45 protein-coding genes and 2 pseudogenes are annotated in these 44,078 nt (G+C 58.4%); 26 read left to right on the top strand and 21 right to left on the bottom strand.

The window, feature by feature from the left end:
* Both AKG12_RS30440 and AKG12_RS26100 read left to right on the top strand, forming a co-directional pair.
* A pseudogene (locus AKG12_RS30440) lies at positions 1–99 on the top strand (IS5/IS1182 family transposase); the annotation flags it as partial.
* 94 nt (positions 100–193) lie between these two features.
* On the top strand, positions 194–1,201 hold the full coding sequence (locus AKG12_RS26100; RefSeq protein WP_052821096.1) for an IS110 family RNA-guided transposase: 1,008 nt from the start codon (positions 194–196) through the stop codon (positions 1,199–1,201).
* Between the two features lie 274 nt (positions 1,202–1,475).
* Here AKG12_RS26100 and scpB read toward each other — a convergent pair whose 3' ends face one another.
* From scpB to AKG12_RS26075, 5 genes are all read right to left on the bottom strand, one after another.
* Positions 1,476–2,180: an SMC-Scp complex subunit ScpB gene (scpB, locus tag AKG12_RS26095; protein ID WP_052821095.1), complete on the bottom strand. Its 705-nt coding sequence runs from the start codon at positions 2,178–2,180 to the stop codon at positions 1,476–1,478.
* Positions 2,181–2,182: 2 nt separating this feature from the next.
* Positions 2,183–3,136 carry a DUF1403 family protein gene (locus AKG12_RS26090; protein WP_052821101.1) on the bottom strand — a complete coding sequence of 318 codons (954 nt, stop codon included), beginning with the start codon at positions 3,134–3,136 and terminating at the stop codon, positions 2,183–2,185.
* Between the two features lie 487 nt (positions 3,137–3,623).
* Positions 3,624–4,739: a TniQ family protein gene (locus tag AKG12_RS29785; protein ID WP_082179056.1), complete on the bottom strand. Its 1,116-nt coding sequence runs from the start codon at positions 4,737–4,739 to the stop codon at positions 3,624–3,626.
* Positions 4,736–5,668, bottom strand: coding sequence for a TniB family NTP-binding protein (locus AKG12_RS26080; protein WP_197283360.1), 933 nt, complete (start codon positions 5,666–5,668; stop codon positions 4,736–4,738). The genes AKG12_RS29785 and AKG12_RS26080 overlap by 4 nt, the downstream gene beginning before the upstream one ends.
* Entirely contained in the window at positions 5,665–7,251 is a 1,587-nt protein-coding gene (locus tag AKG12_RS26075) for a TnsB C-terminal domain-containing protein (protein ID WP_285277971.1), read from the bottom strand. The genes AKG12_RS26080 and AKG12_RS26075 overlap by 4 nt, the downstream gene beginning before the upstream one ends.
* A gap of 195 nt (positions 7,252–7,446) precedes the next feature.
* Between AKG12_RS26075 and AKG12_RS26070 the strand changes: the two genes are divergently transcribed.
* On the top strand, positions 7,447–8,586 hold the full coding sequence (locus tag AKG12_RS26070) for a site-specific integrase (RefSeq protein ID WP_156316093.1): 1,140 nt from the start codon (positions 7,447–7,449) through the stop codon (positions 8,584–8,586).
* Positions 8,587–9,270: 684 nt separating this feature from the next.
* Positions 9,271–9,490: pseudogene (locus AKG12_RS31130) on the top strand (recombinase family protein); the annotation flags it as partial.
* Between the two features lie 158 nt (positions 9,491–9,648).
* Here the strand turns inward: AKG12_RS31130 and AKG12_RS26065 are convergent.
* The 5 genes from AKG12_RS26065 to repA form a co-directional block, all read right to left on the bottom strand.
* Entirely contained in the window at positions 9,649–10,353 is a 705-nt protein-coding gene (locus AKG12_RS26065) for a hypothetical protein (RefSeq protein ID WP_052821091.1), read from the bottom strand.
* 82 nt (positions 10,354–10,435) lie between these two features.
* The gene (locus tag AKG12_RS26060) at positions 10,436–11,362 is read right to left on the bottom strand and encodes a hypothetical protein (RefSeq protein WP_052821090.1); all 927 of its coding nucleotides are present in this window, start codon (positions 11,360–11,362) and stop codon (positions 10,436–10,438) included.
* Positions 11,363–11,616: 254 nt separating this feature from the next.
* On the bottom strand, positions 11,617–12,834 hold the full coding sequence (gene repC / locus AKG12_RS26055; protein ID WP_052821089.1) for a plasmid replication protein RepC: 1,218 nt from the start codon (positions 12,832–12,834) through the stop codon (positions 11,617–11,619).
* Positions 12,835–13,007: 173 nt separating this feature from the next.
* Positions 13,008–13,967: a plasmid partitioning protein RepB gene (gene repB, locus AKG12_RS26050; RefSeq protein WP_052821088.1), complete on the bottom strand. Its 960-nt coding sequence runs from the start codon at positions 13,965–13,967 to the stop codon at positions 13,008–13,010.
* Between the two features lie 120 nt (positions 13,968–14,087).
* Positions 14,088–15,287: a plasmid partitioning protein RepA gene (gene repA / locus AKG12_RS26045; RefSeq protein WP_052821087.1), complete on the bottom strand. Its 1,200-nt coding sequence runs from the start codon at positions 15,285–15,287 to the stop codon at positions 14,088–14,090.
* A 371-nt stretch (positions 15,288–15,658) separates the two neighbouring features.
* Here repA and trbB point away from each other — a divergent pair, with 371 nt between their 5' ends.
* From trbB to trbI, 11 genes are read left to right on the top strand one after another with little or no spacing between them, the layout of a single operon-like run.
* Positions 15,659–16,624, top strand: a complete 966-nt coding sequence (gene trbB, locus AKG12_RS26040) for a P-type conjugative transfer ATPase TrbB (RefSeq protein ID WP_121557963.1) — start codon at positions 15,659–15,661, stop codon at positions 16,622–16,624.
* Positions 16,614–17,006 carry a TrbC/VirB2 family protein gene (locus AKG12_RS26035; RefSeq protein ID WP_052821085.1) on the top strand — a complete coding sequence of 131 codons (393 nt, stop codon included), beginning with the start codon at positions 16,614–16,616 and terminating at the stop codon, positions 17,004–17,006. The genes trbB and AKG12_RS26035 overlap by 11 nt, the downstream gene beginning before the upstream one ends.
* Complete coding sequence (locus tag AKG12_RS26030; protein ID WP_052821084.1) at positions 16,999–17,298, top strand: conjugal transfer protein TrbD; 300 nt, start codon at positions 16,999–17,001, stop codon at positions 17,296–17,298. Before AKG12_RS26035 ends, AKG12_RS26030 begins: the two co-directional genes overlap by 8 nt.
* A gap of 10 nt (positions 17,299–17,308) precedes the next feature.
* Positions 17,309–19,744 (top strand): conjugal transfer protein TrbE, encoded by a 2,436-nt coding sequence (locus tag AKG12_RS26025; protein ID WP_052821083.1) that lies wholly within the window; start codon positions 17,309–17,311, stop codon positions 19,742–19,744.
* On the top strand, positions 19,737–20,546 hold the full coding sequence (gene trbJ, locus AKG12_RS26020; protein ID WP_052821082.1) for a P-type conjugative transfer protein TrbJ: 810 nt from the start codon (positions 19,737–19,739) through the stop codon (positions 20,544–20,546). The genes AKG12_RS26025 and trbJ overlap by 8 nt, the downstream gene beginning before the upstream one ends.
* Positions 20,540–20,716, top strand: coding sequence for an entry exclusion protein TrbK (trbK, locus tag AKG12_RS26015; RefSeq protein WP_052821081.1), 177 nt, complete (start codon positions 20,540–20,542; stop codon positions 20,714–20,716). Before trbJ ends, trbK begins: the two co-directional genes overlap by 7 nt.
* Positions 20,717–20,750: 34 nt before the next feature.
* Positions 20,751–21,899 (top strand): P-type conjugative transfer protein TrbL, encoded by a 1,149-nt coding sequence (gene trbL, locus AKG12_RS26010; RefSeq protein ID WP_285277974.1) that lies wholly within the window; start codon positions 20,751–20,753, stop codon positions 21,897–21,899.
* 21 nt (positions 21,900–21,920) lie between these two features.
* Entirely contained in the window at positions 21,921–22,583 is a 663-nt protein-coding gene (locus tag AKG12_RS26005) for a conjugal transfer protein TrbF (protein WP_052821079.1), read from the top strand.
* Between the two features lie 14 nt (positions 22,584–22,597).
* Positions 22,598–23,428, top strand: coding sequence for a P-type conjugative transfer protein TrbG (gene trbG, locus AKG12_RS26000; protein WP_052821078.1), 831 nt, complete (start codon positions 22,598–22,600; stop codon positions 23,426–23,428).
* Between the two features lie 3 nt (positions 23,429–23,431).
* Complete coding sequence (gene trbH / locus AKG12_RS25995; protein WP_052821077.1) at positions 23,432–23,878, top strand: conjugal transfer protein TrbH; 447 nt, start codon at positions 23,432–23,434, stop codon at positions 23,876–23,878.
* Between the two features lie 15 nt (positions 23,879–23,893).
* A complete protein-coding gene (gene trbI / locus AKG12_RS25990; RefSeq protein WP_052821076.1) occupies positions 23,894–25,186 on the top strand; it encodes an IncP-type conjugal transfer protein TrbI in 1,293 nt (430 codons plus the stop codon).
* Positions 25,187–25,192: 6 nt separating this feature from the next.
* Here trbI and AKG12_RS25985 read toward each other — a convergent pair whose 3' ends face one another.
* Positions 25,193–25,504: a hypothetical protein gene (locus AKG12_RS25985; protein ID WP_052821075.1), complete on the bottom strand. Its 312-nt coding sequence runs from the start codon at positions 25,502–25,504 to the stop codon at positions 25,193–25,195.
* 345 nt (positions 25,505–25,849) lie between these two features.
* Here AKG12_RS25985 and AKG12_RS25980 point away from each other — a divergent pair, with 345 nt between their 5' ends.
* The gene (locus tag AKG12_RS25980; RefSeq protein WP_052821074.1) at positions 25,850–26,149 is read left to right on the top strand and encodes a transcriptional repressor TraM; all 300 of its coding nucleotides are present in this window, start codon (positions 25,850–25,852) and stop codon (positions 26,147–26,149) included.
* A gap of 10 nt (positions 26,150–26,159) precedes the next feature.
* Here the strand turns inward: AKG12_RS25980 and traR are convergent, their stop codons facing one another.
* Positions 26,160–26,864 (bottom strand): autoinducer-binding transcriptional regulator TraR, encoded by a 705-nt coding sequence (gene traR / locus AKG12_RS25975; RefSeq protein WP_052821073.1) that lies wholly within the window; start codon positions 26,862–26,864, stop codon positions 26,160–26,162.
* 350 nt (positions 26,865–27,214) lie between these two features.
* On the opposite strand from traR, the gene AKG12_RS25970 reads away from it, so the two are divergent.
* Both AKG12_RS25970 and AKG12_RS25965 read left to right on the top strand, forming a co-directional pair.
* Positions 27,215–27,394 (top strand): hypothetical protein, encoded by a 180-nt coding sequence (locus AKG12_RS25970; protein ID WP_052821072.1) that lies wholly within the window; start codon positions 27,215–27,217, stop codon positions 27,392–27,394.
* Positions 27,391–28,011: a hypothetical protein gene (locus AKG12_RS25965; protein WP_052821071.1), complete on the top strand. Its 621-nt coding sequence runs from the start codon at positions 27,391–27,393 to the stop codon at positions 28,009–28,011. Before AKG12_RS25970 ends, AKG12_RS25965 begins: the two co-directional genes overlap by 4 nt.
* Before the next feature lie 34 nt (positions 28,012–28,045).
* On the opposite strand, the gene AKG12_RS25960 is transcribed toward AKG12_RS25965, so the two are convergent.
* From AKG12_RS25960 to traA, 4 genes are read right to left on the bottom strand one after another with little or no spacing between them, the layout of a single operon-like run.
* On the bottom strand, positions 28,046–28,660 hold the full coding sequence (locus tag AKG12_RS25960; RefSeq protein WP_052821070.1) for a TraH family protein: 615 nt from the start codon (positions 28,658–28,660) through the stop codon (positions 28,046–28,048).
* 13 nt (positions 28,661–28,673) lie between these two features.
* On the bottom strand, positions 28,674–29,840 hold the full coding sequence (locus AKG12_RS25955) for a conjugal transfer protein TraB (protein WP_052821069.1): 1,167 nt from the start codon (positions 29,838–29,840) through the stop codon (positions 28,674–28,676).
* Entirely contained in the window at positions 29,830–30,336 is a 507-nt protein-coding gene (gene traF / locus AKG12_RS25950; RefSeq protein ID WP_350640905.1) for a conjugative transfer signal peptidase TraF, read from the bottom strand. The genes AKG12_RS25955 and traF overlap by 11 nt, the downstream gene beginning before the upstream one ends.
* Positions 30,337–30,392: 56 nt before the next feature.
* The gene (gene traA / locus AKG12_RS25945; protein WP_052821067.1) at positions 30,393–34,025 is read right to left on the bottom strand and encodes a Ti-type conjugative transfer relaxase TraA; all 3,633 of its coding nucleotides are present in this window, start codon (positions 34,023–34,025) and stop codon (positions 30,393–30,395) included.
* A gap of 247 nt (positions 34,026–34,272) precedes the next feature.
* Here traA and AKG12_RS25940 point away from each other — a divergent pair, with 247 nt between their 5' ends.
* The 6 genes from AKG12_RS25940 to AKG12_RS25915 all read left to right on the top strand — a co-directional run bounded on the left by AKG12_RS25940 (position 34,273) and on the right by AKG12_RS25915 (position 37,918).
* Entirely contained in the window at positions 34,273–34,536 is a 264-nt protein-coding gene (locus tag AKG12_RS25940) for a TraC family protein (RefSeq protein ID WP_052821099.1), read from the top strand.
* Between the two features lie 4 nt (positions 34,537–34,540).
* Positions 34,541–34,756 (top strand): type IV conjugative transfer system coupling protein TraD, encoded by a 216-nt coding sequence (gene traD, locus AKG12_RS25935; protein WP_052821066.1) that lies wholly within the window; start codon positions 34,541–34,543, stop codon positions 34,754–34,756.
* Positions 34,743–36,701 carry a Ti-type conjugative transfer system protein TraG gene (gene traG / locus AKG12_RS25930; RefSeq protein ID WP_052821065.1) on the top strand — a complete coding sequence of 653 codons (1,959 nt, stop codon included), beginning with the start codon at positions 34,743–34,745 and terminating at the stop codon, positions 36,699–36,701. The genes traD and traG overlap by 14 nt, the downstream gene beginning before the upstream one ends.
* Positions 36,702–36,717: 16 nt before the next feature.
* Complete coding sequence (locus AKG12_RS25925) at positions 36,718–36,915, top strand: hypothetical protein (protein WP_052821064.1); 198 nt, start codon at positions 36,718–36,720, stop codon at positions 36,913–36,915.
* 213 nt (positions 36,916–37,128) lie between these two features.
* Entirely contained in the window at positions 37,129–37,395 is a 267-nt protein-coding gene (locus tag AKG12_RS25920; protein WP_052821098.1) for a WGR domain-containing protein, read from the top strand.
* Positions 37,358–37,918, top strand: coding sequence for a thermonuclease family protein (locus tag AKG12_RS25915; protein WP_156316092.1), 561 nt, complete (start codon positions 37,358–37,360; stop codon positions 37,916–37,918). Before AKG12_RS25920 ends, AKG12_RS25915 begins: the two co-directional genes overlap by 38 nt.
* A 40-nt stretch (positions 37,919–37,958) precedes the next feature.
* Here AKG12_RS25915 and AKG12_RS30830 read toward each other — a convergent pair whose 3' ends face one another.
* Positions 37,959–38,132: a hypothetical protein gene (locus AKG12_RS30830; protein WP_197283359.1), complete on the bottom strand. Its 174-nt coding sequence runs from the start codon at positions 38,130–38,132 to the stop codon at positions 37,959–37,961.
* 485 nt (positions 38,133–38,617) lie between these two features.
* On the opposite strand from AKG12_RS30830, the gene AKG12_RS25910 reads away from it, so the two are divergent.
* Positions 38,618–39,901 carry a GAF domain-containing sensor histidine kinase gene (locus AKG12_RS25910; RefSeq protein WP_052821063.1) on the top strand — a complete coding sequence of 428 codons (1,284 nt, stop codon included), beginning with the start codon at positions 38,618–38,620 and terminating at the stop codon, positions 39,899–39,901.
* Positions 39,902–39,939: 38 nt separating this feature from the next.
* On the opposite strand, the gene AKG12_RS30825 is transcribed toward AKG12_RS25910, so the two are convergent.
* Positions 39,940–40,110, bottom strand: a complete 171-nt coding sequence (locus AKG12_RS30825; protein WP_197283358.1) for a hypothetical protein — start codon at positions 40,108–40,110, stop codon at positions 39,940–39,942.
* A 320-nt stretch (positions 40,111–40,430) separates the two neighbouring features.
* Entirely contained in the window at positions 40,431–40,739 is a 309-nt protein-coding gene (locus AKG12_RS25905) for a DUF736 domain-containing protein (protein ID WP_052821062.1), read from the bottom strand.
* A gap of 792 nt (positions 40,740–41,531) precedes the next feature.
* On the opposite strand from AKG12_RS25905, the gene AKG12_RS25900 reads away from it, so the two are divergent.
* Positions 41,532–42,023 carry a helix-turn-helix domain-containing protein gene (locus tag AKG12_RS25900; RefSeq protein WP_197283357.1) on the top strand — a complete coding sequence of 164 codons (492 nt, stop codon included), beginning with the start codon at positions 41,532–41,534 and terminating at the stop codon, positions 42,021–42,023.
* 157 nt (positions 42,024–42,180) lie between these two features.
* Here AKG12_RS25900 and AKG12_RS25895 read toward each other — a convergent pair whose 3' ends face one another.
* Positions 42,181–43,110 (bottom strand): ArdC family protein, encoded by a 930-nt coding sequence (locus tag AKG12_RS25895; RefSeq protein WP_052821060.1) that lies wholly within the window; start codon positions 43,108–43,110, stop codon positions 42,181–42,183.
* Positions 43,111–43,387: 277 nt separating this feature from the next.
* Positions 43,388–43,975 (bottom strand): hypothetical protein, encoded by a 588-nt coding sequence (locus tag AKG12_RS25890; protein ID WP_052821057.1) that lies wholly within the window; start codon positions 43,973–43,975, stop codon positions 43,388–43,390.
* Positions 43,976–44,078: the final 103 nt, after the last annotated feature.

Below are 44,078 nucleotides of genomic sequence, written 5' to 3'. Positions count from 1 at the left end.
CTCAAAGACTGGCGGCGTGTCGCTACGCGCTACGACAGATGCCCAATGGTCTTCCTCTCCGCCATCGCTCTCGCTGCGACCGTTATCTTCTGGCTATGAGCAATGAGTCATCGGGTAATTTGTGGCTGCCTCCCTCGGACCTGAAAGATGGGTCACACTTCTGGCTATCCAAAGCTGAAGGAAGGAAGCAGCCATGACGTATTATGCCGGACTGGACCTGTCGATGGAAACCACGCAGATCTGCATTGTTGACGAGACTGGTAAGAAGGTCGCCTCGATGAAGGTCGAGAGCCGTCCTGATATGATCGCATATGCATTGCGCGAAGTCGGCGACGTCGAACGAGCTGTAATAGAAACCGGACGTATGTCGCCGGCGATCTGCCATGGCTTGCGTGCTCTGGATATTCCCATTGTCTGCATCGATGCCCGGCAGGCACATCAAAGCCTAAAGGCATTGAAGGCCAATAAAACCGATCCGCATGACGCAGCCGGCCTGGCCCAACTGGCCAGAACCGGGTTCTACAAGGAAGTGCACGTCAAATCTCCTGCGGCGCACGGCGTGCGAAGCATCATTACGACACGCAACCACCTGGTCGAATCTCGAGTTCGCCTCGACAACATGATCCGCGGTCTTTGTGCGACCTTCGGCTTCAAGCCCGGGCCTGGCCAAGGCAAGGCGTTTATTGATCGGGTGATGGAGGCAGCTAAAACACCCGGTTTGGGCCAAAGCATCACCGCACTGCTTGCAGTGAGAACAGGCCTGACGGCGCAGATCAAGGAGATGGATCGGGTTTTACGTGAGCTCGCTCATGGATCGCAATCCTGCCGGCAACTCATGAGCATCCCCGGTGTCGGTGTGCAAACGTCTGCTGCTTTTGTCGCTGCCGTTGATGAAGTCCGCCGCTTCCGACAATCACGCACTGCCGGTGCCTACTTTGGCCTCGTCCCCAAACGTCATCAATCAGGAGAAATCGATTTGACGGGGCGGATCACCAAACAAGGTGACAGCACGGTGCGGAAACTCCTCTACGAAGCGGCCAACTCGATCCTCACACGCAGTCGTGGGAGCTTCCCGCTCAAGGGCTGGGCAATGAAGATCGCCAAGCGGCGTGGACTGCGGAAGGCACGGGTGGCGCTGGCGCGTCGTCTTGCCGTCATCATGCATGCCATGCTGCGCGATGGCACTTTGTTCGAAGCATGAGGTGAGATAAGATTATTTGCCAGCGGTGAAGCCGGATAGCTGATCCGAGGGCGGTGTCCCGAGAGGGAACGCAGGGACGAACGATCTGCGAAGGTTACCGGATGGGCCAGAAGCCCGCATCGAGTCAATGCAACGTTCGACCTTGTGAAACCCGATAAAGCACGATCGCTGCCTGCAGCCATCAGTGCGGACAGATCCTTGAAACCCTCAAGGGACAACACCGCCAAGCTCTGCAAATTACAGATCCTAACCCTAGCGATCGAACCAAAGACGGCTAACTAGGGTCAGCGTCAGCTTCATCGTTCTCGTCACCTGGATCGTTGATGAAAGCTTCTGATCCGATTCTACTGCTAAGAAGGCCCGCATCTTCCAGTGCCTCGATATTCGGCATGTCGCGCAGCGTATCCATGCCGAACGCCGAAAGAAAGTGTGGCGTCGTCACATAGGTATATGGCGCGCCTGGCGTCGGGCTCCGTGGCCCGGAGCCGACGTAACCGCCACTCCGCAAATTACCGATGACGTCGCGGCTGACCTCCTTGCCAAAAATCTTCGACAGTTCGCCGCGGGTCACCGGCTGGAAATATCCCACCGCCATCAGCACCATCGCCTCGAACTCGGAGAGGGCTGCTGCCCCTCCCCGGGTTGGCGCCGAAGAAGACCGGATCGTCTCGGCGAAACGGGGCCGGGTCCGGTGCTGCCAGCCGCCGGCAACCGACACCAGTTCATAGGGCCGGTCTCGCAGTTCCTCGATGAGATCGTCTATCAGCAGATCGATGCTGCAGTTTTTTCCCACCACCCGCGCCAGCGTCTCACGGTTGACCGGCTCGGCTGAGGCAAAGATCACCGCCTCGACCCGCATCATCCATTCCCGCCAGCGCAGCTCCGGCGGCAGCTCTTCGAGCTCCCGATCGTACAGGACCTCTTGCTGTCGATCCTTCGCTTGACGCCGGTTGGCTTTGGCTGTGCTCGCTCCCGCCATCGTCACAACCCGAAAATCCGGAAGGAGGAGCGGCCGGAGAGCTCGCGCACCGCCTCGAAACTTTCGAGCCGGTCGAACAGACGGTTGGCCGCCCATCGCGAAAGACTGCTGCCGGGAGCCGAAGCGGCGATCGCATCCTCGTTCAGCAACTTGCGGATCACCGCTTCGGCGCCCTTGGTTCGCACTTTCGGCGCCACGGCCAGCAACCGAGCGGCGCGGCGATCAATCTCGACGGCGGAGCGTAGTGCGGTCTCGACGCCGCTAACCAATGCCAGACAGACGGCCTTCGAATAGGCCGGTTCGCCGGGCCGGACGCGACCACGACCACCGATGGTGCGGAACGCCGGGCCAAAACGCTCGGGCAGCAGCAGCGGCACGGGTTTCGGCCAGTTCAGCTTTTGCGCCAGCACGAGCTCGGCGAGGCCAAAGGCCAGCGCCTCGGCGTCCGGGCGAACGGCAGAGATCGCCGTTATAAGGTCCGCCACCGCGAAGGGTGTTGCTCGCCCGGACTGATTTGCAGAATCGACGATGTCCGGGATCGAGGCAAGGTTGTTGTCCCACGTCATCCCTAGCAGCGCGACAAGCTCCTTAACAAACGGTGTGGCGAGCGTCCCAGTCCGGCGCGCCAGGATTCGTGTGGCCAAAAACAGCTTTCCAGCCGGGCCGGGATCATCGCCAGAAGACGTCAGCAACACCGCGTCGCGGATTGCAGTTTCTTCCTCGCTGCGACCAAGCATTCGGGCGGCAATGGCGGCGGATTTCAGGGCAAGGCGATCGCGCCAGCAGCCGAGCCATGGCGGTTCGGCGCGGACCAGATCGTCTAGCGTTTTCAGGGCGATACCGGCGGCGAATGCCGCGTCCGCCTCGCCGGTATCCTGTCGGCGCGACAGGGTCCAGTCCGGCAGGCGGGGCGGCCAGGTCGGCGTAATTGCCGGTGCGGTCAGAAACGAATCCATGCGGACGATCATAGAGAACGCGTGCGGTTTAGACCAGACTTTTCCCATAAAACCGCACGGCCTGTCGTTGGATAAAGACGAACGATAATCTTGCATTATCGGACGTCTTTGCTAGTCTTACTGGATCCGCGACTGTCGTTCGCGTTTAACCGCCGGACAGCTCATTTTCAGCGTTTTTTGTCGTTGGTTTCGCGCTCATTGAGCGGACTGGTATTGCGCTTGATCAGCGAACTGCGGTGAGGCGACGCGTTGCATTCAATCCTAGCCGGTACGGACCGCAGTTACGGCAAAACGACGGGATGATCGAGAGCGCACTCCTCCGAAAATCACCGCTCTCGCTGATTTCGGCCATAGACGCCCGTGTAGCGATCTTTGTTGCCTGATGATCAACGTCTCGTCCTGACCCTCGAAACGCACTGCATGGCCATCTGTGTGACTCGATTTTTCGAGCTCCCGCCCCTTTAAGCGGCTTTCCGACCGCAGGTCATTAATCTTTGGAGAGCGCTGTATCGATCAGCCGTCCCCGAGCCCTGTCGCGTTTGCGCTGCGGCAGCTGTTGCGCGGCAATCCATGCGGGGTCGGACAAGATCTGGTTGGCCAAATGCTCATATTCCGCCGGACTGCGCAGCGAAGAGCTGGCAACGCGAGGTCGAGGCGGCAGCGATTGCTCCCGTCGTAATATCGCACGACGCGTCACGCGACTGGATATCTCCGAGGTTGGTCGGGTGCCAGTGGGCTCGGCGCCGAACACATCGCTCAGAGCAAGCAACGTGATGAAGCGCCACCTCACGGGTAGATGACCAAGCGGCGCTTTGATACCGACTGCCTGCCGAACCTCGAAAGGACAGCGCCAACCGGCCTCATTCAACCAGAGTGCCAATGCCGGACGCGCGGCCCCCGGACGATCGAGAGGCGCCCAGAGCGTCGCAAGCGCGTGCTCGAGCCACTCACATCCGCGGCTTTCACCATCGATGCTGCTTTCGATCTGTCTCTGGATCGTCAGCACTGCTTTCATCAGATCGGCGTCCTGCCTCGCGATGCCCTCCCCTCCCCTGTCGACAAGAACGGCTTCGCAACGGCTGCAGACCGCGCATGCCCGTCCTTCGCGCAGGCGGAACGCGATGGAGAGATGATGGCAACACGTGGTGCAGCGATCGTGAAGAAGCTGGCCATGCACAGGGCAAATGCAATGCTCGGCGAGCGACCAATCAGCCCGTATCCAAGCGTCGCGGCCGGTAACATGATCGGATGCTAGACAGGCAAGGCAGACCGGCGGTGTTCTAATCGTCGCGGCAGACGCCCAGTCCGGTCCCCTCGACACATACCAAGAATCCGGGCGTTGCGGATGCCGTTGGCGCAAGGATAGTCGCCGCAGCTGATCCGGATCGATACTGCAACTACGGCCCCACTGCTCAACGAATTCGTCGGCCGGACACCTATCATCGACGGGCTGAAACGGCGAAAAGTTTTCGCCATCGTCGGCCAGCCAGCCGGCGAGCGCTTGATGCGTAAGGCCGAAGCGACAGGCCACTCGTGCGAGCCACGACGAAAGTAGTTCGTCGCGATAGGGTCGCGGCGCGACGGGCAGATGCCGGGCCGTCATACACCCACCTGTTGCGGCCTGCGAGACACGCGCCGCCCGGCCGACTGCGTCATCGAAACGAGGGGCAGAACCAGGTCATCGCCGAAGCTCTCCAGGTCAAGCCGTTCTTTTCCCGATCGCACGGCTTCCTCGGCCGCCATCTCGATCAGCCGGAAAATCCGCGCGGTCACGCCGCTGCTGAGCATATGGATTCTCGCGCGCACCGCGTCGCTTTCGAGATAGGAGGGAGCGCGTAACGGCAGGATCCGGGCCAGGCTCTTCAACAAAGCCGCAAAGACGTGATCGTTCTTCCATGGCTTGAGATGAAACGCTTCGAAGCGCTCGGCGAGCTGTGCATCGGTCAACAGCGCCTGCCGCGCCAGATCGGTCCCGGCGCAGACAAGCGGCACTTTTAAATCGTTGGCGAGAAACCGCAGGGCGTTCAGAAAGATCCGCTGTTGCCGATAGGTGCCGGCCAGCATGCCGTTGACCTCGTCGAGCACAATGGTCCTGGCACCAACGGTTCGCAACAACGATCGGCAAATGTCCTTCTCGCGGGCGAGTGTGCCGCCAATGAGCGCAGGCGCCTCAAGGCTTGCCAGCAATTCGCGGTAGAGGTCGCGCTCCACCGGCTCCGATGGCACCTGCGCCACAACGACCGGTCTGGTGGTCACGCCGGTTGCCTGACAGAAGGTGGCCGGATGCGAACGCTGGAATTTGCGGATGATTTTGGTCTTGCCCATGCCGGTGTCGCCATAGATCAGAAGGCAAGGCATGCGGTCTCGAGCCGGATAGGCAAGCATCGCGTTCAGACGCGTCATTGCCGCTTCGGCCTGATCAAAGCCAATCCAGCGGTCGGCCTTGATCCAGGCAATGCGCTCATCATCGGGGAGCGCGGCGTAACCGCGATATCGCACGTCGAGGTGATCGTAGGCCCCCTCCCCTCTCACGACCATTCCTCCACGGGAAAGATTGGCACCCTACTCCAATCGATCGGCCGGTCGTCCTGAACCTGCACCGGTTCAGCGGGAACTGGCGATCGGTTTGGCTTGGCGGCACCAAGTGCCCGATCGCGTTTCTCGGCGAGTTGACGTGCTGCTTTGGTGCGGCGGGTCGCCTCATCCACCAAGGCGCGCTGCGCCTCGATCGTCTCGAAAATCAGCTGCTCGTCCACAAGTGCTACACCGCGCTCACGCAAAGCCGCCTGTGCGCGGCGGTGCTCGCCAAGCGTGATCGGTGGGCGTCGAAGGTCGGCAAATCGGATCGGCCATTGCGCACCATCAGGTCCGCGCACAAAAACCGTCGAGAGATCGCGCGGATCGTAGGAGATACGTAGCTGCCTATCGAGTCGGCCGGCCCAGATACTCAGCACGTCATCCCAGTAGCGCAGACCGAAAAGATGGATCCCGTCCCTTCGTACCAGTCGGTCTACACTTGGCAGGAAATCGATCATGAAGCCGGCAAGGTCGTGGGGTTGCCGGACAGGCCGCACGCGCCGCGCAACCGCTTCGCGCCATGCCGCAAGCGGCGGTATCCCCAAGGCACCATGCCGATCGGCGTGGTAGCGCGTGATCTCGAGCGCTATCCAGCGCTCCAGCTCATCCAGGGTCATCGCTGCGTTGGCGGTTGAATCGTACTCGCCCCTGTCCTTTACATCGCTGAACGTCGTGCCAGGCAAGAGGTGGACCGCACCCATCATCGTTCCTATCAATCGTTCGATATGACCGCCGTAATGTGGTGTGGCGCGAGGCCGGTGGATGAGTTCCACCCCGTACTCTTCGGCTCCACGCTTCAGGGCGCGTGCTCGAAACTCCTTGGCGTTGTCGAGGTGAATTGCATCGGGGAAACCAGAGACCGGCCATTCGCCACCAATTCCCATGCCAGCCAACCACTGCTCCTTTGGCTGCACGCAATTCTGGATCGCAAGTGCCACCGAGATGCTCGACGGCGCCTCCAGCGTCAGGTGGAAGCCTGCGATCATACGGCTTGCAATATCGATCGCGAGCGTCAGCCACGGTCTCTGCAGTGGCTTTCTGTATTCGCGATCAACGACGATGATATCGGCCAGCGTGTGGTCGATTTGGACAATGTTGAGGGCGTATGCAGCCTCGTACTGCCTGGGAACTGCTCGGAAACGGTCGCTCGCCGCTTTCGGACCATTCCTCATCGCCATGAGGTCGGCTGGATCCATGGCAGCGATCCGCGCCTTCAAAGTCTGCCAGGATGGCACTCGCACACCACGCAAGCGACAAAGTCTGCGGACCTCCTTGTGCAACTGGTTGATGCTCACCTTCTGACGCGTCTTGTAGAAATCCCCCACTGCTTCCGCGATTACGGTTTCGGCTTCGTCCGGAAGCCGCCGACTACCGCGTCGCGTTCCGGCCTGCTGCGGCAGCAGCGAACTTGTGACAGGATTCTCCCGATATGCCCTGATCAGCTCGTAGAGCCGGGTGCGCCGAAGTCCGAGTTCCCGGCATGCGCGGTGGAAATCAGACCGGCCGGGGTGCGGGAGGGACACCAGCCTTCGGATCACGTTCTCTCTTGCAACTGCCTCGTTCCAGACAGCGTCATCGACAACATCTCTGTCAGGCTCGTGAACCACAGCTACCTCGCTGCAAAGTTCGTCCGTCGAATAACCGCGAAAAATACGCCAATTCGACTAGAATCCGGTCACAAACTGCGAATATGATTCGCTTCAGATCAGCAGCTTAGCGTCCGCCAATGAACCATGAATGACACCCAAATCATCGAGCAGAACAGCGAAATTCACGTCGAGGAGACCTCAGCGCCGTCTCTCAGCACAGCCTCCGGCGGTGATGTTTCCGCGCCGGAGGTGTCGGGCGACAGCCCCCTCCCCTCTCTCGCCGTTCAGGACCAGACGCCCGCCCATCTCGCAAGCCTTGCTGATCGCGCCCGGGGTTATGTCGAAGCCGCCAGCTCCGCCAATACCCGCAAGGCTTACGCTTCGGACTGGAAGCATTTTACCGCTTGGTGTCGGCGGTCCAATCTGGCTCCGCTCCCGCCACACCCGCAAACCGTCGGGCTCTACATCACCGCCTGCGCTTCCGGCACAGCTGAACGGGGCGCCAAGGCCAACTCCGTCTCAACCATCGAACGACGACTCTCCTCGCTATCCTGGAATTATGCCCAGCGCGCGCTCTCGCTTGATCGTAAAGACAGGCACATCGCCACCGTTATGGCCGGGATCCGCAACAGCCATGCCAGGCCGCCGGTGCAGAAGGAGGCGGTCATGGCCGAAGATATCATCGCCATGGTCGAGACGCTCGACCGCGGTTCGCTGCGCGGCCTGCGCGATCGTGCCATGTTGCTCATCGGTTTTGCCGGCGGCCTCCGTCGTTCCGAAATTGTCGGCCTCGATCTAAAGGCAGACCAGACTGAGGACGGCCGAGGCTGGATTGAGATCCTCGACAAGGGCATGCTTGTCACCCTGCGCGGCAAGACTGGGTGGCGAGAGGTCGAGGTGGGTCGTGGCTCGTCTGATGCGACGTGTCCAGTCGCCGCGATCGAGACCTGGATCAAGTTCGCCAAGCTGGCCCATGGCCCCCTCTTTCGCCGCGTCACGGGGCAAGGGAAGGCTGTTGGCTCGGAGCGTCTGAACGACAAAGAGGTGGCGCGGCTTGTGAAGCGGGCCGCAATGGCCGCAGGCGTTCGCGGCGATCTCAGCGAGATCGAGCGCGCCTTCAAGTTCTCCGGTCATTCCCTTCGCGCTGGCCTTGCCTCCTCGGCCGAGGTCGACGAACGCTACGTCCAAAAACAGCTTGGCCATGCTTCCGCGGAGATGACCCGCAGATATCAGAGACGACGTGATCGGTTCCGCGTGAATTTGACCAAGGCTTCAGGGCTTTAGCTGGCCCCCTCCCCTCCTCCGCGTGAAATTGTAAGGGGAGATTTTGATGTCGGAATTCTCGCTTAGCGTTTCAATTGAAATCGGGAGCTAAAAACCACACCCCTGCCTCGGACATCGGCCGCAGCAGGCTCTGGATGGGCAATTTGGTTAGATCGTAAGACATTGAATTTATGGTAAATGATTCGTTAAGCGAAAGCCATATCCCAGTTACGGTTCCGTACCTCTCACAAATGTGCCCGCGGCGGCTCACCGCCGATAAGTATCCCTTATCGATACTAGTTGATTTCGGGTCGCAAATCACACATGTCGGTCGGCCTAGATCAGCGGAAACGCCTGGTTTTCCGGCCATTCAGGCAGGTTTCGACTTGGATCGGCGGAATTGCGGTGGATACAAGAACCGAGGCGAGCGGCCCTCTCCTCTCGAGCGAGCGCGGATTTCCCTGCAATCGCTGCCTTGGTCAACGCTTCTTACCCCTCCCCTCTCTCCGAACACCCTAGTTTCCGGAATTTCCGCCACGGATGGCCGCCAGCACGCGTTTCACGCTAGTTGCGACCAAGATCCCGCTCAACATCAGATTTCGAGTCTGACGGGGCTGCATTTACCCTATAAAACACGCTTGCAACTGGTCATTTTCTCGCACATTATTTATTTGTACAAACCACCAGAAAAGCGCGCGAAAAACCATGGCAAAACGGCAAGTCGCTAATCCATCGCCCGCCACAAACCGTCTTATCGGCTACGCGCGTGTCTCGACCGACGATCAGGTCCATGATGCGCAGATGGACGAACTGCGCGCTCGCCGGCTGCGAGCGGATTTTTCAGGAGCACGGATCTGGTGCATCACGGGCTTGGCCGGTGTTGACCAGACTGATGGCGGATCTGACTGCTGGCTACGTGCTTGTCGGCCCCTGAACATTAAAGGGGCACAGATATACGGTAGGCGTTTATCTGGCTCTGGTATCTATGGGAATAAGTATCCTGGAATCCAGCATTAAGTGGCTGAACTACCGTCCGCCGGATAGTCGCCTGGACGTAAGCATTGCAAGTTCATAGAGCCTTCATTACTGGTCGCGTATCAAAACGAAACCTTCTACAGCAATACGAAGCCGCCAGCCAGACCTCCAAAGTCGGTAGGTCATTTCGTAGATTTTGTCTAAGTTCATATCGAACATAGCGGCCGTGATCCAATCGCGCAGTTGGTAATCGTTGCCTGCCGAAGCGTATAACGGTTCGGTCAGAAACAATTCTGCGGCAACAGAAGGCAGTTCTGTCTCTGCAACGGGTTTCAGCAAGTTCCGCTCGAAGAGGTAAGATATGTCGTCGGTTCGGGACAGCAGTTCCTGCGCATCTATGTTATTGCTATCTATAAAATCGATTTTGTCCCAATCGACGTCTACGTCGGGATTAGCATTGATGGCGTGCTGTGCAATTTGCAACGCAAGGTCATGGGCCGCTGCCTCTTTGAGTGGCGTTACATCTTCAGTCAGGAAAATTTCGAAGCGCCGCTGCATCTCCGCTCCCTCTGGAAACAAAGCAAAGCAAGATCGCCGGGATTCCCTAATGGCTCTGGATAGAACAAAAATCAGACGATAGTCAGATTGTATGTTTTCAGGAAGTTGGTCGGGGCGCTCAAATTCATCAATAGCGCATAGTACCGGATCTCGATCAAATACCTTATGCCACTCACCCTGCCATTCGTGCAGTTTCTGCTTGATCCAGGCGTTTTGTCTAATGCGTTGCGTTTCCAGATCGAGTGGGGACTTCATGAATTAACTCTCATGCTTTCAATACCTAAAGATCTACCTTGTGGCGTGGACCACGAAGACGTGGCCGGCTTCAGGATTGTGACTAAGTTTTGATTTTCCGGTTCGCCAAGGCGTATTTCGCAGCATTGGCCGACCATTCGTCGGATTGGTCCCGGGCTTCGATTTCAGCCTCGGCAATCGGTGTCACACGGATCAATAGAACTGACCCGAAGGGTAAATCCTCAATCCTGCGACGATCGCGGCTGAGAACAATCCGGGTCATCGGACTATATTTGTCTGTAAGGCGGCAAAACAGGATTGCTCCGTGTTTTTCAACATCGGCAGCCACCCGATAGCCGTCTGCAACGAGATCGCCCAAGCTTATTAATAAATAAGCCCATTCATCGATCTGCTTGCTGGTGATAGCCAATGCATCGAATTCCATGAACAGTTCGCATTCGACACCATTTTCCGGCTCTGCGACGCCGGCCCAGGGCGTTGAGAGGCCATCTGTGGCCAGCATCAATTTGGTGGTGGTCTTGATGGCGAGCACCCGCCGATGCGGCCCGAACCATTTTGTCTGGTTGTGAGCGTTTGTACCACCTCGTTCAGCAGCAAAACCTTCGGGCACCTCGCCAAGCGTCTTCCAGAATGCCCGCCTCGCGATAGCCGCAGCCTCATAAATCGTGCTTTCAGGACCGCGCGGCACGATCGCCTCCTCGAAGATTGTTTCAACCGTTACACGGCCCCGCGTGAACGGTATTTTCGATCTTGTCCAACGAACAACAACCTTGTTGAAGGGCTGTATGCGTGATGTTTCGAGTTTGTTGACAACGTTCCGGATCGCCTGACTGGCGTTGTCACCCGCTGCAACGTACTCCCCTTCGGCGTCCAAATAGCCTCCGGATTGCGAGGAAACTCCGGCCTGTTGCGTGGTAGCGAACCATTCTCCCCTGATCGCTTCAGCTGGTGCTTTGTCCAGAACGAGGCGTAAATCCCTTACCGCATCAGTAATCAAATATGCCGTCATGCCACTGCCAGGATCTCATGAATTTGGCTTTTCTTGCCGGGAGCCTTTGACCGTCAGATCATATCTCCCCCCGATCGGACGAAAAGGAAGAACATCTTACGGGTAATACCGATTTATACACAGAGGTCGACCACTTTCTTCTCCGGTTTGCCCGTTGCGACTGCGAAGTGATCGAAAGTTTCCGGCTGGCAACTATCCAGCTTTAGATATAATAATCAATGGTTTAAGTGACTTTTCGAAAAGTTTTCCCGGTTTCATGCAGATATTCCGCCTTGAACCTGGCTTGCCCTCAACAGGGCAAACAACATGGGACCCAGTGAAAACTCGCCGCGGCGGGCCTTTGCAGTTAAATCCCGAAGATATCCCCCGGCCGAATTGATTTGCCCAGCCCGCTCATAGATGCAAGCGACCGCAATGGCAGCGCCAGCCTGCCCCATCACCTCACAGGCATCTTCGTAAGCCGAGGGGCTGACCCCCAGCATCGATCTCACCGTCACCGCGGCGATCATCATTTCCCGCCAGCTTCCAATCGCCCCCCCATCGCCGAAGGGCACAATTTCCGGGCAGGCCCGCAGTACCATCGACAATGGAAAGACTTCGGGTACGTCTTTCCTCTTGCCTTGCTTTTCTGGCGCAGACTTTTCGCCCTGCTTCTTTTCGAAGCTAGGTTCAAGTTCATTGCAAGATTCGGTATTTGAATTCTGTATGTGGCACCTGTATGCGATGGCATTGCCATCGTTTTTTGTGATTTCTTCTTGTGTTTCCAACATCCTGGAGACTTCCTCGTGCAGAAGCGTCATCTCCTCAAGGCTCGCGGCGATGTCTTGGATAGTGGGACGGCGTGCGAAACGTCCTACAATCTCAATGAAGCAGTCCTCTACTCCGCGCCAATCGCCCCTAAGCTTCTCTTCCATCCCAACGCTGATAAGCTTGCGCACATCGCGCCGGACGATCGTCAGGCGATCCTTCATGATACGAAACCGCCTCTGTTCAGCAGCTACGTCCTGGGCAAGCGCGGCAAATTCACTCGCGCGGGCTAGAAGCGGCGCCAAGCTGAACCCATAAGCATCCTCGATATCGCCCTTTTCGCCTTTGCGGGCATAGCGTTTACCGTTGGGACTATCCTTGCGAATGATAATTCCTGCCTCGACAAGAGCACTGAGGCATTTCCGCAGTGTCGTGCCGGCAATGCCATTCGCTCTAGCTGAAAGCTGGGCATTTGAAGGGAAGACGACAAGATTTCTTTCGCTGCTCAGTTCTGCAACCGGGAAGAATGACAAGAGTGCGTTCAAAACAGCCAGGGCTCGATCCTGAAGGCCGAGACGCGTCCGAGCATCGCCCACATCACGAAACACACGCCACTTATCTACCTTAGTGTCCGCGACGTCCTTCTCCGTCTTCATCTGGCGTTGCACCAAGGCAAGCGTCATCGGCCGCCGCCCGAACGGCGTCGTTAAATATCCTGTTTCCATGTCCTTCACCTTTCACAAGGCAAAGAAAAGGCTACGCCGGTGCGGCGTTGACTCTTGACTGTGATTCCGGGAAGTGCGATTCTCTAAGCGACCAAACTGAGAGAGGCCTTCTGGAACACCGTTTCGGAGGGCTTTTTCTTTGCGCTAACGGTCCTTTCTTCGTTTCATCGGATCTACTGCTTCGCTTTTTTGAACGACGCGTAGATTTCTGGGAGGGCCGACATGAGGTAATCCCCGAATTCGGGAGCAGCCTTTTTATCGATCATCAGTGTCAGTGTGCGCTTGTCTTGCCGAAAAGTGGCCGCCTTGACGCCGTCCTCGGCTTGCCAGGTCTCCGCTCGAACTTTTTCCTTTTTTACCTTCTTCGGTGCAACAGCTTCGAATACGCGAGCGAAACGATCGTCAGATTGCAGGGCCTGCACAGCAGCTTCTGATAGCACTGCTCGCGCCTTCGAGACTGCCTCCTTGCTTTCGAGCCGCGAGGCCATTGCGTACCAACGGTCTCGTCCTGTTTTCGGCGCAGCGCCGATCGTCTCGATTATATCCTTAGGTAATAATGTTGCCGCCTGGATGAGCCGCGACAAATTGCTCTTATCGACGCCCAAAGCAGCCATGATGACTGGTCGGTCGAACCCGCTGGCTTCCAGCTCCGCAGCGTAAAGCGCCCGCTCTATGAACGAGAGATCCCGCCGCCCTGTGTTTTCCTGCCCTTGAGCTCGTACCAGTTCCTCGTCCGTCAGAGGTCTGACTGCTGCCTTGACGAGAACGCCGGCAGCTTTCACAGCTCTCAATCGACGGCGACCGTAGGCGACCTGGTATCGGCCGTCCGCAGTTGGATGTGGCCGAACAAGAATCGGGACCTGTTGGCCATTCTCGCGAATATTATGCGCGAACTCCTCGAAGTCTGCGTCATCCTCGGGCAGTCGATCCTTGACCGGCGGGGCATCCACCAATTCCGGGTCGAGCTCGGTGAATGACTGTGACTTGAGAAGTTCGATAGAGCGGGACACTGCCCCAATGGCACCTCGCGGCGCGTATTGAGGCGGCATCGCGTCTTGCGAGATGTTCCCCGTTGCCTCTTCCTCTGAAGCCTTTGATATTTTGAGATCAGAAAGTAGGTGCTTTCTAGCCATTTCTCGCTCCTGTTATGAGCGCGAAATCCGCCTCTCGGGCAAGATTTTCACGGCTAATTTCAAGAAAGTTTCCGGCTGGCAACTCTCTTGTCAAATGGGTTGTGTTGCAGCGCCAGGAGGTCATGCTTTGCGACCCCAAGATGTATTGATAAGCTGCTCAATTTCCTTGTTCACATTATCGAGCGACTCCATCGCACGGTCGTAGGTTGCTCTGGTGAACTGATCCCGGCTGACTTCGTAGAGCGTCTGTTTGGTGATGCCCGCGTCAGAGATCGCCGTGCTCTTCAGCATCGGGTGGTTGAGGACGTGATCGCCAAACATGGTTCGCATGAAAGAAACCATCTGATTTTGCGGGCCATCACCGGGTTCGTAACGAGTCACAAGGTAGCGCATCCAGTCATAATTCATGCTGCCACCAGCGTCAGCGACGACGCTCAAAAGCTCGGAGGTCATCAGCAGGAACTGGCACATGGACATGACATCAAGCATCTGTGGATGCACGGTTACGAGCACGGCCGTAGCTGCACAGAGCGCCGAAATAGTGAGAAAGCCAAGCTGCGGAGGGCAGTCAACCACTACAACATCGTAGTCGTCCGCTACGGAAGATATCGCCTCGTCCATACGGGTGAAGAAGATATTCTTCCGATCGTTCGAGCCGAGGACTTTTGCAGTATCATGCTCAAACTCCATGAGTTCGAGATTGCCGGGGACTAGGTCGAGATTTGTGAAATACGTCTTTTTGATCACGTCTTTCAGCGGTCGACGCTCGCTATCATAGCGCACCGCACCATAGAGGGTCTCGTTGTCGTTCACATCGAACTCGGGCTGGAAACCATGGAGCGCCGACATACTTGCCTGCGGGTCGAGGTCGATCGCAAGTACTCTATATCCATGAAGGGCGAGATACTGAGCAAGGTGTGCGGCTGTCGTGGTCTTGCCCGAGCCGCCCTTGAAATTCACTGCTGTAATGACTTGAAGATGCTCACGACCAGAGCGGCGCGGCGAATAGCGGCGATCACTTTTGCCGTTCTCGTCCAAATACTCACGGAGTGCCTGGATGGTTTCGACAGAATAGGATCGGCGGTTGTTTTTACCAATTTCGGGCTGAGGACCTTTGCCATCGATCGACAAATGGCGCAAGTATCCGTCGTTGACGCCGATCAGTTCCGCAGCCTCGGTCGATGAGAAAGAACGCAGCGTCTTGCGAGCCTCCGGGGGATAAAGTTTCACACGATGTTCGTGCAGCGCACCAGAAAGATCTCGTGCGTGCGCCGCTATCAGTTTATGGATAGCCTTCTGAAGCTGGGCGGGATTCTCCACATCGTCCTCTCGTACACACGGTAAATTTCGTAAACACACCTTTTTGCCGTCTATACGACAACCTATTTAGGCACGCATTGCAAGAACTTTAAGGTTAACAAAGTCTTAACTCCACGCGTACCTTTCGCAGCAATCTGTGACTCATTGATAGATTCCAGCGGCTTAACTTCACTTGCGAAGCTGAACGTCTTCAATCTTTTCTGTGACTCAATGGCGGAACAGGCAGTCACGGCAGATCACCGTACAAACGAATCAACGGAATTTTGAAGGAATCACTCGTGGCTCGCGAGGTGCAAATTTGCACCTCGACATCGCGGCGCGCTCGCGGTCTGTCTCCTCCCAGACACTCAAACGAGGGGACGATGTCAACCATGCTTCAATCGCACTCCCGCCTAGTCCGCAAACTGCAGGATGCGCTTGGTGAGCGCTTATGCGTCGCCCTAGACGACCCGACGGTGGTCGAAATCATGCTCAATCCGGACGGCAAGCTGTTCATCGAGCGGCTCGGGCACGGTGTCGCACCGGCAGGGGAAATGCAGGCGACGGCGGCGGAGACCGTCATAGGCTCCGTTGCCCACGCGCTACAATCGGAGGCCGATGGCGAACGCCCGATAATCTCGGGCGAGCTCCCGATTGGCGGACATCGATTCGAGGGCCTTCTTCCACCGGTCGTCAATTCGCCAACGTTCACGATACGCCGGCGCGCGTCCCAACTCATCCCGCTTGAAGACTATGTCGTGACCAAAGTCATGACTGAAGCACAAGCGTCGATCATCCGAAGCGCCATCAATAACCGGCTCAACATCGTGATTGCCGGTGGCACGGGATCCGGGAAGACGACCCTCGCAAACGCTGTGATAGCCGAGGTCGTCAAGACAGCACCGGAGGATCGAATGGTGATCCTCGAGGACACTTCCGAGATCCAATGCGCAGCAGAGAATGCTGTCAGCCTCCATACGAGCGATACCATCGATATGGCTCGGCTTCTCAAAAGCACTATGCGCCTCCGTCCTGACCGGATCATTGTCGGCGAAGTGCGCGACGGTGCAGCTTTGACCCTGCTGAAGGCCTGGAATACCGGCCACCCGGGCGGCGTAACAACCATCCATTCCAACACGGCTATGTCTGCCCTTCGCCGCCTGGAACAACTGACCGCTGAAGCAAGCCAGCAGCCGATGCAGGCCGTGATTGGAGAAGCTGTTGACCTGGTGATCTCGATCGAACGTTCGGGGCGGGGGAGGCGGGTGAGAGAGGTCCTCCATGTCGAGGGCTTCAACGGTTCTCGCTACCAAACCGAACATTATCCGCAAATCGATGAGGACAGCCATGCCGCATAAACGTCTGCTTCGCCTGGGAATTCTAACTGCCTTTATCGGCATCTCGCTGGCCGCGCCGGTGTTTGCCAGTTCCGGAGGCAGCTTGCCCTGGGAGGGGCCGCTTGAGCAAATCCAGGAATCAATTACCGGGCCAGTAGCAGGGTACATCGCACTGGCCGCCGTCGCTATAGCCGGTGGCATGTTGATCTTCGGTGGCGAGCTCAACGATTTCGCGCGACGCCTCGTGTATGTGGTGCTCGTTGCGGGAATTCTTCTCGGTGCCACCACGATCGTTGGTTTGTTCGGCGCAACTGGCGCGTCGATTGGCATTCCCACGGTCGCCGGAAAGATGGAGCTGCCACCGGCGAGAAACCTGGAGAGCGGGGAGGAGGCCAATGGCTGAGGCCGGCACCACACTCCAGCGAAACCGTATCCATCGCGCGCTGTCACGCCCAAACCTCCTTATGGGAGCGGATCGAGAACTGGTTCTACTGACCGGGCTTGCATCGGTCATCCTCATTTTTGTGGTGCTGACCCTCTACTCAGCTTTATTCGGAATGGCGATCTGGATCGTCGTTGTCGCAGCGCTCCGAATGATGGCGAAAGCCGATCCACTCATGCGGCAGGTCTATGTGCGGCACATGCGCTATCGGGCGCATTACCTGCCGACATCGTCTCCTTGGCGAAGCTTCTGAGGGTCGCAACATGGTGGCACTGCGCACGTTTCGATCAACTGGCCCGTCCTTCGCCGATCTCGTCCCTTATGCCGGGCTGGTCGATAACGGCATCCTGCTTCTAAAGGACGGCAGCCTGATGTCCGGATGGTACTTCGCGGGTCCTGATTCCGAGAGCGCGACCGACTTCGAGCGCAACGAGCTGTCCCGGCAAATCAACGCCATTCTTTCGCGGCTGGGATCCGGCTGGATGATCCAGGTGGAGGCCGTTCGCGTTCCGACGACCGAATACCCGTCAGCCGAGCGAAGCCACTTCCCCGACACAGTCACCGCTTTGATCGATGACGAAAGGCGTCGGCATTTCGAGAGGGAGCAGGGGCATTTCGAGAGCCGACAAGCGCTGATCCTAACCTACCGGCCACCGGAACGGCGGCGGAGCGGCCTGACCCGCTATATCTATGCAGATAGTGAAAGCCGAACGGCGAGCTATGCCGACACCGTCCTTGATACGTTCCGGCAGTCGATCCGGGAGATCGAGCAATACCTCGGCAACGTGGTGTCGGTGCAGCGCATGCAAACCCGCGAAGTGAGAGAGCGCGGCGGAGAACGGATCGCGCGTTATGACGAGCTTTTCCAGTTCATTCGATTTGCCATCACTGGCGAGAACCACCCCGTTCGTTTGCCGGAAATTCCCATGTATCTCGACTGGCTCACAACCGCCGAACTTGAACACGGCCTGACACCTCGGGTCGAAAATCGCTTTCTCGGCGTGATCGCCATTGACGGCCTACCGGCCGAGAGCTGGCCGGGGATACTGAACAGCCTTAATCTCATGCCGCTCACCTACCGCTGGTCCTCGCGCTTTATCTTCCTCGATGCTGAAGAAGCCAAGCAGCGCCTCGAGCGTACACGCAAGAAATGGCAGCAGAAGGTTCGGCCGTTTTTTGACCAGCTTTTCCAGACGCAGTCCCGATCGATAGACCAGGATGCCATGTCCATGGTCGCCGAAACGGAGGATGCAATTGCTGAAGCGTCCTCGCAGCTTGTCGCTTATGGCTATTACACACCCGTTATTGTTCTGTTCGACGAAAGCCGCGAGGTTCTCCAGGAAAAAGCCGAAGCCGTTCGCCGGTTGATTCAGGCCGAAGGCTTCGGCGCTCGCATCGAGACACTCAATGCGACGGATGCTTTTCTCGGCAGCCTGCCCGGAAACTGGTACTGCAATATACGAGAGCCCTTGATCAACACGCGGAACCTTGCCGATCTCGTGCCGCTCAATTCTGTCTGGTCAGGGAGCCCCACCGTTACCTGCCCATTCTATCCACCTGACGCCCCACCGCTGATGCAAGTGGCATCGGGCTCAACACCGTTTCGACTGAACCTCCATGTCGACGACGTCGGCCATACCCTGATCTTCGGGCCGACCGGCTCGGGCAAATCGACGCTATTGGCGTTAATCGCGGCTCAGTTCTGCCGTTACGGGGAAGCTCAGATTTTCGCCTTCGATAAGGGAAACTCGATGCTGCCTCTTACTCTTGCTTCCGGTGGCGATCATTATGAGATTGGCGGTGATGCAGGGGAGGGGGCACATCTTGCTTTCTGCCCTCTGTCGGAACTTTTGACAGAAGGCGACCGCGCGTGGGCATCCGAATGGATTGAGACGCTCATCTCTCTTCAGGGTGTGACGGTCGCGCCCGAACATCGAAATGCCATCTCCAGACAGATCGGCCTGATGGCATCGGCACCCGGCCGCTCGCTGTCAGACTTCGTCAGTGGCGTCCAGCTGCGCGAAATCAAGGATGCGCTTCATCATTACACCGTCGATGGCCCGATGGGGCAGCTCCTCGATGCCGAAGCCGATGGTCTAACGCTTGGCCGCTTTCAGTGTTTCGAGATCGAGCAACTCATGAACATGGGTGAGCGCAATCTCGTGCCGGTCCTGACCTATTTGTTTCGCCGAATTGAAAAACGCCTCGACGGACGGCCGAGTTTGATCATTCTCGACGAAGCCTGGCTGATGCTTGGTCATCCGGTGTTCCGCAACAAAATCAGGGAATGGCTGAAAGTGTTGCGCAAGGCGAACTGCGCAGTCATCCTCGCTACGCAATCCATCTCGGATGCGGAACGCTCGGGTATCATAGATGTCCTGAAGGAATCCTGCCCGACGAAGATCTGCCTGCCCAATGGTGCGGCCCGCGAGACCGGCACCCGAGAATTCTATGAACGTATCGGCTTCAACGAACGTCAGATCGAGATTGTGGCCACCGCCATCCCGAAGCGGGAATATTATGTGACGTCGCCGGATGGACGGCGCCTCTTCGACATGGCGCTCGGTCCGGTCACGCTATCCTTCGTCGGCGCCTCCGGGAAATCCGACCTTGCGCGCATTCGGGCGCTCCAATCCATCCATGGCAAAGAATGGCCCAGGCAGTGGCTCATCGAAAGGGGGATTAATCACGATGTGTAGTGCAAAGCACTCATCTAGCGCGGTATGGGCGGCCGCTTCTGTCGCCCTTGCTATCGGCGTGATCACTACCCCGACGATGTCGTATGCTGGCGCGGCTGCCGGGGGAGCAAAGGAGTGGACGCAGCTCCTCAACAACGCCGAGCTCGTCTCTCTGGTCGGTCAGTCGGGCACGCAGATCGAAAATCAGATTACCCAAATCACGCAGCTTGCCGAGCAAATCCAAAATCAGCTGAATATCTACAGGAACATGCTGCAGAACACCGCCCAGCTCCCGAACCACATTTGGGGGCAGGTTGAGAGCGATCTCAACAGCCTTCGTAGCATTGTCGACCAGGGACAAAGCATCTCATTCTCAATGGGCAATGCCGACGACGTCCTTCAGCAGCGGTTCAAGAGCTATGCGGACCTGAAAACCAATCTGCCTAATGCTGAATCCTTCTCGAGCACCTACCAGTCCTGGTCGGACACGAACCGGGACACGATCGGCAGCACGCTGAAGGCGGCAAGCCTGACAGCGGATCAGTTCGACACGGAGGAGGGAACGATGAGTTCGCTGCGATCCATGTCGGAGTCGGCCGACGGCCAGATGAAGGCCCTCCAAGTCGGACACCAGATCGCAGCCCAGCAGGTGTCCCAGATGCAGAAGCTGCGCGGCTTGGTTTCCCAGCAAATGACAATGATGGGGACATGGCTTCAGACTGAGCAAACGGACAAGGACCTTGCCCAGGCGCGCCGTGAGGAATTCTTCAAATCAACTGCGCCATCAACATCCGGCGGTGAAAAGATGAAGGTGGAATGGTGAGAACGAAACTGATCTTGGCCATCCTCGCCGCAGTCATCTCTCTGGGAGCAACGGGAACTTGGTTCCTGATCTCAGAGAGACAGGAGGCAAAAGAGCGGCACGAAAAGTTCTTCGGTTCCACGAAGGAGTATCCGACGTCGGGCGGAGAAAAGATGAAAATCGAATGGTGACCGCATGACCTCTGAATTTCAGAAGATCAGGGGCATGGCGATGCTCGTCGTATTCATCGTCATATCGTTCCAGCCCGCAATAGCGCAGGAGGGTTCGGTGCTTACCGCCCTCCAGAACGAGATCACCACTGCAGCGAAAGGGTGGGAGACCACGGTCATGGATGCGGCCAGATCCCTGTTCTGGATCCTCGCCGGGATCGAGATCGGGATAGCTGCTGTTTGGTTGGCGCTTCAGGCTGCCTCGCTCGACAGCTGGTTTGCCGAACTGGTCCGACGCATCATGTTCGTCGGTTTTTTCGCGTTCGTCCTCACGCAAGGGCCGACCTTCGCCAAGGCCGTCGTCGACAGTTTGTTCCAGATCGGTGCAGATGGAGGCACGGCGTCACCAGCCGATGTTTTCAACGCAGGCTTGGCTGTTGCGACCAAGATGTCGGAAAAGGTGCAATTCGGCCTGTTCGAGGATAATGCGCTCGCCATCTCGGCGGCGTTTGCGATGGTCGTTACAGTCATCGCGTTTTCACTGGTTGCCGCGATCTTCGTGTCTGTGATGGTCGAAATGTATCTCGGCCTGCTCGCAGGCATGATCATGCTTGGCTTGGGCGGGTCGTCTTTCACTAAAGACTTTGCCGTCCGCTACCTTATCTACGCGTTCTCGGTCGGCATGAAATTAATGGCACTGGTCATGATTTCGCGGATCGGGTCCGAGGTCCTGATTGGCCTCGCGAACCGGCCTGATGTTGGCGACCAGTTCCAGACGGCTCTTGCGATCGCTGGCATCGCGGTCGTCGTATTTATTGTCGCAATGTATGTCCCGAATATTATCCAGGGGGTGGTCCAAGGCGCGTCAGTCACGGGCGGCATGGAAACCATCCGTCACGGTGGGCAGGCTGCTTCTTTTGCGCTTGGCACAGCATCTCTGGCCGCGGGCGCAGTCGGAGCTGGCGCTGCGGCGGCTCATTCGGCACGCGCTGCAGGATCCTCTGTAGCGGGAGCCGCACTACGTGGGATGGGCGCCGGGATTGGGTCGGCGGGGAAGGCTGCCGGGTCGGCAGCCAAGGAAAAGGCGATCGGTTCGCCTGGCGCTTATGCCGGATCGATCATGGGGCTCGCCAACGCGAAGCTCGATCAGAGCCGCACCGGGCAAAGCGGCCCCAAGCCGCCGCCCGAACGAAACGACAAGTAGTCAACAGGAAGGCAACAAGCGATGGCAGCGAACCAGCCGCCCGACACCCCTTACCTTGCCGCGCGGCAGGAATGGACGGAACGATATGGATCCTATGTCCAGGCGGCGCGCGCATGGAGGACCGTGGGCATTCTAGCATTATTGATGGCTGTGATCGGCTTCACCTATGCGCTTTACCTCAGCACGCAGGTCAAGCTGGTGCCTTACATCGTGGAGGTTGATAAGCTCGGCAATACAGTCTCCGGCGGCTTTCCCCAGCAGATCGAATACGCCGATACGCGCGTCGTTCGCGCCACTCTCGGCAATTTTATCTCAAGCTTCCGTTCGATCACACCAGATGCGGTTGTGCAGAAGCAGTACATCGACCGGACTTACGCACTGCTGAGAACCTCCGATCCGTCGACCCAGAAGGTCAATGCTTGGTTCCGTGGCAATTCCCCGTTCGAGAAGGCCGTGAACGCGACCGTGGCTATTGAAGTGAACAATATCGTGGCGCTCTCCAACCAAACCTACCAGATCGACTGGACCGAATATGAGCGCGACCGCAAGGGGAAGGAAACGGCAACGCGCCGGTTCCGCGGTATCGCAACCGTCGCGATCACTTCACCACAAGACGAAGCAACAATCCGGCTCAATCCGATCGGTGTCTATGTCACCGATTTCGACTGGACCGCGCAACTGTAAGGGCAGGGACTGCTATGGGGACGATCAACAGCAAAGTGGCCGCAGGATACCTTCTCGCTGCTGCAACGGCAATCGCGGCGGCATCTCCGGTCACAGCGCAAAGCCTGAACGGGAATGAGGTCAAAGGCACGGCTTTGTCCGGAAAGTGGCGTGGTCAATCGGGCCTTGTCACACGCGGGCCGGACGGAAAGGTCATCTTCCTGTTCGGCGAGACCCAGCCATCCGTGGTCTGCTCCCCCCTGCAAGTCTGCGACATCGAACTGCAGGGAGGCGAGATCGTGCGAGACGTCCTGGTCGGAGATACGGTTCGCTGGAAGGTTGAGCCGGCGACCTCAGGCGCCGCGGGTGGACAGGCGATCCATCTGATCGTCAAGCCGTCGGAACCGGGTCTCGTAACGTCTATGGTCGTTACCACCTCTCGTCGTACCTACCACATCCAGCTCAAGTCCCATCCGAGTCAGTATATGGCGCGCGTTGGCTTCGAATATCCGGAAGATGCGGCAACGAAGCTATCCGACATCAATGCCCGGATCCAATCCATGAGCGGTCCGGGCGGTGGCGTTCCCCCCGAGCAGCTTGCGTTCTCATATTCACTCAGCGGGAATGCTCCGTGGCGTCCAAAACGGGTCTACTCCGATGGGCAGAAGACTTACATCCAGTTTCCGAGAGTAATTTCCGGGCAGGACGCGCCTGTTCTCTTCGTCGTCTCTGGCGGTAAGAACCGGATTGTGAACTACCGCATGAAGAACGACATGATGATCGTCGACTACAACATCGACAGGGCAATCCTGATCTCCGGAGTCGGCTGGAGACAGCAAAAAGTCACGATCAGAAGGGGAGGGTGACCAATGCGGATGCGCCATTTTTTCCCAGCTGTCGTCCTTATCTGCCTCACAGGTTGCCAAACGCCCACCGATGGGCTCACTACCAGCGCTGCTCCAACAGATCTGAGCGGCCCGGCCGCAAGTGCCATTGCAGGCGATCTGGCGGGTCGCTTCGCCGAGCAGGCGGGATCGACCGCGACGCCGATCAGATTGCACAGGGACAGCTCTGACTTTGCGGTCGCTCTCGAGGCCGCATTAAAGGGCTGGGGCTACACGGTAGTGACGGACGACAAATCAGCAGGGACCGCGAATGCAACAAAGCCCATGGAGCTGGCCTACTCTCTTGCATCCTCGGACGGGCAGGTGCTTGCGCGACTGTCTACCGATCAACTCGAACTGGGCCGCGCGTATACCGTCTCCAATGGCATGGCTGCTCCCGCTAGCCCGCTTTCCCTTATGAAACGCAACTGACGGCGGAGATGGCTCATGGTTCAATCGCTCCAACTCGGTAACCCCAATCTTTCCGCCAACGACAAGGGTATGAAGCGATTGAACCGCGTCCCTTTGTTTGTGGGGATAGGTATCACCGTTCTTTTCCTCGCCGTTCTGGTCTACGGCCTATCCTCTCGAGGGCTTCGCTTCGGCCAACAGATGCCCCAGGAAGGGGGCGGCAACGCGCCTGCATCCAGTTTTGCCGAACAGATGAAGCGGGGCGTGGCGGATGGCATTATTGGCGATCGAGACGATCCGCCAAGATTTCAGCCTACCCCGATCCAACCCATTCAGGAAACCGCGCAACCAGTTTCAGCAGAGCCACGGACCGAGCCGCGGCAACCAGCACGCACTCAGATGGAATCCGACGAGGAGTGGAATGCACGCATGTTGCGGGAACAGCGTGAACAGATCGCACGCGAACAACAGCGGCAGCGCATGGCGAGCCTGCAAGCAAAAGCAGCAGCCCTCGATTCACCGCTGACAATCGACATATCCGAGGTCGACAACACCGGATCGGGATCGGCTGGCATGTCACGAAGAGCGCAGCCGATCGGTGGAGCATCCGATCTGTACGCGGCGGCACTGCAAGCGGCTGCCGGTGGCCAGGTCGGCGATCAAAACAACCAGGCATCCAAGGAGGACTTCTTCAATTCCGATATCAAGGACCTCGGCTATTTACCCAACCGGGTCGTGCCACAGCAATCCCGCTACGAGCTCAAGCGGGGATCGGTGATCCCGGCAACGCTGATCACCGGCATCAATTCCGATCTCCCCGGCCGGATCACCGCGCAGGTCAGCCAGAACGTCTACGATAGCGCCACGGGTCACTATCTGCTGGCTCCCCAGGGAACGAAGCTGTTCGGTCGCTACGATAGCAAGGTATCTTTTGGCCAGAGCCGCGCGCTTGTGGTCTGGACTGACATTATTTTCCCGAATGGTTCAACACTTCAGATCGGAGGGATGGCTGGCACGGATGCCGAGGGCTACGGCGGCTTCCATGACAAAGTCGACAATCACTATCTGCGGACATTCGGCTCGGCGGCGCTCGTCGCCTTGATTGGAACCGGTATCGACATGTCCTTGCCGGAGAGTTCTACCCTTGCCACCCAGGACACGGCTTCCGACGCCGCGCGCAGGAATTTCGCCGAAACGTTTGGACGGGTGGCGGAACAAACGATTTCCAAAAACCTGAATGTTCAACCAACCATCAAGATCAGACCCGGGTATCGTTTTAACGTGATGGTCGACCAGGACGTGATCTTTCCTGGCATCTACGCGGACTAACCCCCGTCAATTGGCCATAACTGGCTTGATGCCATCACCTGCAAGAAGGCGAGCAAGAGCTTCGTAGTCTCGGCGATGCAGTAACAGGTGTTTCGTCCTGGGGATGACGAAGACGTCCGGAACGGGCAGCAACCTTGCTTCTTCCCCATCGATTGAGGCGTGCGCCTGTCCCAGGGGCGGATACGCTGGGTCCGCGGACCGGGCAAAATAGGTCGTGGTGCCGTCGGTACCCGGCATCATCCAGAAACCCTCGTCGGTTCGGGAGAGGATACCCTTCAGCAAATCGTCGATCGCCGAACCCGCGCCCATAGTTGCCATAAGTTTATCTCCGCTCCTTGAGTGAAAGACCCAGAACTCGCATCGGGGGCGAAAGGAGACAATGTGCAAAACTGCAGTGGAAGACTCGTCTGCCACCCGCTATAAGCGGCGGTGAGGCAGTACGCGCTGCCTCCGGGCTTTGTAACCCGAAGAACACCGGTTTGGTGCTCGCCGTTAGAGCGCCGAATTCCTCGATCTATGGTCGGGGAGCCGTGGACGTATGTCCAGGTTCCACCGAACTAAAGGTCCATGGGCTGAGTGTTCTCGGTTACAAACTCCCCGATCGCCAGGGGTCAGGAAGCAATGCGGGGGCGAACCGCGCTTTTGTTTTGGGAGGACGTGGCCATGGCCGATGAGGCGAATGGCACTCAGATTGATGTAGAACTCAGGCCTTTGATCGGCCTGCTTGCGGACGTGCCGGAACCGATTGTCGAGGTTCTGACGGTGCAGGCGATAATGACTCACCGTGAACTCGTGCAGAAAGCAGAAGCTCTGTTCGAAACCCTTTCGGCCGAAGAGCGATCCGGGGCTGGGTCCGGCAGCACTACACATGTAGCCTACCTTCAGGCGACCATCGAAATGCATGCCCAGATGTCTGCACTGACGACGCTCTTGAAGATTCTGGGCCGGACCCCGAAGCTTTGATCAACGCAAATTAGATCAGCCCACGCCGTACAGCCAGTCCTACCAGCTGCGTATTATTGGTCAGGTTGTAACGCTCCTTAACCCCGTCCAAGGTAATGCGCACGGTGCTGTACTTTACCTGTTCGAGGTCGGCCGTTTCATCGACGGTTTTGCCGAGCTCGATCCATCGAACGTAGGTGGCCTCCTTCGGTGTCAGATAGACCTGCTCCTCGATCGTCGGCTTGATCCGCAAATGCTCGATATGGGCATGCAGCTGCCCTACGGCCGAAGCGGCCGCAATCGCATCGATGTCTCGATCCAGGATCAGCTTCGGCTTGGAGGAAGCAAAAGTCAGCATTGAGATTGCACCGTTCGGTGTGGCGATGGGGATAGAGACGCCGGATCGGATGTCATAATCGGACGCGTCGGAAAAGAAGGCCTTTTCCTTGGCGGACAAGGAGCCCCGTTCTGCGCTGCCCGACCACGAAAATGCGCGCATCAGGCGTCGTGCCTGCGTCATGACTGGATCGAAAAGTTGGAACCCGTTGTCGCGATATCGCGTCTGCCACTCTGGATGATAGCTCGAGACGCCATAGGCCTGACCGGGGCGAAGGTTCACGAAGGCGTATCCGGAAAAATCGAACCTGCCTGCCAGTTCTGCAAGTGCCGATTTCAGGGTCGTCTGATCGCGCGCGATTGCATTAATGTCCAAAAGTCTCTCAACCCACTGGGCCATCAATCATACCTCACCGCTTCAAGGCGCCACCAACCGTACCCCTCTCTCCTGGAGGCACTCTGAGTTACAGCGCGATCCAACAGTGATCCGCGTGATAGTGGGGCATCCTAGATTGCATTTTAGCCATAAAATCCGAACTATTGAACACTTTGTACCTTCAATGAGTTGAATTGCAAACCGCTAACGTCCTATTTTTCCAACTGGTTGAGGCAATAGACACTACATAACAACTTCTCCACGCAATGAGGTTCTGCAGCTGGATTGCTGGGACAGGGCGTGCAGGAGATTTGATCCCAAGGCGGATTTCGTGTAAATAACGTAACTGTAGAATTGCCCGAGGAGTCGATGTTATGACTGATATCCAATTGGAGGCGCTGATTGCGCTGATGGAGAAGCGGACGGAAGACGCCGCTAAATCTCCAGAGGATGCTCGTCGTCATCTCGTCGATGCCGGGATCCTGTCGGTAGAAGGCAAACTCGCACCGGAGTATTCCGACGATGAGGATGCCGAGGAAGCTGCTGCAGCTTGAGTTCAAATTATCCTGCATATGTTCTGGGTTACCACGGCTGCGACAAGGCCGTCGGTATGGCAGCCTTGACGGGTACGTCGGCACTCCTTCCAAGTGAGAAGGCCTACGACTGGCTCGGCTCGGGTATTTATTTCTGGGAAAATGACCCGCAAAGAGCATTTGAATGGGCAAGCCAGAAGGCGGCCAGCGGCGCATACAGTGAGCCGTTCGTTTTGGGCGCAATCATCGATCTGGGAAACTGCCTCGACCTTATCACGCGCAAGTACGTTCCTCTTGTCCAGACCAGCTATCGCATGCTGAAAGGCCAGTTCGACGCAATCGGGGAAAAAATGCCTGTCAACCTCGACGCAAAAGGTGACAGGAATGCCGACAAACTCGTTCGCAGACTTGATTGCGCCGTCATCAACTACGTGCATACCCTGGTGAAGGAAACCGGCGCGCCCGAATTCGACACCGTTCGCGGACTATTCCCGGAAGGTGACGAAATTTACGACGGTGCCCGCTTTCGTGAGAGGACGCATACGCAGATCGCCGTCAGGACAGATGCTTGCATCAAGGGCTTCTTCCTTCCTCGAGACAGTGGAACTGCGCTGTCGACGCAAGCGCTGGCGCCTTGACTGCATGACATCGTCCTCATCAGAGAAACCGACATCATTTCTGTCCACCAATCCGGGATAGATCGATTCGGATACCGGCGTCGGAAGCGTTCATCGGTTCAGCCGCTGTGTTCTCCTCTTCGTGATGTTCCGGCTCACTGGCGGGCACCGCTTGCTGATGCTCCCCAGACCCTTTCCCGAAGAAAGTTGGTCCGCCCGGATCTTCGGCTTTGAAGACATTCTGTCCTTCGAAGTCTCCTGTTTTCCAGGCATAAATTGTGTCATCCAGCATCTGCGGAAGAAGCTGGTTGTTGGTGGGGCTGCCATACCATTTGGTGACGATGCGCGCCACCTTCGCAAACAGGGCGGTCCCGGTGCGCAAGTTCTCACAGCGGTCGAAAATATCCGGTTGAAGATCAGAGGCGTCAGCAATTCCTATTCCGGCGGGAAGCTGCGTCACACCGACCCTCACCACTGCGCGACCGACATAGTCCTTGATTGTGCTCAGCGCCTCATCTGGCGTCCTCTGCTTCGGGATCAGGACCAGGCGCCCCCCTTGTCTGATCGTGATGGCCAAGGGATCATCAGAGCCGGCAGATGCAATGAACTGCTCGACTATGGCAGGTGGTAGCGCCGCATCGAAGCAATTGTCCGTCAGGGCAGCATCCATTTCTTTCTCCTTGTCACGTGTTGAAGGACATCACGAATGGTTTGTCGAAGAGGCGAGCCCAGGCCTCGACGCTCATCCGCTGAATTGCAACGATTTTCGTCCCCGTCGTCCACCAGCCGTTCCCGACGGCGAGGATCAACTCCGGCTCATGGAGCATGGACTGCAGGATTGGCCAGACGATTAACTGCTCATAGCAAATGAGCGGCGCGACCTTTTTCCCGCCAATGGCGGCCACGGGGTTGTCGAAGAAGTGCGCTTGAGCACCCCCACTTTCTCCGACGAGCCGGCGCCACGGTTGCCACATGGAACCCGGGACGGGCATTCGCTCGCGATAGACCACCTCGGCGCTTGAGCCAGAGATGTGCACGAGCACATTGTCGTAGCCCGCTTCGGTGACGACCGTTGCACCGGCGATAACCGCATGTCGACCGGATTGAAGTTCCCTTTGCCAGCGACTTTCCAACGTAGGTGTCCAAAGTCCAAGCGCACTTTCGGGAAGAACAACCACATCTCCTTTCGCTTGCTCGATCTGCCTGACCGTTGCAACGAGGTCACGGTGATGGGCCAAGCTGCCGTCGCGGCCCAATTTGCTGCCCATATAGAGGTCGACGCCGTGCCAGCCGCGCTCTATTTCTGGTGGTGTCCAGAACGCGGCGGACCAGAGCCAGCAGCCCGCAAGGGCAACGGCTGCAACCGGCCAATATCGGGTCACCATGACCGTGAGGCCGGTTGCCATTGCTGCGAGACCTGCCCAACCCAACCCAGGAAACAAAACGCCCGCGGCAGTGATGGGGTGCGCCCAGCCAAGGATGCCAAATGGCGGTACGGCCATGAGGATCATCGCTGCGACGGACCGGATACCGAGGCGACGCCCTTCGTGACGGGTCCAAAGGGCTGCATGTACAAGAACAAAACTGCTCGACGCGACGAGCCACAGCAAAAGTCCTGGCCACAGATCGGATTGATAGAAGTTCGCCACGCCTTGCGGCAATCCTCGTGATGCAGCCAGAAAATATCCTGCAGATATGAGCGCAGCGGAGGCTCGACCGGCCGCACGAGACCACAGAAACGGAAAGGCTGCCGATAAAGGAAGAAGAAGAATTGATCCGCTCCAGCCAATCCAGCCGCAACTAATCGCTGCAACGACGAGGAGTGAAGTCTTTCGCTGGTCAGGGGTCATGGGTCAGCACCTCACGCGCCAATCCAAGAATACCTGTCTGCGGGATTGGTCCGAAGTACCGGCTGTCCCACGAGCCGGGGTACGGAGAGTGTAGGAGCACATCACCGAATGGCACGACACCTCCGCGATAGCGCTGAAGAGGGCGTCCCTGGCCATCGCGTTCGCTCACTTGTGAATTGGCAAGTGGCACACCGTTGATCGAGACTGAACCGGCCACCTCTGCCGTCTGCCCGCCGACCGCCACCACGCGCTTGATCAAGGGTCCTGTTGCCCCCGGGCAAAGCCCCCAGCGCAGGTATCCTCTTTCTTTACCCTCCGCATGTGCGGTGCCTTCCGGCATGCAGGCAAAGACGAGATCACCGATGGCAACGACGCGAGTGAGCGGTTCGATGCGCCAGATCCCGAGCGGCTCGCTAGGCGTGGTATTGACCCTGATGCCAGCGCCAAATCCAGCATACAACATCGTGGCAAGGCCAAGCGCAGCCGCTCCCAACATGACGACCACGACTTGTCCCGGACGTAAAGCTCGCCTTCTGTCTCGCACTTCGGCACTCATTTCAAAGAAAGCCCGGAGGTTTTGGCCTGACGCATCGTCTCCGTCTGTTTCAGGGCAGTCACCGTTCGCTCGTGGGCTGAGAGCTGCTGCACGGTTCGCATTGTCTTCCAGGCCGATTGAAGGTCCGCTTTTTGTGCCGGCGCCATGCCGGCCGACAGCTTTGCGAAGACCTTGCCGTCCGCCTCTTTCGCGGCCAGCGGCAGGAACGATCTTTCCCCGAAGCGCTCGGACACCGCCTTGGCAAACCCTTCCAGCTCTGCCTTCACCATTTTATCTGCGAGCGCGTATTCCAAGCCTGAAGGAAGATCGTTGCGGTCGATGGCATCACGGACCTTTTCGAGGGTCTGCCTGGCTGCATCGGACAGCGCCGGAACATTGATCGACATCTTCAGTCGAACGGCCCGCTCTTCCGCCTCATAGCGCCGCTCAGCCTCGGCCCGCTTTTGCAGGTAGCCATCCAGATCGCGCGCCAGCGCGGGGGCATTCACAATTGCAGTCTCACGCGCCTGGGCATCTGCCTTGCCCGCGAACAGTCCCGTCTTGCCTTTCAACGGCCCAAAGCTTTCCGGCTGCCTGGAAATCGCCGTGAGCGTCGACTTCGCGGTCTCGGAATTGGCAACCATGGCATCGACATTCACTGCGTTGAACGCCGCCTGCGGATCGGAATAGACGAGGTGGAAGCGGGCCGAGACCTCCTGCCACTGGCTCTTCAACGCGGGATCAGCCGAAACCTTGTCCTCGACCGATTTTTCGATGGATTTTGCAAATGAGGTGATGCCGGCAACCATGGGCTTCCTATCCTCCTGGATGACAGAGTTGGTCTGGTCTCGGGTTTCAGATGCTTCGCGCGCGCGTGCTTCGCCGGCGGCGTTATAGCGAAGTCCGAGCCGGCTCCCGGCGGCAGCCAGCCGCGAGACGAGATTGGCCAGTTTGTCCTTCTGACGGACGGTCCACTGCAGCCGATCGCGCAGTAGGGTGCGCCCGACATTCATCAGATGGAGCCCGCGCGCGTCCGCAAACCGCAGCGCAGCGGGATAAGAAGACGCGTTCTGATAGTCGAGTGTCGTCTCCTTCGATCCGTCGCGCGACAGCCGTTCATGCAGTCTCGCTACTGCCAGTTCCTCGACGGCCACGACCTTCCAGGTATTGCGATCGGCTTCGGTGCCATCCGGCAGAGTGACGCGCTCGGAACCATCGTGCTGAAGGCCGATTCGATCTCCAATGCTTGCATCCGCCGCCGCCATCGCACGGGCAAGATCGACGCCCCACACGGTGCGCTCCTCGCCATCGGCAAAGCCGAGCGTGACGAAGTAACTGGCCCGGTTGTCCGGCTTGTGCTCGTAGGGTGCTTCACCATGGGCAATCAGCACGCCACCGCGCCGTTGGGCGAACTCCTCCAGCCCGACATACAGCTCGGCCGTCTCGCGATGGCGAGTCATGGCGACATAGGTGAGATGTCGATCCAGAGTGCTCGATGCCAGAACCTTTACCCGATCAACGGTGGCACCTTGGCTCTTGTGAACCGTGGTGGCATAGCCATGATCGACATTGGCGTAGAAGCGCTGCTCGACCACGACCTGACGACGATCATCGCCATCGCCGACCTCCGCAACGATGCGGCCTGGCTGAGCTTCGATCACACGCGCCAGCATGCCATTCTTGACACCGAGTGATCCCTCGTTTTTCAGGAAGACGATCTGGTCGCCGACCGAAAATTGCCGGAGCCCGTCTTCCGTCTTGAAGGCGTGGCCAACCTCGACCAGACCGCGTTCAACGAGCTTGCTGCGCGCCAACTCGTTCAGCATCCGGACATCGCGACGGCGATGGGCGAGGATCAGCGACGTCTTCGTTAGATCGTATTCGCGTTCCCATTCGGCGATCAAAGTCGAGATCGCATCGTCTCGTGTCCACCCCGTCCGGACCATACCCTGGCTCTCGTATGCGACGAGCGCGGCCGTGACGTTTCCGCGAGCGAGGTCTAGGGAGGCGTCGCGCATCCACTGCTCGCGCTGACGGTAGATCGTCTCCAGTTCCGCATAGCCAATCCGCTCGGAAATAGCGCGGAAGGCCGCACCCGCTTCGATCGGTTGGAGCTGATCGGGATCACCGACGAGAACCAGTTTAGCACCGGATCTTGTGGCTTCCTCAACGAAACGTGCCATCTGCCGCGAGGAGACCATGCCGGCCTCATCAAGAACCAGAACCGTCTTGTCATCGAGACGGTCGCGACCCTGATCCCAGCGCAGCTCCCAGGCCGAGAGAGTGCGTGACGCGATCCCTGCTTCCTTCTCCAGACCTTCGGCGGCTTTCCCGGCGAGGGCTGCGCCGACAACGCGATAGCCGGCCGCTTCCCAGACCTCACGAGCGGCCTTCATCATCGTGGTTTTGCCAGCTCCTGCGCGCCCGACAACGGCGGCAATCCTGGTCTTACCAGCGATATGTTCGATCGCTGATTTCTGCTCGTCCGAAAGCCGGTCATGCCGTTCGAACGCCTGGGTAAAAACGCGGCTCGCAACACGGTGTATGTGCTGCCGCCCGAGCCAAAGCGCGCGGTTCGCCATCTCCGCTTCGATGCGAATGAGGTCATGCGTGGTGTATTTTGCCGGAGATCTGGCACCCGTGGAAAACGAGATCCGCTCGCTATCCAACCGCAGTGCATCCGGGTGCTGCAGGACCCGCGCCATCAGATCTCGAAACAGGGTCGGATCGTCGATATAGCGGTGCAGAACCTTGGCGATATCGCGTTCGTCGAAAACGCTCTTTTCCCGCGTGATGAGATCGAGGACGAGGCCGGGATCACGCTGGATCCGCCGCGCATTTTCCTCGCGGCGCTCTTCCTGGAGCTCGATCCGTTCAAGCTTTACCGCAGCGCTGGATGCTGTCTCACCAGCTTCATCCGCCTTCCGCTCGATCGCCGTGGCGCCGACCCCGATATGGATCGTCGGCTCCAGCGCGATGCCCTGCTTTTCGAAAGAGCGCCCATCCACCCTGATATCAAGGCCAGCCAGCGCGAGATGTCGGTTTTGACAGGCAAACCATCCGTCGCGGAACGCGTTGAAGTCGTCGGCGCCGCCGGCCCAAAGCTCGTAGACGATCTTGCCAGCGTCATTGCGCTGGGGCTTTCCATCTGATCCCAGGATAGCGACCTTCTTGGCCCCGAAACCATCTTCGGTCAGCGGCCGCAACGTCGTCATCAGATGGATATGCGGGTTGCCCGGCGCGTCATGAAAGACCCAGTCGGCGATCATGCCGAAAGCGGTGATGTGCCGTTCCACGAAATCCCTGACCAGGGCAATATTCTGCTCTGCCGAGAGCTCGATCGGCAGTGCGATGGTAACGTCCTTTGCAAGCTGGGCATCTGACCGCTTCTCGAAACTCTCCACCTTATTCCAAAAGGCCTCGGACGCTCCAGAAACGGACAGGTCCGCCACCATCGCCCGCAACCAGTCCGGAGCGTTGACAGGGATCACGAACTCTTCGTGAAGGAGCCCCTGCTTGCGGGTGTAGTCAATTGTCCTCGCTTCCCGCTCGAAATCCATTTTCGCGCAGTGCCGGTACGCCGCAGACAACACAGCGCTGCGGCCGGAGCCGCGGGCGACAATGCTGACTGAGAAATGCGGGACGGCCACAGGTAGAGTTCCTTTAGCAAACGATTCCAATCGTTTCGGAGACTGCGGCGGCCCCGCCAGGCCGCTCTTCGAGCACGTCGCATCAGCGACGTATAATTGCGCCCTTGGATCCGCTTCTTCGAAACGGCGGGATCATTCGCCAAAAGCTGGCGCTTTGGCGAGGTGCAAATTTGCACCTTTCGAGCGGGAGAAAATTGAGGGACCGTTGGACCTCATCGTCACGCAAAGAAGACAGGAGATCGCCGTCATGAAGAAGCCTACAGCAAAAATCCGCGAGGAACTCGCTCGACTTCAGGAGGAACTGAAACAGGCTGAGACGCGAGATGCCGAGCGGATCGGGCGCATCGCATTGAAGGCGGGCCTTGGAGATTTCGAGGTCGAGGCAAGTGAGCTTCAATCTGCCTTCGAGGAAATTGCCAATCGGTTTCGGAACGTCAGCAAAGCAGGCGCAATTGCCGCGAAGACGGCAGTCGGGGCTGGCCAGGCTGCGGGCCAATCTCAGGAGGCTTGATCGGATGACCCGGACCAGTGTCGCCGAAGCCCGCAAGAAGGACACCCGCGAGAAAATTGAGCTCGGCGGACTGATCGTCAAGGCCGGTTTGCGCTTCGAGAAGCGGGCACTACTGCTCGGTCTTCTGATGGATGGCGCGTCGCGCGTGAAAGCGGACAGCGCGGAACGGGATCGCCTGATGGCCATCGGTGCGGAGGCCTTCGGCAATGACGATCACTAGAGTCGTGCTTGTCATCATGCCGGTCGTGCTTATGGTAACGATCTGCCTTGTCTTTCTTGGTATCGAAAACTGGCTGGCAGCATTTGGCAAATCGGAGCAAGCCGGGCTGACGCTCGGTCGGATCGGACTGGCGGCGCCCTATGTGCTCGCCGCCGCATCGGGCGTCATCTTCCTGTTCGCCGCACAGGGGTCGCGGAGCATCAAAGCGGCTGGATGGGGAGTGGCCAGCGGCACACTTTGCGTGCTGGCTATCGCGTTCATACGGGAAGCAACGAGGCTCGCCGGTTTCATCGGACAGCTGGAGGCCGGGCGAACTCTGCTCTCCTATAGCGATCCCTCGACGGTGGTCGGAAGTGGAGCGGCCGCCGTCGCTGGCGCGTTCGCGCTCAGGGTCGCGGTGAAGGGCAACGCTGCCTTTGCCCGGAGCGAGCCGAAGCGGATGCGTGGGAAGCGCGCATTGCATGGCGAGGCAGACTGGATGAAAATGACGGAGGCCGAGAAGCTGTTTTCCGGGACAGGCGGAATGATCATCGGCGAGAAGTATCGCGTCGACCGGGACAGCGTCGCCGCTCTGGCGTTTCGGTCCGGCGATCCCACGACGTGGGGCAACGGAGGCAAGTCACCGCTGTTGTGTTTTGACGGATCCTTCGGCTCCTCGCACGGGATCGTTTTTGCCGGCTCCGGTGGCTTCAAAACGACCTCTGTCACCGTCCCGACTGCCCTCAAATGGGGCGGGACGCTGGTTGTCTTGGACCCCTCGAACGAGGTGGCGCCGATGGTGAGCGAGCATAGGCGCAAGGCGGGTCGGCGGGTCGTCGTGCTCGATCCGAAAAACTCGACGTCGGGCTTTAATGTCCTGGACTGGATTGGCCGCCACGGCGGAACGAAGGAGGAGGATATCGCAGCGGTCGCCTCCTGGATCATGAGCGATAGCGGTCGCGCGACCGGCGTGCGTGACGACTTCTTCCGCGCTTCCGGCCTGCAGTTGTTGACAGCGATGATCGCCGACGTTTGCCTGTCCGGGCACACGGCCGAAAGGGACCAGACGCTGCGGCAGGTACGGGCCAACTTGTCGGAACCCGAGCCGAAATTGCGTGCGCGGCTGCAGGAGATTTACGACAATTCGGAATCGGATTTCGTGAAGGAAAACGTCGCCGCTTTCGTCAACATGACGCCTGAAACTTTCTCCGGCGTTTATGCGAACGCGATCAAGGAAACCCACTGGCTGAGCTACGCCAACTACGGCGCCCTCGTCTCGGGTTCGAGCTTCACGACCGACGCGCTGGCAGACGGTAAGACCGACGTCTTCATCAATATCGACCTGAAGACGCTGGAGACACATTCGGGTCTAGCAAGGGTGATCATCGGCTCGTTCCTGAACGCAATCTACAACCGCGACGGCGCGATGGAGGGCAGGGCGCTTTTCCTCCTCGATGAGGTGGCTAGGCTCGGTTACATGCGGATCCTGGAGACGGCGCGAGACGCGGGCCGTAAGTATGGCATCAGCCTGACGATGATCTATCAATCGATCGGCCAGTTGCGGGAAACTTATGGAGGTCGGGACGCGTCGAGCAAATGGTTTGAGAGCGCCAGCTGGATTTCGTTTGCAGCGATCAACGATCCTGAGACCGCCGATTACATTTCACGGCGATGCGGTACAACGACAGTCGAGATCGATCAGGTCAGTCGCAGTTTTCAGTCGCGGGGATCATCGCGCACGCGATCCAAGCAGCTGGCGTCACGACCGCTGATCCAGCCTCACGAGGTCCTGCGCATGCGTGCAGACGAACAGATCGTCTTCACCGCCGGCAACGCACCACTCCGCTGCGGTAGGGCCATCTGGTTTCGTCGTGCTGACATGAAATGCAGCGTCGGGGAGAACCGGTTCCAGAAAGCAAGGGACGTCGCTGATACCGAGCAACAAGCGGCCGACCGCAACGAGTGAAGAACCGGAGGCAGAGATGCGATACTGGGAAGCCTGCGAGGCGAATGTTACCGCGGAGGAGGCAATCGAGGAATGCGCAAAGCACAAAATCATCGCGGGGGTCCGGATGACAGACAAGGCGTTGCTTGATGCCGAGACGGGTGAGGTGATTGCGCAAGCAGATCAACACGGAGAGTATTACGGCGGCGATGTGCTCGGCTATCTTGGCTACTGACCTATGACCCGCATCTGTATCATCCGCGGGAGGATCGTGACCCGAATGGGCGAAGACGGCTTGCCGGCTTCGTGAGCTTCGCGAATAGAGCCGTACGCCAGAGGCGGACCGCCCAGTGGCGTCGTTGCATGGTTCACGAATATGAATCGATGACGCGCGACCGATTCAAAACAGTCGTTGGACGTCGCAGCCTCGGCACGCAATCATGTCGCCATGATCACCCAGCGCTACCAGCTTTATATCGAGCGAACCGACGCCCGGAAAAACATGGCCCGTTTCTACGCATTGTCCATTGAACCAAACCTGTTTGGCGAGGCTTGCCTGACGCGACGATGGGGACGGATCGGAACCACGGGACAGACGCTGGTTCACAGTTTCGAACGAGAAGGCGACGCCGTATCGCTTTTCCTGGAACTGCTTCGACAAAAGCGAGGCCGGGGATATGCCACAGTATTGCGAGGCAAGCGGCTGGATCGCTAAGACCACAACAATGCTAAAATCACGAGGAATGACGTTGGTCGACAATGCCAAGAAGTCCCGGCCCCAAAACCCGAACCACCAGAGACTGATCGCGTCTTACGGATTCGTTGTTTTCACGGCAATTATGGGCACAACTAGTCCCGGTGAGGCCGCCGAGCACATCAAGCTAACAGGCGCGATAGGAATATGCGCAAAGGCTGCGCGAACCACATGCGTTATCGACGGTGATACACTCTGGTTGAGAGGGGAAAAAATCCGGGTTGCCGACATAGACACGCCGGAGATCAGTGAGCCGAAGTGCACGGCAGAACTACAACGCGGCAACCGTGCCACCGCCCGCCTTGTCGCACTATTAAATGAAGGACCGTTCGAGCTCCACGGGTGGCCGGGACGGAACGTCGATAGATATGGGCGCAAGCTGCGTGTCCTCGTTCGGGACGGTCGTAGCCTTGGTGATGTCCTTGTCTCGGAAGGCTTGGCGCGGACGTGGTCGGGTCGGCGCGAACCCTGGTGCGATCGCTGATCCGAAGCCGACCCGTATGACCGGGTCGGCTGAACGAGCGTTAGCGCTGTCGCTCCCAATCGCTTTCGAAGTTGAGTTCGACCTCAACGAAGAACGGGATCTTGATCGCGATCTTCATGCCGAGCTTGCCCTTGCGGAAGAAGTGGCAGACCACCTTGGCGAGGGAGCGAAGCCGGCGGCCGGTTGCTGTCAAGAACTTGGCGAGCTGTTGCATGTGGTTTCTCCTGTCGATTGCGTTTCGTCGCGGGGATGAAATGCGGATCGGGAAGGAGTGCTGCACCGGGACGGCCAAAGCGCAGCGGAGGACCTGCAGGCGACTGAATTTTGCTGCGCGAGGAGCCGAAGGCGGGGAAAATTCTGACGGCGTCAGGTTGCGGCAAGCCGCTCGATCCGCATCATTCCCAATGTCGATGAAATGAGATCGACAGGAAGCCTGCACCAGATCGCTCAAGTTGATCATGGTCGATTTCGGCGGCCTCAGAAAGGTGGCTCGGCTTCTACAAGGCTATCCATGTCGGCAGGCGCGATCGTCATTTCCTTCGAGCTCAACACTTGTGCTTGCAGTCAAGCGTAGAAGTTTCCTTTCGGCCCGCGACGGTCATTGCCTGATGCCCTTATTTTATCCAAGTCGTCCCTTGTCGCGCGGGAACAAATCCTCTGCTAAATAGAGGTTAGGTTGAGGTCTTCCGGCGTTTGGATATGAGTCAGAAATTCGAAAAAGACATTGAAGTCGTGCGCCAGATTCCGGCGGTTCCTTCTATCCTTGATGTCGTTTGTAAGGTGACCGGCATGGGCTTTGCGGCCGTCGCCCGTGTGACACAGGAAAAATGGATCGCCTGCGAGGTATTGGACAACATCGATTTCGGGTTGAAGCCCGGCGGGGAGTTGAAGATCGAGACGACGATCTGCAACGAAATACGTGACAGCCGTGAGGCTGTCATCATCGATCACGTGTCGGAAGATGCCGTCTATTGCGGTCACCATACCCCCGCGCATTATGGATTTCAGAGCTACATTTCGATGCCGATCATACTCGGAGACGGAACATTCTTTGGAACTCTCTGCGCCATCGATCCGCGTCCGATGCGCCTCAACACCTCCGAAATCATCGGTATGTTCAAGCTGTTTGCGGAATTGATCGCCGTGCATATCGATGCGCGAAACAAGATCATCGCATCCGAGCAAACCATCGCGGATGGTCAGGCGAGACTTGCAACATCACAAAACGATCTCGCCACGTCGCAATGGAAGCTAGCCTCCTCGCAGGACGAACTTGCCCAGTCGCAAACCGAGTTGTCGGACGAGCGCAATACCGCTGAACTGCGCGAGCAATTCATCGCGGTTTTGGGCCACGACCTGCGCAACCCTCTGGCGGCCATCAGCGGCGGGACGAAACTCCTGGCCCGACGGATTGATGACGAGAAGTCAAAGTCCATTCTGCAAATGATGACGGCAAGCGTTTTGCGCATGAGTGCGCTGATCGATAACGTCATGGACTTCGCGCGGGGCCGTCTCGGCGGCGGCATCACCCTCGTCAAAGACGTCCAGTCATTGGAACCCATGCTGAATACGGTGATCGATGAAATAAGATCGGCTTGGCCGGATCGGAGGATCGAAACCCGTTTCGACCTGCAAGAGCCGTTGAACGGTGACCACTCTCGCCTCGGGCAACTCGTTTCCAACCTCATTGCCAATGCCGTCACGCACGGGGCGGAAGATCAGCCTATCCGGATTGTAGCCGCAACCGATAAGGCGGGGCTCACTCTGACTGTTGCCAACGCTGGGAACAAAATTCCGGACGCGGTGCAGGAACGCCTGTTCCGTCCATTTCAGCGAGGTGAAGTTCGTGGCAGCCTGCAAGGTTTGGGGCTTGGCCTGTTCATCGCTTCAGAAATCGCGAAAGCGCATAGCGGGGCGTTGAATGTTGCCTCCGATGAGAGTGAGACCCGCTTTACGCTGACACTTCCGCATTCGGTGAATTGACACACGCGATCTGACTTCCTTCGTTGGCGCAAAGCCGCCTAGTGCGGCGGCTCGGCGATCATCATGGCGTCGAAGGCTGCCTCTTCCTCGGCAAACTTCGCCTCGGCCGTCGCCAGTTCGGCCTGAATCTGACGGCGTTCGGTGCCATCGACAGCGTTGCGCAGCTCGGCACGCAGTTCTTCGATCTGGATTTCGAGTTCGTAGGTCATCTTCATCTCCATGATGTTTGTGAAAGATGACCAGCCGACCCGAGAAGGGGATGCCGGGGTCAGGGATCGCGTGAGCGACCGGCAGAGCCGGGGAGTGGGGGAGCCGATTTGCGGAGACTGCCCGTCGGGCAGGTGAAGTAAATTGGGGGAACCGCTCATCCTTGGGGCCGGCATGCCCGCTTGGTACGATCGCTCGTTCTGAGCAGCTTCCCCGCTCCCCGTATGCCACCAAAAAAGCCGGACCTGGCTCGATGCCGGGTCCGGCTTTGATGTTCGTAAGAGGAAAAGGCCCCGCCGTTGGCGGAGCCTCGTGAGGTCAATCAGTCCCGGTTCGGGCGAGACCAGATGAGCTGGAGGCCTTCCTCGCCTTCCACCTCGGCGAGCGTTGCGTAGATCGGGGCCGGAAAGCTCGGATCATCGAGTTTGACCGAGAGGTAGTCGCGGCCCTGTTCGGAGGTCTTCTGCCAGGCTGCGCCGAGTTCAACGCTTCCGGCGTAGACGCGGAACTGCGGGCCTTTATCGGAAGGGTTCTCGACCCGGGCGATGCGTGCCTTGACGTTGAGGGCGAGAGTGCGGATGGAGCCGGTGAAGCCGTTTTCGGTGGAGGTGAAAGTGCCGATGGTTGCCATTGTCGTGTTCCTTTTTCTGTGTTTCGGGCCGCGCCCATCGCGGCCTCGATGGCAGTCGCAAAGACCGGTGACGATCGGACCGCACCTGATAAGGCCGCAATGAAATGGAGGGCGGCAAGGTGCAGATTTGTTAGTGGGAGAGGAGGAGGGCGCAGCCTTCCGGGGTAAGAAATCTGAACCTTGTCGTTGCGGGAAGACGATCGAGGCGCAGCCGGTCTCCGGTCAGACATGCCTCATCGAGCCCGCAGATGGGTTGCCGGGAACTCTGACGTGAAGGGATATGGCAATGGTGTTTGGCATGTTCCGCTTCGTTATGCGCACAGTATCCGGCCCATCGGCACTCGGAGCCTGTCATCCGCGAAGGGTATCAGAGGTATGAGAGCCAGCTCTGGCGGTACCGTTTGCCAACATGCTGAATAGTTGGATTTTGGAGCGCTGGTAAAATTCAGCCCAAAGGGCCACGCCAGGCTTAACAACAGGGTGTTAATTCTGAGCGAGATCGGCTCGAAAGCTCGTTAGACGCGGCTCCACGGTAAGTTTACAGAGAAAAACTGGCTCCCCTGTATGGACAAAATTGTCCATGACGCCTGGTTATACTCCAGCATCCTGCTTCCCCTGATCCTATATCACGATTGCATTCTACTTTAGTGGACACTTCAGCCCACACTCAGACAGGTCTTGCATGTCCATACGTATGGCCCCATATGTCCATACGTGATCGGGGGCCTTACCCTTTATTTCCAGTGATTTATGCCCGAAATACAGGTTACAAACAAGCCAAAGGAGGCCAATGTGACCGAAGAAATCGAAAACAAACCCGCCAGCGACGATGCCGACAAGAGGGACGACAAAGTCCTGATCAAGAAGTGGGGCAAAGAAGCGATCGACGTGGGCTACACCGTGTTGCCGAAAGCCTTGCTGCAAGGGCAGGCGCGTCTGAAGATCAATGCTACGGATCTTGCCGTGCTGATCCACTTGATTGAGCACTGGTGGCGGCCGGACGAAATGCCATGGCCGAAGAAAGCGCGCATCGCCGAGAGGCTTGCGGTAACACCCAAGACCGTTCAGCGATCGATTGCGAGGCTGGAGGAGGAGGGCTTGTTGAAGAGGGTCAACCGTTTCAACAATGGCAGACGGGTATCGAACGAATACGATCTTTCCCCTCTGGTCGAGCGAATTAAAGCGATCTCTCTGGACATGGCCAAGGCAAAGGAAGAGGCCGCCCAGGCGAAACGAAAGGCCGTCCGGCCCGGTGCGCGCAAACGCGCGCAGGCCGCAGCTTGAGGGGCACCGATATGAGCGTTGGTCTTTATGAATACGTATCGCTTGCCGTTGCTGTCGCCGCTCTTTTGGTCGCGATTTTACAGCTTCGATCGCGGTGATCACTCGGGGAGGGCCGTCACCAGGCGGCCCCTCGGCGAATGCACGTCCGCTGTTGCGCTCAAGCGGCAGCCAGACCGGACCTTGTTTCGTCGGTTTGAAGCCCATGAAGATATGCAACAGCGCGCTGTGCGTGCGCCGCTGCCTGGAAGATCGCCCGCTTGTCGTTGGCCAGCACGGAAAGCCACGACTGAAGATAGGATGCATGATCCGGCCGAGGCTCGAGCTCCGGTGCAATGCCGAGATCGGCGCAGAGGAAGCAACTGCCAAGCTCGGCAATGAGTTCTTCACGCGCGCGTTCCGTCCGGTCCTTGGCATATCGGGAAAGATCACGGCCGACGCGATGTGTCGCCGCAGTCCAGTGCGTGGCCTCATGGCTGAGCACGGCTGCGTATCCGGCAGCATCGCGAAACGCCTCAAAGGGCGGCATCTGGATATAGTCCATGACCGGCGAGTAGTAGGCCTGATTGCCGCCGTGTCGGATCACCGCGCCGGTATTGCGGAAGAAGCGATCGGCGCTCTCGATGCGCTCGACGGGATCCCGCACCTTTGGCGGCGGGGTATAATAGGTGTCGGGCAAACCATCGATCTGCTCGATATTGAACACCGAATATGCCTTCAGGAACGGGATTTCCCGATCGACATCATTGCCGTTTCCGTCGGCCACCGACTTGGTGAAGCGGCTGGCGAAGACGACCGTCGAGCCCGTTTCGCCTTTCCGCACGGACCCGCCCAGTTCCAGGGCCTGCTTGAAGGTCATCCACATCGAGGAAGAGAAGCCACGAGACATCTGCTCCGACCAGAGGAGCAGCACGTTCATGCCCGAATAGGGGAGGCCGTTGTGCCGCATCGGACGGGTGATCCGCCCATCGGTATTGGCGACGCTCCATGGCTTCATCCAGGGACGCACGCCCTGTTCGAGATCCTCGACGATCCGATCTGTGATCCGCGTGTAGATGTCGACACGCTCAGATTCCGCTTTTTTTGTCATGCCTTCTTCTCCTTTTCTCAGGACCGCGCCTATCGCGGCCCGTCACGGAGGTCCGAAGTCAGGGGCCGATGGTCTGGCCATGCACCGGAACGGCCGCAACAGCGTGGAGGACGGCGAAGCCGTTGCAAGGGCGCCCGGCTCCTGCAGGACCGCCGAGCGGGACGGGCCGCGACAGGCTCGTCTTCAGCCTTCATTTTCGACACAAGAAAAGGCCGGCGCCTGCAGGCCCGGCCTTGGGAGAAGAGAGAATGGGCGGGGCTTAGCCCCGCCGATGGTGTCAACCGAAAGCTGCCATCTGCGTTTCGGCCGCCTTGCGGTCGAGCGATGCGCCTGGGTTCTCGACTGGGCGATCGAAGGGCTTCCAGGTCTCGCCGACCACCTGTTGGTAGGCGGCCACTGCCCCTTCGGCTGCCATGCGCAATGCGTGGGACTGCACACCCATGTCGGCCGCGAATTCGCGCTTGCGCTGCGCGGCGCTGTCATAGCCGACCGGACCATCGAGATCCTCATCGCGGGCGTCATTGGCCGCCTTGGCCGTCGCGTCACGCGCCTCCGTGACGGCGCGAGAGTAAAACTGTCCGGCGCCATGCGCGGATCCGACGAAGGCTCCGACGATGCGCTGGAGGTGGATCTGCATCGCTTTTTCGCCAAGGCCCTCGGAAAGGCTTTCGGCGGTCTCGACGATCAGCCGCTCGTGGAGGCTGCGAATGCCATCGCTGTCGACGACTGCGGTGCCGAAGCTCTCGGCGATCTTCTGCGCCTGCGTGGCGTCGGGGCAGGAGAGGCGGACCATTTCGAGGGTGGTGCCGCGGCGGGATTGCGTCGACCGAGGATTGGAGCGGTTGGGGGTTGAGGGCTTGGCCATGTCTGTTCCTTCCGTGGCTTCCGAAGCGGTGGCGTCGCCTTAACCGAGTTTGGGATGCGGTAGTCTCTTCGACCTGAACTTCACGCATCAATCGACAAAGCGA

It is taken from the genome of Agrobacterium sp. SUL3, from assembly GCF_001263295.1.
Classification (GTDB): Bacteria; Pseudomonadota; Alphaproteobacteria; order Rhizobiales; family Rhizobiaceae; genus Agrobacterium; species Agrobacterium tomkonis.
The sequence above is the reverse complement of the archived record's forward strand: the minus strand, read 5'-3'. Positions and strand labels throughout refer to the sequence as shown.

Coding starts and splice junctions, on each gene's coding strand:
- AKG12_RS26100 (WP_052821096.1), top strand. CDS start 194: ATGACGTATTATGCCGGACTGGACCTGTCGATGGAAACCACGCAGATC.
- scpB (WP_052821095.1), bottom strand. CDS start 2,180: ATGGCGGGAGCGAGCACAGCCAAAGCCAACCGGCGTCAAGCGAAGGAT.
- AKG12_RS26090 (WP_052821101.1), bottom strand. CDS start 3,136: ATGGATTCGTTTCTGACCGCACCGGCAATTACGCCGACCTGGCCGCCC.
- AKG12_RS29785 (WP_082179056.1), bottom strand. CDS start 4,739: ATGACGGCCCGGCATCTGCCCGTCGCGCCGCGACCCTATCGCGACGAA.
- AKG12_RS26070 (WP_156316093.1), top strand. CDS start 7,447: ATGAATGACACCCAAATCATCGAGCAGAACAGCGAAATTCACGTCGAG.
- AKG12_RS26065 (WP_052821091.1), bottom strand. CDS start 10,353: ATGAAGTCCCCACTCGATCTGGAAACGCAACGCATTAGACAAAACGCC.
- AKG12_RS26060 (WP_052821090.1), bottom strand. CDS start 11,362: ATGACGGCATATTTGATTACTGATGCGGTAAGGGATTTACGCCTCGTT.
- repC (WP_052821089.1), bottom strand. CDS start 12,834: ATGGAAACAGGATATTTAACGACGCCGTTCGGGCGGCGGCCGATGACG.
- repB (WP_052821088.1), bottom strand. CDS start 13,967: ATGGCTAGAAAGCACCTACTTTCTGATCTCAAAATATCAAAGGCTTCA.
- trbB (WP_121557963.1), top strand. CDS start 15,659: ATGCTTCAATCGCACTCCCGCCTAGTCCGCAAACTGCAGGATGCGCTT.
- AKG12_RS26035 (WP_052821085.1), top strand. CDS start 16,614: ATGCCGCATAAACGTCTGCTTCGCCTGGGAATTCTAACTGCCTTTATC.
- AKG12_RS26030 (WP_052821084.1), top strand. CDS start 16,999: ATGGCTGAGGCCGGCACCACACTCCAGCGAAACCGTATCCATCGCGCG.
- AKG12_RS26025 (WP_052821083.1), top strand. CDS start 17,309: ATGGTGGCACTGCGCACGTTTCGATCAACTGGCCCGTCCTTCGCCGAT.
- trbJ (WP_052821082.1), top strand. CDS start 19,737: ATGTGTAGTGCAAAGCACTCATCTAGCGCGGTATGGGCGGCCGCTTCT.
- trbK (WP_052821081.1), top strand. CDS start 20,540: ATGGTGAGAACGAAACTGATCTTGGCCATCCTCGCCGCAGTCATCTCT.
- trbL (WP_285277974.1), top strand. CDS start 20,751: ATGGCGATGCTCGTCGTATTCATCGTCATATCGTTCCAGCCCGCAATA.
- AKG12_RS26005 (WP_052821079.1), top strand. CDS start 21,921: ATGGCAGCGAACCAGCCGCCCGACACCCCTTACCTTGCCGCGCGGCAG.
- trbG (WP_052821078.1), top strand. CDS start 22,598: ATGGGGACGATCAACAGCAAAGTGGCCGCAGGATACCTTCTCGCTGCT.
- trbH (WP_052821077.1), top strand. CDS start 23,432: ATGCGGATGCGCCATTTTTTCCCAGCTGTCGTCCTTATCTGCCTCACA.
- trbI (WP_052821076.1), top strand. CDS start 23,894: ATGGTTCAATCGCTCCAACTCGGTAACCCCAATCTTTCCGCCAACGAC.
- AKG12_RS25985 (WP_052821075.1), bottom strand. CDS start 25,504: ATGGCAACTATGGGCGCGGGTTCGGCGATCGACGATTTGCTGAAGGGT.
- AKG12_RS25980 (WP_052821074.1), top strand. CDS start 25,850: ATGGCCGATGAGGCGAATGGCACTCAGATTGATGTAGAACTCAGGCCT.
- traR (WP_052821073.1), bottom strand. CDS start 26,864: ATGGCCCAGTGGGTTGAGAGACTTTTGGACATTAATGCAATCGCGCGC.
- AKG12_RS25970 (WP_052821072.1), top strand. CDS start 27,215: ATGACTGATATCCAATTGGAGGCGCTGATTGCGCTGATGGAGAAGCGG.
- AKG12_RS25960 (WP_052821070.1), bottom strand. CDS start 28,660: ATGGATGCTGCCCTGACGGACAATTGCTTCGATGCGGCGCTACCACCT.
- AKG12_RS25955 (WP_052821069.1), bottom strand. CDS start 29,840: ATGACCCCTGACCAGCGAAAGACTTCACTCCTCGTCGTTGCAGCGATT.
- traF (WP_350640905.1), bottom strand. CDS start 30,336: ATGTTGGGAGCGGCTGCGCTTGGCCTTGCCACGATGTTGTATGCTGGA.
- AKG12_RS25940 (WP_052821099.1), top strand. CDS start 34,273: ATGAAGAAGCCTACAGCAAAAATCCGCGAGGAACTCGCTCGACTTCAG.
- traD (WP_052821066.1), top strand. CDS start 34,541: ATGACCCGGACCAGTGTCGCCGAAGCCCGCAAGAAGGACACCCGCGAG.
- traG (WP_052821065.1), top strand. CDS start 34,743: ATGACGATCACTAGAGTCGTGCTTGTCATCATGCCGGTCGTGCTTATG.
- AKG12_RS25925 (WP_052821064.1), top strand. CDS start 36,718: ATGCGATACTGGGAAGCCTGCGAGGCGAATGTTACCGCGGAGGAGGCA.
- AKG12_RS25920 (WP_052821098.1), top strand. CDS start 37,129: ATGATCACCCAGCGCTACCAGCTTTATATCGAGCGAACCGACGCCCGG.
- AKG12_RS25915 (WP_156316092.1), top strand. CDS start 37,358: ATGCCACAGTATTGCGAGGCAAGCGGCTGGATCGCTAAGACCACAACA.
- AKG12_RS30830 (WP_197283359.1), bottom strand. CDS start 38,132: ATGCAACAGCTCGCCAAGTTCTTGACAGCAACCGGCCGCCGGCTTCGC.
- AKG12_RS25910 (WP_052821063.1), top strand. CDS start 38,618: ATGAGTCAGAAATTCGAAAAAGACATTGAAGTCGTGCGCCAGATTCCG.
- AKG12_RS30825 (WP_197283358.1), bottom strand. CDS start 40,110: ATGACCTACGAACTCGAAATCCAGATCGAAGAACTGCGTGCCGAGCTG.
- AKG12_RS25905 (WP_052821062.1), bottom strand. CDS start 40,739: ATGGCAACCATCGGCACTTTCACCTCCACCGAAAACGGCTTCACCGGC.
- AKG12_RS25895 (WP_052821060.1), bottom strand. CDS start 43,110: ATGACAAAAAAAGCGGAATCTGAGCGTGTCGACATCTACACGCGGATC.
- AKG12_RS25890 (WP_052821057.1), bottom strand. CDS start 43,975: ATGGCCAAGCCCTCAACCCCCAACCGCTCCAATCCTCGGTCGACGCAA.